This window comes from Variovorax sp. Soil_C_39, assembly GCF_057656815.1.
This window is the reverse complement of the sequence record NZ_JBDGJQ010000019.1, coordinates 1-55,218: the sequence shown is the minus strand read 5'-3', so window position 1 is coordinate 55,218 and position 55,218 is coordinate 1. Positions and strand designations below refer to the sequence as shown.

At 65.9% G+C, this 55,218-nt stretch carries 55 protein-coding genes (1 of these 55 only partly in view); 22 read left to right on the top strand and 33 right to left on the bottom strand.

Annotated elements, in window-relative coordinates; all coding sequences use genetic code 11:
* The 7 genes in view from AC3A6J_RS27060 to AC3A6J_RS27030 are tightly spaced (at most 56 nt apart) and all read left to right on the top strand, a layout consistent with a single transcriptional unit that may run on beyond the window.
* Positions 1–300: the final stretch of an amino acid ABC transporter substrate-binding protein gene (locus AC3A6J_RS27060; protein WP_487863100.1), read on the top strand. The gene continues 588 nt to the left of window position 1, outside the view; only the last 300 of its 888 coding nucleotides appear in the window; the start codon falls outside the window, past its left edge; its stop codon occupies positions 298–300.
* Positions 301–319: 19 nt separating this feature from the next.
* A complete protein-coding gene (locus AC3A6J_RS27055) occupies positions 320–1,036 on the top strand; it encodes an amino acid ABC transporter permease (RefSeq protein ID WP_487863099.1) in 717 nt (238 codons plus the stop codon).
* Positions 1,033–1,695: an amino acid ABC transporter permease gene (locus tag AC3A6J_RS27050; protein WP_487863098.1), complete on the top strand. Its 663-nt coding sequence runs from the start codon at positions 1,033–1,035 to the stop codon at positions 1,693–1,695. The genes AC3A6J_RS27055 and AC3A6J_RS27050 overlap by 4 nt, the downstream gene beginning before the upstream one ends.
* Positions 1,692–2,450 (top strand): amino acid ABC transporter ATP-binding protein, encoded by a 759-nt coding sequence (locus tag AC3A6J_RS27045; RefSeq protein WP_487863097.1) that lies wholly within the window; start codon positions 1,692–1,694, stop codon positions 2,448–2,450. Before AC3A6J_RS27050 ends, AC3A6J_RS27045 begins: the two co-directional genes overlap by 4 nt.
* A 24-nt stretch (positions 2,451–2,474) precedes the next feature.
* The gene (locus AC3A6J_RS27040; protein ID WP_487863096.1) at positions 2,475–3,563 is read left to right on the top strand and encodes a threonine ammonia-lyase; all 1,089 of its coding nucleotides are present in this window, start codon (positions 2,475–2,477) and stop codon (positions 3,561–3,563) included.
* Between the two features lie 56 nt (positions 3,564–3,619).
* Complete coding sequence (locus AC3A6J_RS27035) at positions 3,620–4,846, top strand: pyridoxal phosphate-dependent aminotransferase (RefSeq protein ID WP_487863095.1); 1,227 nt, start codon at positions 3,620–3,622, stop codon at positions 4,844–4,846.
* A gap of 14 nt (positions 4,847–4,860) precedes the next feature.
* On the top strand, positions 4,861–5,259 hold the full coding sequence (locus tag AC3A6J_RS27030) for a RidA family protein (protein WP_487863094.1): 399 nt from the start codon (positions 4,861–4,863) through the stop codon (positions 5,257–5,259).
* Between the two features lie 81 nt (positions 5,260–5,340).
* Here the strand turns inward: AC3A6J_RS27030 and AC3A6J_RS27025 are convergent, their stop codons facing one another.
* The 11 genes from AC3A6J_RS27025 to AC3A6J_RS26975 form a co-directional block, all read right to left on the bottom strand.
* The gene (locus AC3A6J_RS27025) at positions 5,341–7,725 is read right to left on the bottom strand and encodes a DNA polymerase II (protein ID WP_487863093.1); all 2,385 of its coding nucleotides are present in this window, start codon (positions 7,723–7,725) and stop codon (positions 5,341–5,343) included.
* Between the two features lie 381 nt (positions 7,726–8,106).
* On the bottom strand, positions 8,107–9,084 hold the full coding sequence (locus AC3A6J_RS27020; protein ID WP_487863092.1) for a Bug family tripartite tricarboxylate transporter substrate binding protein: 978 nt from the start codon (positions 9,082–9,084) through the stop codon (positions 8,107–8,109).
* A gap of 23 nt (positions 9,085–9,107) precedes the next feature.
* Positions 9,108–9,716: an NADPH-dependent FMN reductase gene (locus AC3A6J_RS27015; RefSeq protein WP_487863091.1), complete on the bottom strand. Its 609-nt coding sequence runs from the start codon at positions 9,714–9,716 to the stop codon at positions 9,108–9,110.
* Positions 9,717–9,719: 3 nt separating this feature from the next.
* Positions 9,720–10,103: a nuclear transport factor 2 family protein gene (locus tag AC3A6J_RS27010; protein WP_487863090.1), complete on the bottom strand. Its 384-nt coding sequence runs from the start codon at positions 10,101–10,103 to the stop codon at positions 9,720–9,722.
* A gap of 8 nt (positions 10,104–10,111) precedes the next feature.
* Positions 10,112–10,894, bottom strand: a complete 783-nt coding sequence (locus AC3A6J_RS27005) for a fumarylacetoacetate hydrolase family protein (RefSeq protein WP_487863089.1) — start codon at positions 10,892–10,894, stop codon at positions 10,112–10,114.
* A 10-nt stretch (positions 10,895–10,904) separates the two neighbouring features.
* Complete coding sequence (locus AC3A6J_RS27000; protein ID WP_487863088.1) at positions 10,905–11,660, bottom strand: ABC transporter permease; 756 nt, start codon at positions 11,658–11,660, stop codon at positions 10,905–10,907.
* A complete protein-coding gene (locus AC3A6J_RS26995; protein WP_487863087.1) occupies positions 11,648–12,478 on the bottom strand; it encodes an ABC transporter ATP-binding protein in 831 nt (276 codons plus the stop codon). The genes AC3A6J_RS27000 and AC3A6J_RS26995 overlap by 13 nt, the downstream gene beginning before the upstream one ends.
* 2 nt (positions 12,479–12,480) lie before the next feature.
* Positions 12,481–13,260: an ABC transporter permease gene (locus AC3A6J_RS26990; RefSeq protein ID WP_487863086.1), complete on the bottom strand. Its 780-nt coding sequence runs from the start codon at positions 13,258–13,260 to the stop codon at positions 12,481–12,483.
* Between the two features lie 11 nt (positions 13,261–13,271).
* Positions 13,272–14,240 carry an ABC transporter substrate-binding protein gene (locus tag AC3A6J_RS26985; protein WP_487863085.1) on the bottom strand — a complete coding sequence of 323 codons (969 nt, stop codon included), beginning with the start codon at positions 14,238–14,240 and terminating at the stop codon, positions 13,272–13,274.
* Between the two features lie 60 nt (positions 14,241–14,300).
* Positions 14,301–14,855 carry a VOC family protein gene (locus tag AC3A6J_RS26980; RefSeq protein ID WP_487863084.1) on the bottom strand — a complete coding sequence of 185 codons (555 nt, stop codon included), beginning with the start codon at positions 14,853–14,855 and terminating at the stop codon, positions 14,301–14,303.
* Entirely contained in the window at positions 14,852–16,600 is a 1,749-nt protein-coding gene (locus tag AC3A6J_RS26975; RefSeq protein ID WP_487863083.1) for an FAD-dependent monooxygenase, read from the bottom strand. The genes AC3A6J_RS26980 and AC3A6J_RS26975 overlap by 4 nt, the downstream gene beginning before the upstream one ends.
* A 118-nt stretch (positions 16,601–16,718) precedes the next feature.
* Here AC3A6J_RS26975 and AC3A6J_RS26970 point away from each other — a divergent pair, with 118 nt between their 5' ends.
* Positions 16,719–17,354, top strand: a complete 636-nt coding sequence (locus AC3A6J_RS26970; protein ID WP_487863082.1) for a TetR/AcrR family transcriptional regulator — start codon at positions 16,719–16,721, stop codon at positions 17,352–17,354.
* Positions 17,355–17,600: 246 nt separating this feature from the next.
* On the opposite strand, the gene leuB is transcribed toward AC3A6J_RS26970, so the two are convergent.
* Genes leuB through AC3A6J_RS26950 form a run of 4 tightly spaced genes read right to left on the bottom strand, consistent with a single transcriptional unit; the run spans position 17,601 to position 21,810 of the window.
* A complete protein-coding gene (leuB, locus tag AC3A6J_RS26965) occupies positions 17,601–18,674 on the bottom strand; it encodes a 3-isopropylmalate dehydrogenase (protein ID WP_487863081.1) in 1,074 nt (357 codons plus the stop codon).
* A gap of 23 nt (positions 18,675–18,697) precedes the next feature.
* Positions 18,698–19,321 (bottom strand): 3-isopropylmalate dehydratase small subunit, encoded by a 624-nt coding sequence (leuD, locus tag AC3A6J_RS26960; protein WP_487863080.1) that lies wholly within the window; start codon positions 19,319–19,321, stop codon positions 18,698–18,700.
* Positions 19,322–19,354: 33 nt separating this feature from the next.
* Positions 19,355–20,776 carry a 3-isopropylmalate dehydratase large subunit gene (gene leuC / locus AC3A6J_RS26955; RefSeq protein WP_487863079.1) on the bottom strand — a complete coding sequence of 474 codons (1,422 nt, stop codon included), beginning with the start codon at positions 20,774–20,776 and terminating at the stop codon, positions 19,355–19,357.
* Positions 20,777–20,820: 44 nt separating this feature from the next.
* Complete coding sequence (locus tag AC3A6J_RS26950; protein WP_487863078.1) at positions 20,821–21,810, bottom strand: Bug family tripartite tricarboxylate transporter substrate binding protein; 990 nt, start codon at positions 21,808–21,810, stop codon at positions 20,821–20,823.
* A gap of 101 nt (positions 21,811–21,911) precedes the next feature.
* Here AC3A6J_RS26950 and gcvA point away from each other — a divergent pair, with 101 nt between their 5' ends.
* From gcvA to AC3A6J_RS26925, 5 genes are all read left to right on the top strand, one after another.
* On the top strand, positions 21,912–22,808 hold the full coding sequence (gene gcvA / locus AC3A6J_RS26945) for a transcriptional regulator GcvA (protein WP_487863077.1): 897 nt from the start codon (positions 21,912–21,914) through the stop codon (positions 22,806–22,808).
* 194 nt (positions 22,809–23,002) lie between these two features.
* Positions 23,003–23,908 (top strand): SMP-30/gluconolactonase/LRE family protein, encoded by a 906-nt coding sequence (locus AC3A6J_RS26940; RefSeq protein WP_487863076.1) that lies wholly within the window; start codon positions 23,003–23,005, stop codon positions 23,906–23,908.
* Positions 23,909–23,977: 69 nt separating this feature from the next.
* On the top strand, positions 23,978–24,955 hold the full coding sequence (locus tag AC3A6J_RS26935) for a tripartite tricarboxylate transporter substrate binding protein (protein ID WP_487863075.1): 978 nt from the start codon (positions 23,978–23,980) through the stop codon (positions 24,953–24,955).
* Between the two features lie 31 nt (positions 24,956–24,986).
* Positions 24,987–25,280, top strand: a complete 294-nt coding sequence (locus AC3A6J_RS26930) for a YciI family protein (RefSeq protein ID WP_487863074.1) — start codon at positions 24,987–24,989, stop codon at positions 25,278–25,280.
* Between the two features lie 183 nt (positions 25,281–25,463).
* The gene (locus AC3A6J_RS26925; protein ID WP_487863073.1) at positions 25,464–25,871 is read left to right on the top strand and encodes an SRPBCC family protein; all 408 of its coding nucleotides are present in this window, start codon (positions 25,464–25,466) and stop codon (positions 25,869–25,871) included.
* A 44-nt stretch (positions 25,872–25,915) separates the two neighbouring features.
* Here the strand turns inward: AC3A6J_RS26925 and AC3A6J_RS26920 are convergent, their stop codons facing one another.
* Positions 25,916–26,764, bottom strand: coding sequence for a helix-turn-helix domain-containing protein (locus AC3A6J_RS26920; protein ID WP_487863072.1), 849 nt, complete (start codon positions 26,762–26,764; stop codon positions 25,916–25,918).
* Between the two features lie 204 nt (positions 26,765–26,968).
* Here AC3A6J_RS26920 and AC3A6J_RS26915 point away from each other — a divergent pair, with 204 nt between their 5' ends.
* Positions 26,969–27,946, top strand: a complete 978-nt coding sequence (locus AC3A6J_RS26915) for a Bug family tripartite tricarboxylate transporter substrate binding protein (protein WP_487863071.1) — start codon at positions 26,969–26,971, stop codon at positions 27,944–27,946.
* A gap of 78 nt (positions 27,947–28,024) precedes the next feature.
* Here AC3A6J_RS26915 and AC3A6J_RS26910 read toward each other — a convergent pair whose 3' ends face one another.
* Entirely contained in the window at positions 28,025–28,705 is a 681-nt protein-coding gene (locus AC3A6J_RS26910; RefSeq protein ID WP_487863070.1) for a TetR/AcrR family transcriptional regulator, read from the bottom strand.
* Between the two features lie 86 nt (positions 28,706–28,791).
* Here AC3A6J_RS26910 and AC3A6J_RS26905 point away from each other — a divergent pair, with 86 nt between their 5' ends.
* From AC3A6J_RS26905 to AC3A6J_RS26895, 3 genes are all read left to right on the top strand, one after another.
* The gene (locus AC3A6J_RS26905) at positions 28,792–29,304 is read left to right on the top strand and encodes an anthrone oxygenase family protein (protein ID WP_487863069.1); all 513 of its coding nucleotides are present in this window, start codon (positions 28,792–28,794) and stop codon (positions 29,302–29,304) included.
* 996 nt (positions 29,305–30,300) lie between these two features.
* A complete protein-coding gene (locus tag AC3A6J_RS26900; RefSeq protein ID WP_487863068.1) occupies positions 30,301–30,591 on the top strand; it encodes a type II toxin-antitoxin system TacA family antitoxin in 291 nt (96 codons plus the stop codon).
* A complete protein-coding gene (locus AC3A6J_RS26895; RefSeq protein ID WP_487863067.1) occupies positions 30,584–31,084 on the top strand; it encodes a GNAT family N-acetyltransferase in 501 nt (166 codons plus the stop codon). Before AC3A6J_RS26900 ends, AC3A6J_RS26895 begins: the two co-directional genes overlap by 8 nt.
* A gap of 278 nt (positions 31,085–31,362) precedes the next feature.
* Here the strand turns inward: AC3A6J_RS26895 and AC3A6J_RS26890 are convergent, their stop codons facing one another.
* The gene (locus AC3A6J_RS26890; protein WP_487863066.1) at positions 31,363–33,678 is read right to left on the bottom strand and encodes a TonB-dependent receptor; all 2,316 of its coding nucleotides are present in this window, start codon (positions 33,676–33,678) and stop codon (positions 31,363–31,365) included.
* Positions 33,679–33,856: 178 nt separating this feature from the next.
* Here AC3A6J_RS26890 and AC3A6J_RS26885 point away from each other — a divergent pair, with 178 nt between their 5' ends.
* Positions 33,857–34,342, top strand: coding sequence for a hemerythrin domain-containing protein (locus tag AC3A6J_RS26885; RefSeq protein ID WP_487863065.1), 486 nt, complete (start codon positions 33,857–33,859; stop codon positions 34,340–34,342).
* 48 nt (positions 34,343–34,390) lie between these two features.
* Complete coding sequence (locus AC3A6J_RS26880; RefSeq protein WP_487863064.1) at positions 34,391–34,636, top strand: GlsB/YeaQ/YmgE family stress response membrane protein; 246 nt, start codon at positions 34,391–34,393, stop codon at positions 34,634–34,636.
* 369 nt (positions 34,637–35,005) lie between these two features.
* Here the strand turns inward: AC3A6J_RS26880 and AC3A6J_RS26875 are convergent, their stop codons facing one another.
* From AC3A6J_RS26875 to AC3A6J_RS26865, 3 genes are read right to left on the bottom strand one after another with little or no spacing between them, the layout of a single operon-like run.
* Positions 35,006–35,461, bottom strand: a complete 456-nt coding sequence (locus tag AC3A6J_RS26875) for an RrF2 family transcriptional regulator (protein ID WP_487863063.1) — start codon at positions 35,459–35,461, stop codon at positions 35,006–35,008.
* 13 nt (positions 35,462–35,474) lie between these two features.
* Positions 35,475–36,722: an NnrS family protein gene (locus tag AC3A6J_RS26870; protein ID WP_487863062.1), complete on the bottom strand. Its 1,248-nt coding sequence runs from the start codon at positions 36,720–36,722 to the stop codon at positions 35,475–35,477.
* 5 nt (positions 36,723–36,727) lie between these two features.
* Complete coding sequence (locus AC3A6J_RS26865) at positions 36,728–37,132, bottom strand: group III truncated hemoglobin (protein ID WP_487863061.1); 405 nt, start codon at positions 37,130–37,132, stop codon at positions 36,728–36,730.
* 121 nt (positions 37,133–37,253) lie between these two features.
* Here AC3A6J_RS26865 and AC3A6J_RS26860 point away from each other — a divergent pair, with 121 nt between their 5' ends.
* The gene (locus AC3A6J_RS26860) at positions 37,254–37,580 is read left to right on the top strand and encodes a cupin domain-containing protein (RefSeq protein ID WP_487863060.1); all 327 of its coding nucleotides are present in this window, start codon (positions 37,254–37,256) and stop codon (positions 37,578–37,580) included.
* A gap of 19 nt (positions 37,581–37,599) precedes the next feature.
* Complete coding sequence (gene copM, locus AC3A6J_RS26855) at positions 37,600–39,087, top strand: CopM family metallochaperone (RefSeq protein WP_487863059.1); 1,488 nt, start codon at positions 37,600–37,602, stop codon at positions 39,085–39,087.
* A gap of 228 nt (positions 39,088–39,315) precedes the next feature.
* Here copM and AC3A6J_RS26850 read toward each other — a convergent pair whose 3' ends face one another.
* The 4 genes from AC3A6J_RS26850 to AC3A6J_RS26835 all read right to left on the bottom strand — a co-directional run bounded on the left by AC3A6J_RS26850 (position 39,316) and on the right by AC3A6J_RS26835 (position 44,362).
* Positions 39,316–40,515: an aminotransferase-like domain-containing protein gene (locus tag AC3A6J_RS26850; RefSeq protein WP_487863058.1), complete on the bottom strand. Its 1,200-nt coding sequence runs from the start codon at positions 40,513–40,515 to the stop codon at positions 39,316–39,318.
* Complete coding sequence (locus tag AC3A6J_RS26845; RefSeq protein WP_487863112.1) at positions 40,512–41,444, bottom strand: Bug family tripartite tricarboxylate transporter substrate binding protein; 933 nt, start codon at positions 41,442–41,444, stop codon at positions 40,512–40,514. Before AC3A6J_RS26845 ends, AC3A6J_RS26850 begins: the two co-directional genes overlap by 4 nt.
* A 117-nt stretch (positions 41,445–41,561) precedes the next feature.
* Entirely contained in the window at positions 41,562–42,965 is a 1,404-nt protein-coding gene (locus AC3A6J_RS26840; RefSeq protein ID WP_487863057.1) for an FAD-binding oxidoreductase, read from the bottom strand.
* Positions 42,962–44,362, bottom strand: a complete 1,401-nt coding sequence (locus AC3A6J_RS26835; RefSeq protein WP_487863056.1) for a tryptophanase — start codon at positions 44,360–44,362, stop codon at positions 42,962–42,964. The genes AC3A6J_RS26840 and AC3A6J_RS26835 overlap by 4 nt, the downstream gene beginning before the upstream one ends.
* A gap of 207 nt (positions 44,363–44,569) precedes the next feature.
* On the opposite strand from AC3A6J_RS26835, the gene AC3A6J_RS26830 reads away from it, so the two are divergent.
* The gene (locus AC3A6J_RS26830; protein WP_487863055.1) at positions 44,570–45,037 is read left to right on the top strand and encodes an Lrp/AsnC family transcriptional regulator; all 468 of its coding nucleotides are present in this window, start codon (positions 44,570–44,572) and stop codon (positions 45,035–45,037) included.
* A 165-nt stretch (positions 45,038–45,202) separates the two neighbouring features.
* Here the strand turns inward: AC3A6J_RS26830 and AC3A6J_RS26825 are convergent, their stop codons facing one another.
* From AC3A6J_RS26825 to AC3A6J_RS26790, 8 genes are all read right to left on the bottom strand, one after another.
* Positions 45,203–45,493 carry a hypothetical protein gene (locus AC3A6J_RS26825; protein WP_487863111.1) on the bottom strand — a complete coding sequence of 97 codons (291 nt, stop codon included), beginning with the start codon at positions 45,491–45,493 and terminating at the stop codon, positions 45,203–45,205.
* Between the two features lie 23 nt (positions 45,494–45,516).
* Positions 45,517–45,732, bottom strand: a complete 216-nt coding sequence (locus AC3A6J_RS26820; protein ID WP_487863054.1) for a hypothetical protein — start codon at positions 45,730–45,732, stop codon at positions 45,517–45,519.
* Positions 45,733–45,864: 132 nt separating this feature from the next.
* Positions 45,865–46,182: a helix-turn-helix domain-containing protein gene (locus AC3A6J_RS26815; protein ID WP_487863053.1), complete on the bottom strand. Its 318-nt coding sequence runs from the start codon at positions 46,180–46,182 to the stop codon at positions 45,865–45,867.
* A gap of 379 nt (positions 46,183–46,561) precedes the next feature.
* Positions 46,562–47,014 carry an outer membrane protein assembly factor BamE domain-containing protein gene (bamE, locus tag AC3A6J_RS26810; protein ID WP_487863052.1) on the bottom strand — a complete coding sequence of 151 codons (453 nt, stop codon included), beginning with the start codon at positions 47,012–47,014 and terminating at the stop codon, positions 46,562–46,564.
* 36 nt (positions 47,015–47,050) lie between these two features.
* Entirely contained in the window at positions 47,051–48,280 is a 1,230-nt protein-coding gene (locus tag AC3A6J_RS26805) for a beta-barrel domain-containing protein (RefSeq protein WP_487863051.1), read from the bottom strand.
* Positions 48,277–50,469, bottom strand: coding sequence for a type I secretion system permease/ATPase (locus AC3A6J_RS26800; RefSeq protein ID WP_487863110.1), 2,193 nt, complete (start codon positions 50,467–50,469; stop codon positions 48,277–48,279). The genes AC3A6J_RS26805 and AC3A6J_RS26800 overlap by 4 nt, the downstream gene beginning before the upstream one ends.
* A 92-nt stretch (positions 50,470–50,561) precedes the next feature.
* On the bottom strand, positions 50,562–52,034 hold the full coding sequence (locus tag AC3A6J_RS26795; protein ID WP_487863050.1) for a TolC family outer membrane protein: 1,473 nt from the start codon (positions 52,032–52,034) through the stop codon (positions 50,562–50,564).
* A gap of 98 nt (positions 52,035–52,132) precedes the next feature.
* Positions 52,133–55,218, bottom strand: a 3,086-nt coding sequence (locus tag AC3A6J_RS26790; RefSeq protein ID WP_487863049.1) for a vWA domain-containing protein, incomplete at its 5' end; no start/stop codon positions are given.

The following is a 55,218-nucleotide window of genomic DNA, read 5'->3' as shown; positions in this document are numbered from 1 at the left end:
CTCTCGACGAACCGGGTCGACGCCTTCTCCACCGACGACATCCTGCTGTCCGGGCTGCGCAAGACCGCGCCGGCACCGCTCGACTACGAGGTGGTCGGCCGGCCCCTGTCCTTCGACCCGTACGGCCTGATGCTGCAGAAGAACAGCACCGTGTTCCTGAGCCTCGTGAACGCCACCATCGCGCGCACCGTGCGCTCCGGCGAGCTTGCTGCTTCGTACGACAAGTGGTTCGCGCCTCTGGAGGTGCCGCTTTCGAAGGATCTCGCCGCCGCGCTGAAATTGGCCGCGCTCCCGGAATGAAGCCCGCTCGGCACGCCTGATGAACTACGCATGGAACTGGAAGGTCCTTTTCGAGGACCCCTACGCGGGATGGCTGCTGTCCGGCCTGCAAGCGACGGTGCTGATCTCGCTGGCAGCGTGGGCCATCGCCGTCACGATCGGTCTCGGGCTCGGCGTGCTCGGCTCATTGCCCGGCCGGGTGCGATGGCTGTTGACAGGGTACGTCTCGGTGTTCAGGAACGTCCCCCTGCTGGTGCAGCTGTTCATCTGGTTCTTCGTGGTGCCGGAACTTTTGCCGAGCGAGGCCGGCCGATGGCTCAAGCGGGATCTGCCCATGCCTGAGATCTGGACGGCCATCGCCGCGCTGGGGTTGTTCACTGCGTCGCGCGTCGCGGTCCAGGTCCGCTCCGGCATCGGCGCACTGCCGCGCGGCCAATGGCTCGCCGCCTCTGCGAGCGGCATGAGCCTGGCGCAGGCCTACCGATTCATTCTGCTGCCGCAGGCATTGCGGCTCGTGCTGCCGCCGCTGACCTCCGAGTTCCTCACCGTCTTCAAGAATTCCGCGCTGGCACTGACCATCGGCGTGTTCGAGATGACGGCGCAGAGCCGCCAGATCGAAAGCTACACCTTCAACGGCTTCGAGGCGTTCACGGCAGCCACCGTGGTGTACCTGTCGATCGCGCTTTGCGTGACCGCGGGCATGCGCCGCCTGGAGAAGAAGCTGATGATCCCCGGTACCCAGGGAGAACGGGCATGAGCGGGACATTCGATGCCTCCGTCATCGTGAACGCGTGGCCATTCCTCCTGGAAGGCCTCGGGCTCAGCCTGATGCTCACCCTGGTGGCGATGGCAGGCGGCCTCGTGCTCGGCCTGTTCCTGGCGCTTGCGCGTCTGTCCCGGCATCGCCTGCTCGCCGGGGCCGCAGCGGTCTATGTCAACGGATTCCGCGCCGTGCCGCTGATCCTCGTGATCTTCTGGTTCTACTTCCTGGTGCCGCTGATCGTGGGCAGGCCCGTGGGGGCACTCCCCTCTGCACTGATCGCCTTCACGCTCTTCGAAGCCGCGTACTACTCGGAGATCATCCGTGCAGGCCTGCAGAGCGTGCGCGCGGGCCAGTGGCAGGCGGCCGCGGCATCGGGGCTGCGGCCGGCGCAGGCGCTGCGCTTCGTCGTGCTGCCGCAGGCGGTGCGCAACATGATGCCGGTTCTCATCACCCAGGCGATCGTCCTGTTCCAGGACACCTCGCTCGTCTACGTCATTTCGCTGAGGGACTTCATGACCTCCACAAGCATCGTGGCCAACCGGGACAACCGGCTGGTCGAGATGTACCTGTTCGCAGCGCTCGTCTACTTCGTGCTCTGCGCATCCCTTTCCCTGGCGGCCCACCTCGCCGCCAACCGCAGGAGCGCCCCATGACGACCAGCACCAATACCGACGCACCGATCATCGAGGTGCGCGGATTGCACAAGTCCTATGGATCGGCGCCCGTGCTCAACGGTTGCGACCTCGCGATCCATCGCGGCGAGGTGGCCGTGATCTGCGGGCCCTCCGGCTCCGGAAAGAGCACGCTGATCAAGTGCTTCAATGGCCTCGAGCCCTTCCAGCAGGGCAGCGTGCGCGTCGACGGCGTCGAAGTAGGGGAAGCGAAGGCCGACCTGAGCCGGCTGCGCAGCCGTGTGGGCATGGTGTTCCAGCACTTCGAGCTCTATCCGCACCTGACCGTGCTGGAGAACCTCTGTCTTGCCCCGATGAAGGTGCTCGGCCGCACGCGCGAAGCGGCACATCAGAAGGCCAGCGAACTGTTGGGCCGTGTCGGACTGCCGGGGAAGATCGACGCGTATCCGGCCCAGCTCTCCGGCGGTCAGCAGCAGCGCATCGCGATCGCCAGGGCGCTGGCGATGGAGCCGATCGTCATGCTCTTCGACGAGCCGACCTCGGCGCTGGATCCGGAAATGATCGGCGAAGTGCTCGCGGTGATGCTGGAACTCGCCCGGGACGGCATGACGATGGCCGTCGTCACGCACGAGATGGGGTTCGCCCGCCGCGCCGCGGACCACGTCATCTTCATGGATGCCGGGAAGGTCGTGGAGAACACGCCGACGGACGCCTTTTTCGCATCCCCGGCCTCCGCGCGAGCGCGCGAATTCCTCTCGCGGCTCGTCTCCCACTGAGGGCACCAGCCACGAACGCACACCATGACACGACACCCCCCAAGACCCCGCGCGGTCATCACGCACGAATCGCTGGGCCGCATGCGCGTGCCGACCTTCGCCGACGTCCAGGCAGCGCTCGACCGCATCAGCGCGCACGTGGTGCGCACGCCCCTCCTTCGCTCGACAGCCCTCGATCGCATCGCCGGCGCGCCGGTCTGGCTGAAGGCGGAGAACCTGCAGGTGACGGGATCGTTCAAGGCCCGCGGCGCCTTCAACGCCATGTTGCGGCTGGACGATGCCGAACGGCAACGTGGCGTCGTGGCCTATTCCACCGGCAACCATGGCCAGGCCATCGCCTGGGCCGCCAGGTGCCTCGGCATTCCAGCCACGATCGTCATGCCCGCCGATGCGCCGCGCAACAAGGTCGCTCGCGCGCTGGCCCATGGCGCCCGCGTGGTCCACTACGACCGGCGACGCGAAAGCCGCGAGGCGATCGGAATGCGCTTGCTGCACGATTCCGGCGGCACGCTCATACCGCCGGGCGATCACCCCGACGTGCTGGCTGCGCAGGGCACGGTTGCACTGGAAGCGCTCGATGCACTGCCGCCCGCCGCCAAGGCCAACCTGGGTACCTTCGCCGCACCGTGCGGCGGTGGCGGCCTGCTGGCGGGATGCGGCCTGGTGCTGGAAGCCCTCGTTCCGGCTGCACGGATCGCCGCGGTAGAGCCTTTCGGTTTCGACGATACGGCGCGCTCGCTCGACAGCGGAACGCGGGAGGTCAACAGCCCTGCCGCGAGCACGCTCGCCGACGCCCTGCAGGCGACCACGCCCGCCGAATTGCCATTCGAGATCAACCGGCACTGCCTGACCGACGCATTGACCGTGACGGACGCGGAAATCGCGGCAGCCGTGCGCTTCGCGCTCGCCGAACTGCGCATGGTCGTCGAACCAGGCGGCGCCGTGGCACTGGCCGCCGTTCTGGCCGGCCGCCTCCAGCTCGGCAACAGGGATGCCGTCGTGGTGCTTTCCGGCGGCAACGTCGACATGCCGCTGCTCGCCGCGCTGATCCAGGGCGACGACGGGGCACCCTACACCGAGCGCGACACGACATCGGGCCTACGCACCGCCTGACACCTTGCGCGAACGCGCACTTGTACGCGCTTTTTCTACAACACAGCGAGAACGCCATGAAGACGATCGAAGAGAAATTCCTGAAGCTGGGCATCGACAACGCGCCAGGCCAAGAGGTGCGCGAAAGCCCGAGCGACGACAGTCCGACGAGACCCGGTGAAAGCCTCCCGGGCGCCGCGGTCGATTTCTCGCACGGCGACGTGAACGCCACCGGATTCGAGCCGACGCCCGGTGCACTCGATGCATTCGTCCAGGGGGTCCATCGCGGCGGTTCCCAAGCCTACACGGAGTACCGCGGCGATGCAGCCATTCGGGAGAAGCTCGCGATCGCTCTGAGTGCGTTTTCCGGGCACCCCGTTTCGGGCGCCGAAGAAGTCATCATCACTCCCGGCACGCAAAGCGCCCTGTTCCTGGCCGTCGCGAGCACCGTCACCACAGACGACAAGGTAGCGGTCGTTCAGCCGGACTACTTCGCCAACCGAAAGCTGGTCGAATTCATGGGTGCGCAGATGATCCCCGTGCGGCTCGACTACTTGAACGGCACCGTGCACGCCGGCCTGGATTTGCAGCAACTCGAGTCCGCTTTCAAGGCAGGCGCGAAGGTCTTCCTGTTCTCGAACCCGAACAACCCGACCGGAGCGGTGTACTCCCGAAGCGAGATCGCGCAGATCGCGGGCCTCGCCGAGCGCTTCGGTGCAACAGTGATCGTCGATCAGCTCTATTCGCGGCTGCTCTACGAGGGACAACCGTACGTCCATCTTCGCCGCCTTGCGACCGGAATCGACAACGTGATCACCATCATGGGACCGTCCAAGACGGAATCGTTGAGTGGCTACCGGCTGGGAGTGGCCTTCGGCAGTGCACGCCTCGTGCAGCGCATGGAGAAGCTCCAGGCCATCGTTTCCCTGCGCGCTCCCGGTTACTGCCAGGCCGTGTTGCAGACCTGGTTCTCCGAGCCCGCCGGATGGCTGGGCGAACGCATCGCCAAGCACCAGCAGATTCGCGACTCATTGCTGGCGGTCTTCCGAGACACGGACGGCGTGGTGGTCCGCACACCGCAGGCGGGCAGCTACCTCTTTCCGCGCCTTCCGAAGCTGCACCCGCCCCTGCCGGTCTTCGTCAGAGCACTGCGGCTGCAGGCGAACGTCACTGTCACGCCTGGAACCGAATTCAGTTCGGACGCACATGACAGCATCCGCTTGAACTTCTCGCAGAATCACGATGCAGCAGTGGCTGCGGTCCAGCGCATCGCTGCCATGGTCGAGCGGCACCGGGTTTCCTGAGCATGAATCAGCACATGATCAGAAAAGCCTTCAGCAGCGAATCCTCGCCGCCGCCAGCCGGCACTTACAGCGTCGCGGTGCAATCGGGCCACCTCGTGTTCCTATCGGGCCAGACCCCACGTGATCGCGACAACGTCAGGCATGGTGACAAGCCCTTTGCCGTACAGGCAAGGATGGCGCTCGACAATCTCGAGGCAGCTGCGAACGCAGCAGGATCGAGTCTCCGCGACGCAGTCAAGGTGGGTGTATTTCTCAGGGATATGGCGAACGCCGCTGAGTTCGATGCAATCTACGCGACTTACGTCGGGTGGCCCCCGCCCGCGAGAACGCTGACCCATTCGGGCTTTGCGGCGTTTGACATCGAGGTCGACGCAATACTCGACCGAGGCTCTGCGAGCCAAACGTCGGGCTAGAGCAGCGGCAACCACCGATTTTCGTCAAGGCTGCGATCACGAGGAGAGCGAGGAGGTTGAGCGACGCGCCTTCGATCTCGGCTAGAAGAGCCCATGTTGCGACGTCGTCAAGGCCGTGAAGCTTTCTCCCATGGGCTGAAGAATGGCGTCGGCAATCGGCTGGAGTTGCCTGCTGAGGTAATGTTCGTAGTCGATGCGCGCATGGCGGGTTTCCAGCGGCTCCGGTCCGTTCTGCGTCATGACATACTGGATCCAGCCGCCTTTCTGATACTGCTTGGGCCGACCGATGCGGGCGTTGTGTTCGTCGGCGATGCGCGCGGCCCGGACCTGCGGGGGCACGTTGACCCGGTAGGCATCGAGCCGATGGCGCAGGCGCTTGCGGTAGATGAGCAGGTCGTCCTTGGCGCCAGCCAGCGTCGATTTTGCATAGTCGGCCACGAACTCCTTGTACGGCGCGCCCTGGAAGATGCGTGAAAGCAGGCCCTCCTGGAATTGCCGCGCCAGCGGGGTCCAGTCGCTGCGCGCCATCTCCAGGCCGCGGTACACCATCTGCTCCTTGCCCGCGGCGTCTACACCGAGACCCGCGTAGCGCTTCTTGCTGCCGACCTCCGAGCCGCGAATCGTGGGCATGAAGAACTTCTTGTAGTGGGTGTCCACCTCGATCTCCAGAAAGCTCTCCAGCCCCTGCTCGTCGCGAAGCGTGCGCGTCCACCAGTCGTTGATGTCCGCCGCCAGGCTGGCCGCGACGGAGTGTGCCTCCTCGTTTGCATGGGTGCGCTTGAGCCAGATGAAGATCGAGTCGGTATCGCCATAGATGGCCTCATACCCCCGTTTCTCCACGAACTCGCGCGTGAGCTTCATCATCTCGTGGCCGCGCAGGGTGACGGCGGACACCAGCTCGGGGTTGAAGAACCGGCACTCGCTCGCCCCCAGCACGCCGGCGAAGGAGTTCATGAGCAGCTTCAGCGCCTGCGACAGCGGCTCGTTCTTCGCGCGCTTGGCCTCGTCCCGGGCGCGCCAGAGCGTGGTCACGATCTCGGGCAGGCAGTGCCTGTCGCGCGAAAAGACAGTCCCCTTCGGTCCCCTGACGCACCCGGCCAGATCGCTGGCGTTCGAGCCCTCGACGAGGCCCACCGGATCGACCAGGAAGGTCCGGATGATCGAGGGGTAGAGGCTCTTGTAGTCCAGCACCACGACAGAATCGTAGAACCCCGGTTTCGAGTCCATCACGTACCCGCCGGGATAGGCCTTGCACGCAATCTCGCCCACGTTCGGCGCCACGTAGCCCAGCCGGTGCATCCGCGGCATGTAGTGGTGGCTGAACGCGGCAATCGAGCCGCCGAAGTGGTCGGCCTGCAGTCCAGTGGTCTGGGCCCGCTCCATCATGAACTGCAGCAGCTTCGCTTTGTCGAAGATCCGCAGGACCAGCTCGCAATCCCGCATGTTGTAGAGCGCGAGCGCAGGCTTGTCTTCCTGGTAGCGGCGCTCGATCTCCGCCATCTTGTCGTATTCGTCGCCGATCGCCTTGCCCTCGCCGAGCAGCGCTTGCGAGACGGTCTCGAGGCTGAAGGACGGGAAGCTCCACACCGCGGCCTTCAGCGCGTCGATGCCGTCGATGACGACCCGGCCCGGTGTCGGCGCGAACAGGTAGCCCTGCTTGCCCGGATGGGTGCGCCATTCGATGGGACGGCGCTCCCGCCCGAGCAGGAGCTGCACGCCACAGTCGTTGGCTGTCTTCTGAAGCACCCGCAGGTCGAACTGGACGACGTTCCAGCCGATGATGACGTCGGGGTCGTTCCGCTCGAACCAATCATTGAGCTTCTCGAGCATCGCCCGGCGCGACGGGCAATAGACGAGCGCGAAGGGCTTGGGCGCATGCGATCCGGATGACGCCCCTTGCGGCGGCTCGCCCAGCATGAAGACGACACGCTCCAGCGTGCCGTCCAGCGCAATGGAATAGAGCGCTTCGTCCTGGCTCGTCTCGATGTCCAGCGACACGACCTTCAGCACCGGCCGGAATTCGGGCGCGGGCTTGAGTCTGCAGTCGGCGATGGTGGCGCCCTCTGTGCGCCCTCCTTCCACCCGCACGCCGGCGGTGATGAAGCGTTCCATCAGGTAGCGGTCGTGCGGGCGCACGTCGGCTTCGAGCAGGGGAATGTTTTGTGCCTGGAGGGCGCGAGCCAACCGGCCGAGCTGGCGGAAGTGCTTCGCGTAGACACCGAGCACCGCTTCCTGCTGGAAGGTCTTGAGCTCGAGCTCGCGCAACTGCACGCCTTGCATGCTGGTCAGGTGGTCTTCGACCGCCGCCTTGTGCCGGGTGGCAACGAACGCAACGCTGCTGCGGGAGGTCAGGACCACTTTCCTCGGCCCCGCATCGGTTGCCAGCCAGTATTCGATCACCGTACCGGCGAGCGCATCCCGCCAGTGACGCGTGAGGATGAAGCCCTTGAGTTCGGCGGATGTCACGGAATTCTGGAGAGAGTCGGGCAAGGAGGGAAGACGGACTTGGGCACGGACGATTCTCGCCGCGCAACGTGCGTTGATCGATCGAAGGCGCGGGACCTGCGAAGGTTCATGGAGCTCGCGACCACGGAGGGCCCGCGTCTGTGCCCTCTGGTACGCATGGCCTATGTGCTCGGCGCGCGCTCCCAACCCGATGCCTTGCATCTGCTGGGCCGGTATGCCTTCAGCAACTGCTGGCCACATGCATTCGCCGCTGTGGGCCTGTCGAGACAAGCCCCGCATACATGCGCGAGATTGCCCGCCAGCCGTGCCGCCTGGCGCCGCCTCCGGTCTGTTGCTCCCTTGCCCGCCGCGGCAGGCTCGCGCTCACAACGAAAAACGCTCTCACTGCGCCGGGACGATTCTCCGCGCCTTGACGACCTCGCCCCACATCTTCGTCTCAGTGCGGATCAGTTCATTCAGTTCCTCCGCCGTGCTTCCCACCGCGACGGCCGACACTGCGGCGAGGCGCTCCTTGACCTCGGGCATCGATGCCACCGATCGCCAGGCGTCCGTCAATGCCGCGACGACCTCCTTCGGCGTTCCCGCGGGCGCCCAGACGGCATACCACCCATCGATCACGAACCCCGGCACTGTCTCCTTGACGGTAGGAATCCCGGACATTCCCTCGGCCCGGCGCGAGCCCGTCTGCGCCAGCGCGCGCACCTTGCCGCTGGCCACCAGGGCCGGAACCTGTGCGGCAGGGCTCATCGAGAGCTGGACCACGTTCGACATCAGGTCGCCGCTGAAATTGCCCGCGTAGTTCACCGGCAGAACTTCCGCACCTGCCTGGTGAGCGAGAAGCTGCGAGCCGAGATAGGCGGCAGAGGCGAATCCGGTGACGCCCATCGCGAGCTTGCCAGGATGCGCCTTCGCGTGAGTCACGAGCTCCGCGAAGGTTGTGATCGGGACCTGCGCGTTCACCATCCAGACGAAGGGCGAAGCCGCGAACCTGGAGACGGGGACCAGTTCCTTTTGCGGGTCGTACGGCAGATTGGCGACCATGTGAGGATTCATCGTGATCGTCTGATTGAAAGCGAAAAGCAGCGTGTATCCGTCCGGCTTCGCGCGCGTCACTTTCTGAACGCCGATGACGCCGCTGGCCCCCACCACGTTGTCGACCACCACCGGCTGGCCGAGCAGTTCGGACAGTTTCTGGGCGCCGAGCCGCCCGATGATGTCGACGCCGGTGCCCGCGCCGGCCGGCAGCACGAGCGTGATGGGGCGGGAGGGGTACTTGGCTTGCGAGGATGCGGCCAGGGGGACCCCGAGCGCCGCGGTGGCCAACAGTGCCGCGACGTACCGTCTTGCTGCGTTCTTCATGGATCTGTCTCCTGGTTTTTTGCTCACGAGGCGGGTTGGTGTTCGGCGCGCAGGGGCCGCAGGCTGCGGGCCAGCCGATCGATCTCTCGCAGCATCGGCTCGACTGCCGCGACGATTGCATCGGTGGCCACGAAGGATCGGGCCGCATCCAGCCGGCTCGCAATGTCCGCAACCGCGATCGACTCCACGACCGGCACCATCCGGAGTGCGCACAGCAACGGCTTGGCCGCCTGTACCGCGCGGATGCCTCCCGAGATGCCGCCGTAGCTCACGAAGCCGGCCGGCTTGTAGTGCCACTCCCGTGACAGGAACGTGAGTGCATTGACGAAGGACGACGGAGGAAAGTGGTTGTATTCGGGAATGACGAAAACGAAGGCGTCGGCTTCCTGCACCTTGGCAGCCCATGCCCGTGTATGCGCATGGGCGTATTCGCCCAGTCGAGGGTGCCTTGGTTCGTCGAAGACGGGCAGGTCGAATGTCTTCAGGTCGACCCGTTCGACCGCGAGCCTGCCGGAGCGGCCCGCTTCCCCGGCGAACCATTGGGCCACTGCATCCCCTACCCTGCCCGCGCGGGTGCTGCACGTCACGACATGCAGCCTCGGCGCCTGCTCGATGGTGTTTGAAAGCTGCATGTTTCAGCCTTCCAGGACCTTGGTGGCTTGCCAATGCAGCAGCCTCAACCCGTCCTCGGCCCGGATCCAGACCGTGACGAAGGCGTTGTCCATGACCTTGATCTGGCCGGCGACGTCCAGGGTCGTGCGGGTCTTGCCGCTCAACAGCGCAACAGGACCGCTCGTCCGGACGCACTGGCCGGAGCGCAGCGCTTCGACGAAGCGGTACCTGCCTGCCGCGATCGACGCGAGGAAAGCGGCCTTGTCGTCGGTCTTTCCGTTCGCGTGGGTGTGGCGGTAGTCGGGCGCGAGCATCTGCTCGAGCGCGGCCAGGTCCTGCCGGTACAACGCCTGGTATCTGGCTTCGTCGGCGGCGAGGACCTGCGATTCGATGGTGGAGTTCGTCATGGGCGTCGTCATGCGCCCTGCGCGACCACGTCGTTGCTCAGCACCCCCACGCCCTCGATGTCGACCTCGAAGGTGTCGCCGGGCCGAAGCGGTCCCACGCCGCCCGGCGTTCCGGTCATGATGAGGTCGCCAGGCATCAAGGTGATCGACCTGCTCAGGTAGGCCACGAGCGCGTCGACGCCGAAGAGCAGGTCGGAGGTGTCGCAGTCCTGGACGACCGCGCCGTTCAAGCGTCCTCGCATCCGCAGCTTCGAAGGGTCCGCCGCCGTCTCGATGCAGGGACCGATCGGCGCGAAGGTGTCGAACGCCTTGCCGATGGTCATGAGACCCATCGCCATTTCCTGTCGCTGGATCGTGCGTTCGCTCACGTCATTGCCGCAGGTGTAGCCGAGGACATAGCTCAGCGCGTCCGCCCGCGCGATGTTCCTCGCCTTGCGCCCGATCACCGCGACGAGTTCGCTCTCGTAGTGCACGATGGTGCTGCCTTCGGGGTAGACGATGCGCTCGCCATGGGCAATCAACGCGGTGTCAGGCTTCATGAAGAGCGGCGCAATCTCCGGGAGCTCGCGACCGGTCTCGAGGATGTGAGCCTTGTAGTTGAAGCCGACGCCGAAGATGCGCGGATGCGCCACGGTCGGCGGCAGGAGCGTCAGGCTCGCGAGTGGCCAGGTCTCCTCGCCCGGCTCGATCGCCCCCTCGAAGGGCGACGCCTTCAGCGCCCGCACCGTTGCCGGCCCGTCCAGCACGCCGAACCGCGGTCGCCCTGCCTCCAGAAACTTGTAGATCTTCATGTCGTCGCTCCTATGGTTGAACCTTGATGGCCAGTTTGCGAAGCGCGGCCAGCACGCCGTTGCAAAGCAGCACCAGCGCCGTCGCCAGGACGATGCCGTAGTACACCCCGGCCGAGTCGCCGAGCTGCCTGGCCTGCTCGATGCCGTGCCCGATCCCCACCTTCGCCGCGAGGTACTCGGCAACGAGCGCCGCGCTGACCGCCCACGGCAAGGCGACCTGAAGTCCTGTGAACATGAAGGGAAGCACGCTCGGGATGACGACATGCCGCGTGAGCTGCAGCGGACTGGCACCGAACACTCTCGCTGTCATGACCAGGCGCGCGTTCACGGTGGCCAGGCCTGCATAGGTCAGCGAGAAGACGATGAAGAGGACCGTCAGCGCGACCAGCATCACCTTGGGCGCCCATCCGGTGCCGAACCAGAGCACGAGAAGCGGGACCAGGCCCAGTTTCGGAATGCTCATGAGGGCCGTGATGAACGGCTGCACCATCGTGTCGAGCCGCGGAGCGAGCCTGAGCACGCACGCGATGGCGCATCCGCACACGGCGCCGACCGACGTGCCCGCCAGCAGCAGGTGACCGGTCGCGGCCAGGTCGGCAAGGAGCCTGCCCGCCAGCAGTTCCGACCAGACCCGCGCGGCGACCTGTCCGATGCCGGGGACCCAGTAGTCCCCGACACCACGGCTCGCGAGCTCCCACGCCGCTGCGAAAGCGGCCAGGCCCAGCGCCCTGGCCAGAAGCACCTCCTGCCGCGTCATGGCTGGCATGCGCGGCGCAGGCAATCGCGCACGGCGTCATAGTGCCCCGCGAACGTCGGGGCCTTGAAGATCAGTTCCGGATCGCGCGGGCGGTCGATGTCGATGTGGCGCTCCAGCACGATCCGCCCCGGCGAACCCGACAGCACGATGATGCGGTCGCCCAGCGCGATGGCTTCGCTGATGTCGTGCGTGACGAACAGAATCGTCTTCTTCTCGGTCGCCCACAGCGCGAGCAGATCGCTTTGCAATTGCGCCCGCGTCTCGGCGTCGAGTGCCCCGAAGGGCTCATCCATGAGGACGACCGGCGGGTTGTAGGCGAGCGTACGGGCCAGGGATGCGCGCTTGCGCATCCCGCCCGACAGCTGATGCGGGAAATGCCTCGTCCATTGGGCGAGCCCGACCCGGTCGATCAGATGCCGCACGCGCTCGAGCTCCGACGGCGAAGGCCTGCCGGCGAGCGTGAGCGGGAACATCACGTTGTCCCACACGGTGCGCCACGGCAGCAGGTTGTCGTCCTGCGTGACGTAGCCGATCTGGCGGCTGCTGCCGGGGTTGGGCGGCATGTCGGCGCCCCCCACGACTTCGCCCCGGAAGGCAATCTGACCCGCAGACGGTTGCAGCGTCTGTGCCACCAGGTTCAGAAGCGTCGACTTGCCGGCGCCGGAGGAACCCATGACGGTCACGAATTCGCCCTCCCGGACGCTCAGGTCCAGGTCGCGCAGGATCCAGTGGCGCTCGCCGGCAGTGCGCGCAGCGTACGAGATGCCCAGTTGCCGCAGTTGCAGCAGCACGTCGGCCATGGCCGCCTCGGGGATGTCTCTCTTCATGGTCATGCTCCGACGGTGCGCGCGCCCTGCGACGGGTCGGCTTGCCACCCCAGCAGGCGCTTCTCGATCTGCGACAGGACCGCGCTCACCGAAAGAACGATGAGCATCACGGTCACGAGCGACACGAACACCAGGGTGGTGTCGAAATCCGTGGCGCCGTACTGCGCCAGGTAGCCCAGGCCGCGATTCGACGAGATGATCTCTCCGACGATGGCACCGGCGACGGCGTAAGGGACGGCCACGCGCAGACCGCCGAAGACGTACGGGACGACGGCGGGCCAGACCACATGCCTGAGCAACTGCGATTCCGAGGCACCGAGAACGCGCACCGACAGCAGGAGCTTCCGGTCGACGGCCTCGACGCCGTCGAGGGTGCTGTAGAAGACGATGAAGAAGATCGCCGCCGTCACCAGGGCGACCTTCGCACCAGGCCCGACCCCGAGCCAGAGGATGAACAACGGCACGAGCGCCGTCTTGGGGATGGCGTATCCGATGGCGGCCACACCCACGAACGCCGCGCGCGAAAAGGGATGGCGGCGCAGCGCCATCGCGACCGCGCAGCCGGGGATCGCACCGAGGAGGAAGCCGCCGAATGCCTCGCCGAGCGTGAACCGGCCGTGGAACCAGAGATCGCCGTTCAGCACCAGCATCCAGATTCGTTCCACGACCAGCGTCGGCGAACTGATCCAGTAGGCCCCCCGCAGGCGCCCCACCACCTCCCAGGCGATCAGGACCACGCAGGCCAGAACGACCCGGTCCGTCCACACGCGACGATGATTCATCTCCGGCCCGCCTATCTGCCGGAGCCCACGAACTCGTCGGTGAAGAGGGTCTTGGCGAGCGCCTTCAGTGCTGCCTTGTCATCCTGCGGACCGAACATCACGTCCACCGTGTGGTCGAACGCCCGTCCCATCGGCATCGCGCGCGCGGGGGTGTTGCGCTGGAAGCTCTCGAACGCCTGCTTCAGCAGATCGGGGTCCATCTTCTCGAAGCGCCTGCCCAGCAGCGCCAGCGCCTTCTGCGGCTCGGCGGCGATGAGCGCCAGACTGCGGTCGAGGGCGCCGACCATCTGGCGGCAGGTGGCCGCGGCACTGCTGCACAAGCCGTCGCGGGCGACCAGCACGTTGTACGTCGTCGGATTCACCTGGGGGAAATCGCCGCCGGGGCCGCTGATCCAGAGGCGTGCGCCCCGGCGGACGGCTTCCAGCGTGAACGGGCTGGAGAAGACGAAGCCATCCACCTCCTTCTTCTGAAGCGCCGCGTCCATGCCGGGCGGCGCAATGAAGACCAGGCGGATGTCCCGGTCGGCGTCGATGCCCGCCTGCCGGGCGACGAACCGCAGATAGGCCTGCGGCAGGCCGTTCGCCGTGTCGACGGCCAAGGTCAGGCCCTTGAGTGCGCGGGCCCGGTCCATCGGCGACTTGGCGGACGCCAGGCGTTCGGCCGTGGGCCCAGACAGCACGATCTCGGTGGTCGCGTTTTCCTGGAGCCCGGCGATGGCCAGCGTCTTCTGGCCGCGCTGGGCCGCGCGCAGCTGGATGAGGCCGGCGATCGTGGTGAAGTCGGCGCTGCCGCCGATCAGCGCATTGAGCGCAGCGGGGCCCGCCAGCTGGCTGAGCTCCACGTCGAGGCCCGCGTCCTTGAAGTAGCCGGCGTCCTGGGCGATGTAGACCGGCGCGAAGAGGACGGAGACGGCGGGAAGCACCAGCTTCGTCGTCGCGGGCTGGGCCGCCGCGGTGAGCGCCGCAGCCGCAATGGTCAAGCCGATGGCGGCTTTCCTCAGATACCTGTTGAGCATGCCATGTCTCCTTGCTTGAATGACTCAGAGGACCGAATCGGGGCGCCGCATCAATTCCACTTCGGGAACCCCGCCGCGCAGCTTCTGCAGCATCTCGTCCGCGTCGAATTCGATCCCGATCGGGTTGCGCTTGAACGCTTCGCTCTGGAGCCAGGCATTGGTCGTCTCGGGATCGGGAAAGCTGTCCACCTGCAGCTCGATCTGGTTGCCCTCGGGGTCCGCGTAGTAGAAGGAAACGGTGGGCCCGTGGTTGATCGCGCGATGGGGAACGATCCCGAGCTGCCGGAGCCGCACGAAGTTGTCGAGCAGGTCGGCGAGCGAGTCGTAGGCGAAGGCCGTGTGGAAGTGGCCGGCACGGACCGTCGCGTCTGGCGGCGGATAGTCTTGCAGCGCGATCAGCGCGATCCGGTGGTGCTCATCGTCGTAGGTCAGAAACGCGACCTTGTCGGACGCGTGGGCCACGTGCGCACCGAGAACCGTGCAGTACCAGTCCACGAGCTCGCGCAGGCGGTTGGTGCGCAATGCGACGTGGGCCAACCGCCGGGGCGGCTTGGTGGCGATGGCAGCGACTGAAGTCATGCGTGTACCTCCTGGTGTTGTGACGCGGGCTCGGCATCCCGCTCGTCTGGTTTCGAGGCGAAGGCACCGATCACTTGCGCCATCGTTCGGTCTGCTTGGGGCAAGGCGTCCCTGGCGCGCCATGCAACATGCCCGTCGGGCCGGACGAGGACGGCACCGCGCGGAGAGATTTCGTAGAGGTCGTGGAACGCCCCCAGGTGGTCCAGCAGGTCGCGATGCGCCCCCACGACAAATGCCTGTGAGCGGATGCCTGCCTCGGAGGTCGCCTTCGTGAACGCTTGCACCCATGGCTGGGCATCGCGCCCTGCGAGCAGGGTGAAGCGCAGGTCCTTGAACAGGTCCACGGTCGAGATCGTGGGCCCGCCTTCGGGCAGCTTCAGCCAGCAGTGGGGCGCGCGTGCGCCCGGCGCGGCGCTTGCGTCATAGGTGTTGACGTCCGGCGGCTGCGCCGGATTTCCCTCGTCGAAGACCAGCGCCGAGCGATAGGCATAGCCGAAGGTCTGCCCGTGGTATTCGAAATGATCCCGTTGGCCGGGAATGGCGTCGCGCATGCGCGAGATGTCGTCTTCGCAGAAGTCCTCGTGCGTCTTCATGATGCCGCCCAGCCCTGCGGCCTCCATGCGTCGCGCATTGCGCACGCTCTGCGCCACGTTGAACCGGATCACCGGCAGGCGTTCGGCTTCATACGAGTCGAGAATCCCCTCCCCCGCCACGCCCCTGAGGACCAGCGCGAGTTTCCAGCACAGGTTGTGCACATCGCCGATCGCCGTGTTCATTCCCTGCCCGCCGGTAGGTGGCAAGGGGTGGGCGGCATCGCCTGCAAGGAAGATGTTGCCGACGCGCAGCTTCTGCGCGATACGCGCCTGCATGCGCCATGCGCGAACGTCCCTGACCTGCAATCGAAGATCCTCGACGCCGATGGCCGCCTTGACGATGTCGGCGCACCGCTCGCGGGTGAAATCTCCCGGGGCATTCCTGGTGGCGTCGTAGCCGAAGTTGTAGGTCCAGCGGTTGCGGCCGTCCAGCGCGATCATCACGCCGACGGTCGCCGGGTTGTAGATCCACCAAAGCAGATTCGGGCGATTCGCCACCCAGGGCCACAGGTCGGCCTCGAAGTAGACGCCGATCTGATGGCCGAGCGCCGCTTCGCCGCCCAGAGGAACGCCCACCCGCTCGCGAAGCGTCCCGCGCGCGCCGTCGGCCGCGATGGCGTAGCGGGCGCGGACGACGCGCGTCGCGCCATCGGCCGTGGTGATCTTTGCCGACACACCCCGCTCGTCCTGTTCCAGCGCTTCCAGCAGGGCCCCGAACATGACCTGCACGCTGGTCTGATCTTCCGCGGCGCGTCGAAGAACCGGCTCGAGCGCATCCTGCGGGCAGGATGTCTTCGCACTCGGGCCGTACGTCTCGAAGAGTCGATTCCGCTGCCGATCGGCGCGCGTACGGATCTCGCCGATCACTTCGCCGGCAACGGATCGCACGAAGATGGCGCCCTGATTCCGGTCGTGCGGAATGCCGCGGGCGCGGACCGCGTCCTCCAGTCCCCAGGTCCTGAAGATCTCCATCGTCCTCGCGCTGACGACGTGGCCGCGCGGATGGAAGCTCGTCGACGGGTGCTTCTCGACGAGCAGCGCGCGTACCCCGCAGCGCCCCAGCGCAATGGCCGCCGCCAGACCGCACGGCCCGCCGCCGACGATCAGAACCTCGTAGCCGAGAGCAGACGCGTCTCCTGATTGCATCAACATGATTGAACTTGTTCTTGATTGACTGTCAGTCAGTTTAGAGCGCGAAGCACAACCGCGTCCGCTGGTTTTCCCTGAGGCACGGAATGCCCCGCTTCCGGGCGGTCATATGATCGAAGCGATGACAGACAACGCGATTCCTCCAGGTCGCCGCAACCGGGAAACACCCGATCGGCCGCCCTCGGGCAAGCAACGAATCCTGGAAACGGCAGAGCGCCTTTTTGCGAGCCGGGGATTCCTGGACGTCTCGGCCGCCGAGATCGTTCGCGAGGCCGGCGTCGCGCACGGCCTGCTTTTTCATCACTTCGGCTCGATGGAAGGTCTGTATGCCGAGGTCAGCCGGGCGGCGGCGCAGCAGATGAACAAGACGCAGCAGGACTCGTTTCGCGGACGGACCGCGCGTGAGCAATTGACATCGTTCCTGCGCGCCCATCTGAAGGCCGTGAAGCAACGGCAAGGCGATGCGCTCTTCAGAGCGCGCTCCCACAACCTCGCCATCAATGCGGAGGTGGCCGGGATCTGGGAAGCGTCGCGTCAGCAAGCGATCGATAGGATTTGCGAAGTCCTGGGGATTCCGGGTCCCACCAGGAAGGTTCGAGCCTGCATGCGTGCCTGGATCGGATTCCACGATCAGCTCGTTCTGGCGTGGCTGGCAGACCGGTCAGTGAGCGAATCCGAAGTGCTGGCGCTGACCCTTCAACAACTTGATCATCTGGCCTCTGACGTGATGTCCGTCGAACTGGATCGGAGCGTTTGAGGCCAGCCGCCGGGACACCGATGATGCTCACCGATGCCTCGCTGCCGGTGCAGGTGGAGGGGTATGCCTCTGCTGAAGATCGTGCGTGTCCATCCCTGATCCCGAGCGCGACGGGTCCAGTACACAAAGTGACCCTAACGCCAGAGCGCAGCCGCATCCGATGGACATCCAGGTGATGCCGTCAATGCCCGGCGGCCTGAAAGGTCGACCGTCGCAAGGGCCCGCGCGGAACCCGCCCGCTCGCGCTCAGCGCCCGCTCAACGCCGCAACCACGGCATCCCCCATCGCCGCCGTGCCCACGCGCGTCGTCCCCGGCTGGTAGATGTCGCCCGTGCGCAGGCCGTTAGCCAGCACGCGGCGCACCGCCTGCTCCACGCGCTCGGCGTCGCTGGCCCGGCCGAAGGAGAAGCGCAGCATCATCGCCATTGACAGGATCGCAGCGAGCGGATTCGCGAGATCCTTCCCCGCGATGTCGGGCGCGGTGCCGTGCACCGGCTCGTAGAGGCCGAAGCTGCCGGCTGCCATCGAGGCCGAGGGCAGCATGCCGATCGAGCCCGTGAGCATGGCCGCCGCATCCGACAGGATGTCGCCGAAGATGTTGCCGGTGACGATCACGTCGAACTGCTTGGGCGCGCGCATCAGTTGCATCGCGGCCGCGTCGACGAACAGGTGCGTGAGTTCCACGTCCGGGTATTCGGCGCCCACGCGCGTGACCACCTCGCGCCACAGCTGCATCACTTCAAGAACGTTCGCCTTGTCGACCGAGCACAGCCGGCCCTTGCGCTTTCGTGCGGTGCGAAACGCCACATGGGCGATGCGCTCCACCTCGGGCTCCGAATAGCGCATGGTGTTGAAGGCCTCGCGCTCGCCTGCGGCGTTCACGCCCGAGCCGCGCGGCTCGCCGAAATACACGTCGCCCGTGAGCTCGCGCAGGATGAGGAGGTCCAGGCCTTCCACCACCTCGGGCTTGAGCGTGGAAGCGCCGAGGAGCTCGGGGAACAGGAAGGCGGGCCTGAAGTTGGCGAAGAGCCCGAGTTCCTTGCGCAGGCGCAGCAGGCTCGCGCCCGGGCGCATCGCAAACGGAATTGTCTCGTCGCCCGGCATGCCGGCGGCGCCGAACAGGATGGCATCGGCCTTGCGCGCGATCTCGCTCGTGGCGGCGGGCAACGGATCGCCCGCGGTGTCGATGCCGGCCTGGCCGATGGCTGCATGCGCGAACTCGATCGGTTGCGTGGAGCCCACCACGGCCTTGAGCACCTTGAGCGCTTCGGTCGTCACCTCGGGGCCAATGCCGTCGCCCGGCATCACTGCGATCTTCATTTCGAAAGGCCTTTCTCGCCCCGTCAGAGGGGCTGCTGGTTGGAATGTGCGTCTGCGCCTGCATGGCGAAAGCGTTCGAACGCGTCGATGCGGTCGCGCTGCGTGAGCGTGTAGGCGATTTCGTCGAGCCCTTCGAGCAGGCAATGCCGCGCGAACGGATCGATGGCGAACGGCACCGCCTCGCCGCCGGAGCGGGTGACGGTCTGCGTTGCCAGGTCGACGCGCAGACGGGCACCGGGTGCCGACGCAAGCTCGGTCAGCATCGCCTGTACCGTGACTTCGGCCAGCCGCACCGGCAGCAGTCCGTTCTTCAGCGCGTTCGAATAGAAGATGTCGCCGAAGCTCGGGGCGATCACGCAGCGGAAGCCGCCGTCATGCAGCGCCCAGACCGCATGCTCCCGGGAGGAGCCGCAGCCGAAGTTGCGCCCCGCCACGAGGATGCGCGCCTGCGCGTACGCCGGAGCGTTGAGGACGAAGTCGCTGCGCGGCGCGCCGGAGACGTCGCGCCGCACGTCGTGGAACAGGTAGCGGCCGAAGTCGTCGGAGCGCGGCTTCTGCAGGTAGTGCGCGGGCACGATCTGGTCGGTGTCGATGTTGCTGCGCGGCAGTGGCGCGGCCACTGCATCCAGAGAGATGAAGGCTTCCATGGGGTCCGTGTGTCTTGGCTTGTCGTGCGTCGCTCAGCCTGCGGGCAAGAGGCCGCGTACGTCGGTGAGCCGCCCGGTCACGGCGGCGGCCGCGGCCATCGCCGGGCTCATGAGGTGCGTTCGCGAGCCCGGCCCCTGGCGGCCGACGAAGTTGCGGTTGGAAGTGGACGCGCAGCGCCGACCCGCAGCGACCTGGTCGCCGTTGGTGCCCAGGCACATCGAGCAGCCCGCGTGCCGCCATTGCAGCCCGGCCTCCCGGAAGACCGCGTCGAGCCCCTCGGACTCGGCCTGCTGCTTGACGAGCCCCGAGCCGGGCACGACCCACGCCTCCACACCCTCGGCCACGCGCCGGCCGCGCACCACCTCGGCGGCGCTGCGCATGTCCTCGATGCGGCCGTTGGTGCACGAGCCGATGAAGACGTGGTCGACCCGCACATCGGCCAATGCCTGGCCCGGGACGAGGCCCATGTAGGCGAGCGTGCGCTCGAGCGCTTCGCGGCGTTCGGCGTTCGAGGCCTGGGCGGGGTCGGGCACGCGGCCCGTGATCGGGAGTGCGTCTTCCGGGCTGTTGCCCCAGGTCACCATTGGTTCGATCTCACCGGCGTGCAGGCGCACCTCGCGGTCGAATGCCGCGCCCTCGTCGCTCGGCAGTTGCCGCCAGCGCGCGAGTGCCGCGTCCCAGGCGGCACCCCGTGGCGCCTCGGGGAGGCCGGCGAGCCATTCGAAGGTCGTGTCGTCGGGCGCGACCATGCCGGCACGGGCGCCGGCCTCGATCGACATGTTGCACACCGTCATGCGGCCCGCCATCGGGAGCGCGCGGATCGCCTCGCCCCCGTACTCGATCACGTGGCCCGTACCGCCCGCGGCACCGATGCGCGCGATCACCGCGAGGATGATGTCCTTGGCCGAGACGCCCTGCCCCAGGCGCCCGTCGACGATCACGCGCAGCGTGCGCGGCCGGCGCTGCCAGAGCGTCTGTGTCGCGAGCACATGCGCCACTTCGGAGGCGCCGATGCCGAAGGCCAGCGCACCGAGTGCGCCGTGCGTGGCGGTATGACTGTCGCCGCAGACGATCACGCTGCCCGGCAGGCTCAGCCCCTGCTCGGGGCCGACCACGTGCACGATGCCCTGGCGGATGTCGTCGATGCCGATGAAGCGGATGCCCGCCGCGGCGCTGTCATCGCGCAGCGCATCGGCCATCGCGCGCTTCTCGGCATCGGGGATGTCTGCGAGCGTGCGCGAACTCGTGGGAACGTAATGGTCCGGGGTCGCGAACGCGCGATCGGGCCGGCGCACCGGAAGCCCCCGCTGGCGCAGCATCTCGAAGGCAGGCGCGGAGCCGTCCTGCACCAGGTGGCGATCCACGTACAGCAGGCTCTGGCCATCGTCGCGCTGCATGACCACATGCGGCGTCCAGATCTTTTCGAACAGGGTGCGGGGGACGAAGGCGGGCATGGCGCGTGGGTTCTCGGACGGAGGTTGGATTGCGCTTCTTGCTGTCAGTCGAGCTTCACGCCGGAGATGCGCACGATCTCCGCATAGCGTTTCGTCTCGCTCGCCATGAAACGGGCGAACTCCTCGGGCGTGCCGCCCCCGATCTCGGCACCGAAGGCCAGCATGCGCTTCTTGAACTCGGGCGAGCCGAGCACCGCATTGGCCTCGGCATTGAGCTTCGCGATGATCGGCTTGGGCGTGCCCGCCGGGGCCGAGAGGCCATACCACGACGAGGCGTAGATGCCGGGCAGGCCCACCTCGTCGAAGGTGGGCACGTCGGGCAATGCGGGGTTGCGCTGCTTCGACGCCACCGCCAGCGCGCGCATCTTGCCGCTCGCGATGAACGGCAGGCAGGTCGTGGTGTCGAGCATCAGCGACACATGGCCCGCCGCCAGGTCCGCCTCGGCCGGGGCGGTGCCCTTGTACGGCACATGCACGATGTCGATCTTCGTGGCGCTGGCGAACTGCACGGCCGCCAGATGCTGCGATGAGCCGACGCCACCCGACGCGTAGTTGAGCTTGCCGGGGTTGGCGCGCGCCGCGTCGATCACGTCCTTCACCGTCTTGAACGGCGAGTTGCCCGGCACCACGAGGATGTTGGGCACCGCCGAGACGTAGATGATCGGCTCGAAGTCCTTCACCGGATCGAAGCCCAGCTTGCCATACAGACTGATGTTGACCGCGTTCGGGCTGATCGAGGCCATCAGGAGGTTGTAGCCGTCGGGCTTCTGGCGGGCGGCGAGTTCGGTGCCGATGTTGCCCCCCGCGCCGCCCCGGTTGTCGATGACGAACGGGTGGCCCATGCGCTGTCCGAGCAGGTCCGCGAGGATGCGCGCGGTGGTGTCGACGCCGCCGCCCGCAGGCCAGGGCACCATGAGCTTGATGGGCTGGTTGGGATAGGTGTCCACAGCCTGCGCCTGTGCCGAGGCCACCGTCACCGCCAAGCCGCCGAAGAGCGCCGCGGCCAGGGTGCAGGCATGCATTTTCTTCATCATCTCTTTGTCTCCTTGGCTTGTAGTGGCCGAATGCTAGTTCTGCACAGGAGCACGCCGCAATCACAATTAACGCATGAGCTCATGAGTTAAAGTCAGACCCCATGACCCGCCGCCTGCCCCCGCTGAACGCCTTGCGCGCCTTCGAGGCGGCGGCGCGCTGCGGCAACTTCACGCGCGCGGCGCAGGAGCTTTGCGTGACCCAGGGCGCGGTGAGCCGCCATGTCGCCACGCTCGAAGGCTGGCTCAAGGTGCAGCTCTTCGAACGCGGGCGCCACGGCATCCGGCTCACGCCGGCGGGGCAGGAATACCACGCGAGCATGCGCGTGGCCTTCGACCAGATCGAGCATGGCACGCGGCAGTTGCAGCAGAGCCCCGACGAATGGCTGCTGCGCGTGAAGGTGCCGCCCACCTTCGCGATCCGCTGGCTCATTCCGCGGCTCGCGCGCTTCCATGCGCTGCATCCACGCGTCGACGTGCAGATCACCACTTCGCACAAGCCGACCGACTTCGACCGCGACGATGTGGACGTCGGCATCCATTCCGAGCCAGCGCCGCCGGAGGGCCCCGGCTACCGGCTGCTGTTTCGCGAGACGCTGCTGCCGGTCTGCGCGCCGGCACTGCTGCTGCGCAAGCCGCCGCTCGCGCAGCCGGCCGACCTGGCGAAGCACGCGCTGTTGAGTTCGCTGAACCGGCCGCAGGACTGGCCGACGTGGCTGAAGGCCGCCGGCGTGCGCGGCGTGGACACGCGCCACGGCCTCAAGTTCGAGAACGCCGCAATGGCCTACCAGGCTGCAGCCGAGGAACTGGGCGTGATGATGGGCCTGCTGGCTTTCGTGCGCGACGATCTTGCAAGTGGGCGGCTGGCTGCCCCCTTCGAGCTGCGCGTGCCGACCGGCGGCGGCTATTTCATGGCGTGGCGCGCCGACCGGCCGGTGCCGCAGCGGGTGCGGGACTTCGAGAGCTGGATCGCGGCGGAGACCGCCGAGGCGGACGCCTGAAGGATCCGGCAAGCAGGAATCGCCTGCGGGCCCGTATGACGGAGCCGTGTGCCGGGACGATGAGGTTTACTCATGTCTCGCATGACTTAATTGTGGTTGAAGCCCAGCAACGGGGCAGCTATCTTTGGCGCCCGAATCATCCATAGAAAAGCCTTCGCCGACGTCACGCACATCGGAGCGGGTGGCGCGAGATCATGACAATCCTGGCCGACGGTCTGCAGTTTCCTGAGGGGCCAGTGGCATTGGGCGATGGCTCGGTGGTGCTGGTCGAGATGCGTGCGGGGCGCATCTCGCGGGTCGCGCCCAACGGGCGCATGCAGACGGTGAGCGACTGCGGCGGCGGCCCCAACGGCGCTGCCATCGGGCCGGACGGCGCGCTCTATGTCTGCGACAACGGGGGCAGCGCCTATGCGCCGGGCCGCTTCACCTCCACGGGGCCTGCGCCTGGATACGACGGCGGCAGCATCCGCCGCGTCGATCTCGCCGACGGCGCCGTCTCGACGCTCTACACCCGCTGCGGCGAACACCGGCTGTCATCGCCCAACGACCTCGTGTTCGACGCGCAAGGCGGCTTCTACTTCACCGACTTCGGCAAGAAGCATGCGCGCATGCGTGACACCGGCGGCGTCTACTACGCGCTACCCGATGGCTCTCGGATCGTCGAGGTGGCGTACGGGCTGCTTTCGCCCAATGGTATAGCCCTGTCGCCGGACGACCGGGTCCTGTACGTCGCCGAAACCGAGACCGCGCGTCTGTGGGCCTTCGATGTGGTGGAGCCCGGCGTCGTCGACAAGCACCCCTTCCCTTCGCCGCACGGCGCACGCCTGGTCTGCGGCCTGCCGGGCTTCCAGCGCTTCGACAGCATGGCCGTCCAGGCGAGCGGGCACGTGTGCGTCGCCACGCTGGTCACGGGCGCGATCTCGGTCATCGCACCCGACGGCGAACTGGTGCGCCAGCAGGCATTTCCCGACATCTACGTGACCAACATCTGCTTCGGCGGACCGGACCTGCGCACCGCCTACCTGACGCTGTCGGGCACGGGCCAGCTCGTCTCGCTGCCATGGCCCGAGCCGGGCCTTCGGCTGCATTTCAACGCCTAGCCGCCCGTACCGTACCTCTCGCTTGCCTCGTCCCCATCACGCGTCACCACGCCATCACCGGAGAACACCATGAACCGTCGAGAACTCATCACTGCGCTGGCGGGGGCCTGCGGGGCCGGTGTCCTGGGCACGTTGCCGTCGCGCGCCGCCAGCCCGTCCTATCCCAATCGCCAGGTTCGCGTCGTGGTGCCCTTCACCGCCGGCGGCGGAACCGACGTGGTGGCGCGGGCGCTCGCGGCAAGCATGTCCGAATCGCTCGGGCAGACCTTCTACATCGACAACAAGCCAGGCGCCAGCACAGTCATCGGCTCGGAGTACGTGGCCAAGTCGGCGCCCGACGGCTATACCCTGCTGGTGGCGAGCGTGCCGCATGCAACCAATCCGTCGATGATGAAGAACCTGCCGTTCGACACGGTCAAGGCATTCGTGCCGGTGAGCCTCGCGGTGCAGTCGCCCTTCATCATGGTCGCGTCGGCTGCGTCCCCGGTCCATTCGATGGATGAAGCACTCGCGCAGGCCGGGGCGCGCCGCCTGTCCTTTGCATCCACGGGCAGCGGCACCGCCGATCACCTGTCGATGGAACTGCTTGCGCTGCAATCGGGCGTGTCGATGACGCACGTTCCCTACAAGGGCACCGGCCCCGCACTCGCCGACGTGATGGGCGGCCACGTCGACCTCATGTTCGCCAACGTGGTGGCCGCCGGGCCGCTCGTGAAGTCCGGCAAGCTGCGCGCGCTCGCGGCGTCGACCGCCAGGCGGTCAGCGTCGCTGCCAGAGGTGCGCACGGTCGAAGAGATCAGCGGCAAGCCCTTCGACGTGAGCGCCTGGACCGGCGTGCTCGCACCCGCGGGCACCGATCCCGCGCTCGTCGAGCGCCTGGGCGCCGAGGTGCGCAAGGCCCTGCAGACGAACGTCACGCGCGAGGCCCTGGTGGCCAACGGCGCCGAGCCGGTGGGCAGCACGCCCGCGCAGTTCCGGGCCTTCATCGCGCGCGAGATGCAGACCTGGAGCGCCATCATCGCGAAGGCCGGCATCACGCCGAGCTGAGCACGATGCCGCATCGACCGTCGAGGAGCCCATGCCTTTCGCCATCATCGCTTTCGACAGGCCGCAGGCGCAAGCGCTGCGTGCGGCGCTCAAGCCCGCCCACCTGGACTATCTGGTTGCGCGCGAGCACATGATGCTCGCCGGTGGTGCGCTGCTCGACACTGAAGGCCAGCCGATCGGCGGCCTGATCATCCTGGACACCGAGGATCGGCAGACCGCGCAGGCATTCGCGAGCGGCGACCCATTCAACACCGGACAGCTGTTTGCTACTGTCGATGTCGTGCCTTGGCGCCAATCATTCTTCGATAGGAAGCGAACGCGATGATCCGGCTCTCTGAAGTGCCCCGGATTCCGTGGAGGCCGGTTGGCTTGCCACCACCCATCCCATGCATGCCGTTCTACTCTTCTGATGACCTGAGAAGTAATCGACCGGAGGGGGCAGTCACGCTAATGTCGTCGTGAGCTGAGACCGATCACCGCAACCTTCTTCAATCAGACAGGAAACTCAATGAACATCACGGTAGAAACCAAGGTAAGCGCACCCATCGAAAAGGTCTGGCGCTGCTACACCTCTCCTGAAGACATCAAGCAGTGGAACGCCGCGTCCGACGACTGGCACACCACGACGGCGGCCGTTGACCTGCGCGAGGGCGGTGCGTTCAGTTCGCGAATGGAAGCGAAAGACGGCAGCATGGGGTTCGACTTCGCAGGGACCTACACCAAAATCGTGGAGCCAGAGCTCATTGAATACACATTCGGCGATCGCTCGGCACGCGTCGACTTCATCCAGGCCGGCCAAGGGGTGACGGTGCGCGTCAGCTTCGAGGCCGAGTCGACCCACTCCGTCGAGCAGCAACGGGACGGCTGGCAGGCGATTCTGGAGAGTTTCGCTCGATACACCGAAGCCAAACCATGAATTGACCCAGCGGGCGCTCAGCAAGCTTCCGGCAACCCTCCTATCTAGCTCGCGGAGCCTTCCTCAATACCCATTGCGTACGAATGCTCCGGCGATAGCAGAAACGCCCGAGTAAACGAATCGGCGGGATGCCAAAGCGTCACGCGTGGCGCAGCGGCGGTGATGTTCTGGGGCAGGCCGACCAGCAGCTGGGTCGAAAGAAACGACAGGCGGCCAACCGCGGTATCGAACACCAGGCCGAGCTGCGTCACACCACTCGATCGCAGCACGCACGGCGCCGGCTCCGCATAGCGAAGGCGCAACCGTTGCTCGAGCAGTTTCGCCCGCGGCCTGAGCGCGTGGTTGGCCCAGGCTTCGGCTTCAAGCTGGCGCAGCACGCTCCAGCCGATCTGCGCGGCATTGCGCAAGCTGTCGAGCATGCCCCCTGGTCGCGCGAACAGGTCGACCATGTCGACGCCGCTCGAGGCCTCCTGCAAGGCGGCGGGAAGCTGCGGCATCACGATCCGGTGAAGCCTGCGCCTGGCACGGTTGCTGGCGAGCAGCATCCAGTCGGCATCGACGCAGATGGCCGGACAGGGCTCGTGCGCTGCCAGCAGCTCCAGCGCGCATGCGGGCGCTTCAGTGACCGGTTCGTCATGCGCCTGATCGCCAAGGCTGGAAAAACCGCCATGGAGCAGCGCTGCGTTGCGAAGCGCATCGGAGGCCCGAACCTCGTCGAGCCAGGCCCGAAGCAGCTGCCGGCCCGGGCGCGAGAGACCCCGCTCGACAAAGCTGACGTGGCGCTGCGATACGCCGAGGCGCGTCGCCAGCTCGATCTGGCTCAGGCCTCGCTCCAATCGGACTTCGCGCAGCAGTCGAGCCAGGTTCGTCGCTATGTCTGTCGTCTTCGTCATTGCGTTTCAACTCGCCCTGTCGTGCTTCTCGACTTCCGGGTGCGAATGATCACACAGGACGCCCGAAATCCGCCAGCCGGGCATCCCTCGTCGTCACAACGAGGCGGCATGGCTCATGGCCTGAAAGGTCGTTGCACGACGTCACGCGCTCTGGTCCAGTCCGGGAACGCCAAGAACTGGCTATCCACTCACTGCATAAATTCAATGAGGAACACGAAACTGTTGGAGGTCGTCATCGGAGCGCTTTGGGGCATGACGGCCGGCGGGTCGGCAGCGCAGCATGCCGCCTTCCCGGGACCGGTGCGGATCGTAGTCGGCTTCCCGGCCGGCGGCTCCTCGGATGTGCAGGCGCGCACCATTGCCGAGAAGCTGGGTCCGGCGCTCGGGACACAGGTGGTGGTAGAAAACCGCTCCGGGGCAGGTGGTCAGATTGCCGCGGAGCACGTGCGAGCGGCGGCGCCGGACGGCACGACCGTCCTGCTGGGCAGCACACATATGCTGGTCATGCTGCCGCTGGTTTCACGTTCCGTACGGTACGACCCGCGCAAGGACTTCCAGGCCGTCGGGCGCATCCAGAGTTTCACGCTGGCGTTCGCAGTGCCCACCGCATCGACGGCACAGACGCTCGGGCAGTGGCTCGACTTGGCGCGCGCCGCCCCGCTGCACTCGACCTACGGCGTGCCGGCACCCGGCAGCGTGCCCCACTTCGTCGGCTATCAACTCGGCAGGAGCGCCGAGGTCGATCTGCTTGCCGTGCCCTATCGCGGCGGAGCGCCGCTGGTGCAGGATCTGCTCGGCGGCCAGGTCAGCGCCGGCATCGTCCCCGTGGCAGACATCGCTTCCCATCACGCGGACAGCAAGATCCGGGTGCTGGCCGTGAATGGCACCACGCGATCACCGCTACTGCCGCAGGTGCCCACGCTGACGGAACTCGGAAAGCCAGGGTTTGAGAATCTCGAATGGACCGGGATGTTCGTGCCGGCAAGAACGCCGCGCGCCGTCATCGAGCGGCTGAACGCCGCATTGGTGCAGACGCTCAACGACTCCGAGGTTCGCGCGCGCATGCGCAAGCTGGGCACCGAGCTGCAACCCAGCACGCCCGACGAACTTTCAGCGTTGATCGAACTTGGGTTGCGCCATTGGGGCGATGTGGTCGAGGCCTCCGGCTTCAAGGTTGATTGACGTAGGCGCCATGGTCGCTCGGTGGCCCAGGCGCTTCGCGATCTGCTTGACCGACTCGGTCTTGGATCGTCGCACCCCTTACTTCGGCCGGCGGGCGCCGCTGGTCGTGCGCGCCAGCTGCTCGACGCCTCCCAGGATCACCGACAGGCCGAACTCGAACGCTTCGTCGAAGTCCCAGCCGTCGAACGCGAGGTCACGCTCGATGTGCTCAAAGCCGCCGCCGCTCAATCGGCCTTGCGCGAGTGCGGTCGCCGGATCCATGCCCTTGAACGGCCCCTTCACCTCGTACGAGGCCTGCCCCAGCGTGAAGTTGGTGAGCAGGAAATAGACCCGAAACGCATCGTCACCGGTCACCCCCGCCTCGCCAAGAGCCTGCAAGGTCAGGTCCAGTGGCCGGAAGATCGCCAGCGGGGGCTCTTCAAGCGCCTCCATCAACCGCACCGAAGCGGGGTGGGCGCGCACCGCAGCGCGCAGGCTGCGAAAGCAGTAGCGAATGCGCTCGCGCCAATCCGCATGGTCGCAGGAGAAGTCGATCTGCTGCGCAAGGTGCTCGGCCATCGCGCGCAGGAGCTCTTCCTTGCCCGCAAAGTGGTTGTACAAGGCCATCGGACTGACCTTCAGCGCCTCCGCCAGGCGGCGCATGGTCAGCGAGTCCAGTCCCTCCCGATCGACCAACCCCAGTGCGCACTGCAGTACGCCGGTGGGGTCCACGGCCGCCTGCCGGGGCCGGCCCCGCGGTCGTTTGCGTTCGCTCGTCATGACCGCATTGTCACCGGGCACTTCTGCTTGACAAAATGTACGCCGTATATAAATTGGAGTGCCGGCCACTGCAAGGGAGTTCCACCGTGATCACTTCTCTACACGTCCTGACCGCCTTTCTCGTCTCGATCGCCTGGGCACTGGCGCTTTCGCATGCGCTGGAGTGGCCCGGCAAGCTGAGGCTGGACGAGAAGGCGTACGCCGCCACTCAGACGATCTACTACCCGGGCTTCACCATCGGAGGAGCCATCGGTGAGGCGGGGGGCATCGTGGCCACATCCGTGCTGCTGCTGTTTACAGAGCCTGGCGCGCCACAGTTCGCATTCACGCTCGCAGCCCTGCTGGCCCTGCTGGCGATGCATGCGACCTACTGGCTGATGACGCACCCCGTGAACAAGTTCTGGCTGCGCGGACAGCAGCTGGAGGGCGCGGGCGCCGGCTTCTTCGGTATTGGCGAGCGGGGGCGCGAGACAGCCAACCACGCGGACCGACACCAGGTCTGGGCCGGGCTGCGCCGGAGGTGGGAGTGCTCCCACGCCGTGCGCGCCGCATTCTCCGGTGTGGCGCTGGCATGCCTGCTGGTGGCGCTGGCGCTGTGAGGGAATGAGCCGACAAAGTCGTCAGCCCTCTATGCTGGCCGAACTCCGGCGCCCGGCGGACTTTTCATCTGTCGCTCATGAGCCGCGGCACATCGAGTCGCACCATTGGCAATCTCGCTTCCATGACGGCCGACCCAGCGGCTTGCGGGTTATCGCTGGACGTTTTTGGAGTTCAGGTATCGGCGAGCTCCTGGCGCGATGGGCGCCAAGTCCGCGACGCTCGTCCATCGCGTCCGCAGGTACTCCGCGCGTGGCGGACTCCGCAGCACCTGAAAAGCTTCGCAAGCATGAGGGCGACCATTCGTGAACCGGGATGCCCGACCAACAATGCGTTGAAGGGCTGGCCGTGAGTACGAGCAGCGGCTCGACCCACCGGAGAGCTATGCACGCTCGAAGCGCCTACGCACTCAAAGGCTGGCGAACGGCTATCGCATGACCCGCATGACCCGCATGACCCGCATGACCCGCATGACCCGCATGACCCGCAGAAAAGAATAGCGCCTCGGACGATGCGATGTGTCGCCTTAGGAAGGGCCTGCCTCGCCATCGGCAGCGTACCAATGCGCACGAGCAAGCCTTTTTGCTGAGCTCGGCATGACAGCATTGCGACCGTCTGTGAGATCCCGCGTGCCGACGCCTGATGCGCGAACGACGCAGCGCAAACTCAACCTCGAAGGTTCCGGCACTACACGGGCTGCTGCGAACTTGCGATGAGGCGCGCAGGCAGCGGATGTCCGTCGCCCGGCGAGTGCAGCCCAGTCGAAAATGAACTCCCGCTCGGATCGAGCCTTGCGGATTCGTCCCCGCGATGGACCGGCCTTCCCGCCGATTGGCTGATCCGCTTTTCGAGAGGTTCTCGCTGATCTGGCCTGTCTTCTCGCCCGTGCAAGAGTTCAGTCCTTGGAGCATGTGAGTCAAAAATGAATCCTTACGGTCCAAGTTTCGTCTTGACATGTACGGCAATACGCCGTACATTTTGGAAAAGAGAGGTTTTTTATGTCCACTGAGATCGTCCGAACCGAGCGTGTCGAAGCCCGCATTGCGCCTAGCGTACTGGCTTTGGTCCGGCGCGCAGCAGAGATCGAAGGGCGCAGCCTGAGTGACTTTCTCGTTGGAGCCGCGCAAGAAGCGGCACGCCGCACGATTGAGCAGACGCAGATCATCCGGTTGTCGATGGAAGAACAGCAACGCTTTGCTTCGTTGCTGCTCGACCCTCCCGCGCTCTCTCCGGCGATGGCGCGGGCAGCCAAGGCCCACAAGAAACTGATCACCTTGCGCGGTGACTGATCAGTTCCGCATAGAGGCGCTTGCGTCTGAACATGACCGCGCGACCTTCGCCTGCGGCAGCGATCCACTCGACAAGTATCTGCGAGAGCAAGCGTCTCAGGACATGCGCCGCCGCACCAGCGCCTGCTACGTCGCTATCGACAAAACGACAGATGCGATCGCCGGGTGCTACACCCTCGCAGCAGGCAGTGTGCCTCTTGCTGACCTGACCGAGGCAACCGCGAAGAGGCTGCCGCGGTATCCTCTTGTCCCAGTCGCGCGCGTTGGCCGCCTTGCGGTGAGCCTGGCGTTCCAGAAGCGTCAGCTCGGTGCGGCGCTTCTGTGGGATGCAGGCCTGCGCGCCATGCAGTCAGGCATGGGCGTCTTCGCACTGGTTGTCGACGCCAAGGACGAGACCGCCGCCGCGTTCTACGAGCATCACGGCTTCGTCAGTTTCAGCAGCAACCCGCTGACCTACATGCTGCCGATTGCAACCCTTGCAAAGAAGACCTGAGCGCTTGCGGGCGATAGTCCGGCTACCCTTTCTTGGCGATCAGTCTTTGCTCTGGCTCAACCGCTTGTAGATCTCGCCGATGCCGACGCCGCGGGATCGAAGGAACCGCCGATCCATTCCTTGGGAATTCCGTGTGCAGGTCGCTGGGCTCGGCCGGCCAGTGGGGCCGGGAACTCTTCATCGCCCGGCGCACCTCCGACGATCAGGTGGGCACGCGTCCTCGCCGTCGACACAAGCGTACCCGCTTCACGTCGATTGAGGGAGTCCGAGGAGAATGGTCAGTAGTCCAGCCGGACTGTCAGTCCCAGAGTCCGCGGCGTTCCGACCGATGCCACGTAGGCACCGTTCGCGGTGGCGGCCACGGTCGGGAAGTACTTCTTGTCGAGCGCATTGCGCAACCAGAGCGACAGGCTCCAGGTTTCATTGCCCCGTGCGACCTTCCAGCCGGTGGCGAGGTTCAGCAGGCCATAGGCCGGGATTCGCGAGTGGACCGATCCGTCGAGCGTGCCGTCCTGTGCGGACCGCCACGCGTACGCCGCCGAAATGAAGTGCTGGGTGGTGGGGCTCACGGACCTGCGGTATTCGGCACCGACGTTGAATGTCCAGCGCGGAGCCCCCGCAACCTGCCGTCCGGTCAGGCTGCAGCGCCCCTGCGGCACGAACGCGCGTTCCGACGGACAGGGCGCGTCCTCGTAGCGTCGATAGCGTGCGTCGTTGAAGGCGGCGTTGGCCCACATGGTCAGCCCGCGCGCCGGTCGCGCGGTGGCGTCCAGTTCCAGTCCCCGGCTGCGGAGATCGCCCGCGTTCGTGAGGATCTCGACGTAGTTGCCCGCGCCCGCGCCGGCGGGCACGAACATCGACGTCTGGTAGCCGCGCACGCCCGCCAGGAAGGCATTCAGGTTGAGCGTCAGGCGGTCGTTCCACAGGCTGCTCTTGACGCCGACGTCCAGGCTGTCGACACGTTCGGGTCCGATGATCAGCGACGAGGGGCCGAGCGGGCCGGGAGCGGCACCTGGGCCCGCCAGATTGATCCCGCCCGACCGCTCGCCGTGCGAGAAACTCACGTAGCCGATCGCGTCGTCGTGCAGCCGGTAGCTCGCGCTCAGGAGCGCCGACGGGCTGGTTTTTCGGATGGTCAGCGGGCCGGTGTCGTAAGCCCCAAGCACTATCGGACGATTGCGCAGGAACGCGGTGGCAGCGGCACCACCGGTCGAATCGCCGCGATGGGTGCGCCCGTCCTTGCGCTCCTGCGTGATGCGCAGGCCGGCCGTGAGGTCGAGCCTGGACGTGGCGTGCCACGTGGCCTGGGAGAAGAGCGCGAAGCTCTCCGTGTCGAGCCCGCCGAAGCTCACGGTGCTCGCGTTGGCGAGCACCGGCAAGGACGTTCCCTGCAGAACGATATCCGCCCTGGGACCGAACACGGTGAAGATCTCGTTGCGCATGCGCTGGCGCATGTAGAACGCGCCCACCACATAGTCGACCGCACCGCCGGTGGGCCCGGCATAGCGCAGCTCCTGCGAGAACTGCTGCTGGCGCACGCGGGAGCCGCCGTCGATCAGCACGGGGATATTGAGATTGTCGTTGGTCGTCGGCACGAACTTCCATGAGCGGCCGGCGGTGATGGACGTGACGGTGGCGCCGGAGGCGAGCTTCCAGTTCGCTTCGGCCGACAGGCCGCCCTGGTCGACATCGACGCGCTCCACGCCGTCGGTGTTGACCGCATAGCGCCGCGGGTCGGCGACGATGCCGGTGGCGCCGCCCGCGCGGGCGCGGGCCAGCGCCGGTCCGCTGCCGAGCGAGTAGATGACGCGGGTTCCGTAGGTGGAGCGCTCCCGGTGCGCATCGGCGATCAGGCGCAGGCTGAAGGCGTCACCGCGGCGCAGCAGCCACTGGCCGCGAATGCCGGATCGAGTGCCCCCGTTGACGCGGCCGCCGTCGTGGATGTTCTCGATGGTGCCGCGTTCATGGGTGCCGTACACCAGCAGCCGGCCCGCCGTCTCTTCCGACAAGGCGCCCGAGAAAATGGCTTGCCCCTGCGCAAGGCCGCGCTGTCCGATCGAGAGTTGCAGGCTGCGCTCGGTCTCGCGGCTCGGGGGACGTGTGTGCAAGGCCAGCACGCCGGCGGTCGTGTTCTTGCCGAAAAGCGTGCCTTGCGGCCCGCGCAGCAGGTCCACGCGCTCGATGTCGAGCAGGTCGAATGTGGCCATGCCGGCGCGGCCCAGGTAGACGTTGTCGAGGTAGATGCCGGTGCTGCCCTCGAGGCCGTCGTTCGATGGGTTCTTGCCCACGCCGCGCACCGCGACGGCCGATTGCCGCGGATCGCCGAAGGTGATGCTGGTACTCGGCAACCATTGCTGCAGGTCTTCGAGGCGCCAGCTTTGCTGCGTCTCGAGGGCCTCGCCGTCGATCGAGGTCAGGGGGATCGGAACCTGCTGGGCGGCTTCCGAACGGCCCCTGGCATTCACGGTAACGGCGGGGAGCGTTTCGCCATCGCCCGAAGGTGCCGGCTGCGCATGGGCCGCCGCGACCAGCCCGAAGGCGAGAGCGCTGGCGGCCAGGAAACGGGATAGGAGATCGCATGGGCAGATTGACATGCGCGTACTCTAATAGACGCTCGCGCCCGGACGCGAGGTCTCGCTGGGGCCAGCCATGCGTGAACTCACGCAAGGGTACCCCGGTCCGAAATCTGTCCCGGTGGTGTGGTTGCGTCCTACGGTATCGCGAACCTCTTCGTTGCACGCTTGCGTTCCCACCATGAAGGAGCAGCAAAAGATGCCCACCACCCGCACCGCACCCGACGCCTGCACCCTGCTGGATGCAGACCATCGCAAGGTCAAGGCCATGTTCAAGGAGTACGAAACGCTGACTAAGTCGCGCGCCGCCAGCGCTTCGAAGAAGAAGCGCGACCTTGCTAACCAGATCTGCCTCGAGCTGACCGTCCACGCTCAGATTGAAGAAGAAATCTTCTATCCAGCGCTGCGGGAGGCCATCAAGGACACGGACCTTCTGGACGAGGCCGAGGTCGAACATGCAAGCGCCAAGGACCTGATCGCGCAGATCCAGGAAGCCGCGGACGTGGACGACATGTTCGACGCGAAGGTCACCGTGCTTGGCGAATACATCGACCACCATGTAAAGGAAGAGCGCAACGAGATCTTCGTGAAGGCGCGTGCGACGCGCAAGCTGGACCTGGTCGCGATGCGCGAAGGGCTGACTGCGCGAAAGGAAGAGCTCATGGGCGAACTGACCACGGCCTGAGCGTCCCTCCACAACCACATAGCGGCATCACGTTCAAAAGGAAAAGAGATGGGAATAGTCTGGACCGTCCTCATCGGTTTCGTGGTCGGGCTCGTCGCTCGTGCGGTGCTGCCTGGCAAACAGGCGATGGGCTTCATCCTGACGACCGTACTGGGGATCGTTGGCGCCCTCGTGGCGACATACCTGGGTCAAGCGATGGGGTGGTACGCCGCCGGTGCGGGAGCAGGATTCCTCGCTTCGGTCGTGGGCGCCATCGTGCTTCTGGTGATCTACGGGATGGTGGTGAAGCGCTGACAGCCCTGGCTGGAAGCGCAGGCAACGCCGCCTGACCATGGCGGTGGCGAAAGGACCGCACACGCTGAGCGCCCCTGCAACCTTGCGCATCGCCGGCGGCCAGAGCGGCTGGCAAGCGGCTCTGGCCAGCGCTGCGCGGTGCTGCCGCGCCAGCCCGATGCAGGCTGCGCAACGCGGCATCAGGACCGGGGCATCACGGCGGTGGCTTGGTTGACGATCACGCGCTCCAACGTCGCATGGCCTCTTGCGGCAGGTGCTTTCGCACGCCTTCGAGCATCACCACATCGAAGAGCACCGTGCTGACGAAGGCGACGGCGACGGCGGCCAGCAGGTCAGATCATCAGGACGCCATCGCCCGGGGGAAATTCCTCATGCCAGCCGCCTGCGCTCCAGCTTCATGCGCTGACCCGTTTTCAGTGGCAGGCCGCTGCCGGGCAACAGGTCGGCCAACGAGAAGCCGTCGAGGTGGGCCATGAACTCCTGCAGAGCGCCGCCGAACACCTTCGTCAGGCGACACTGTCCCGTCACGACGCACTGGTTGCCGGTCGAGAAGCACTCGACCAAGGCGAAGTCCGGCTCGATGCCGCGCACCACGGCGCCCAGGTTGATGTCGCGCGGCGCATGGGCCAGGCGCATACCGCCGCCCTTGCCGCGCACGGTCTCGATCCAGCCTTGCTGGCCGAGCTGGTGAGTGACCTTCATGAGGTGGGCTTCCGAGATGTCGTAGGCCTGTGCCACCTCCGAGATGGTGCACAGACGCTCGGGCTGCTGCGCCACATACATCAGCAGGCGCAGCGCGTAGTCGGTCATCGTGGTCAAACGCATGGGATGGCTCCGGTCATTGCGGCGGGCGCGGTCGCACCGCAAACTGTTGCGGCTTGAGAACCGGCGCGGCCGGCGCGTCGATGCGCGGGCGAATCAGCATGGGGAAGAACCGCCACAGGTACAGCGCGAAGGCCAGCACCCAGGCGCCAGCCGAGGCGTGCAGCGCACCCGACGCCAGCCCGGTCGGCAGCAGCGCCAGCAGGCGCAGCGCCGCGGCGACGATCACCAGTCCATAGCAGCACTCGATGAGGCGATCCGAGCGCAGCGGCCGCCCCAGGTGTCCCAGCGCCGTGCGTGTCACCATGCCGATGATCAGAACGGAGAACCCGGCCACGCCGATCACGTGCACCGGCCAGGCGCTGCGCACCATGCCGCCTGCAGCGTGCGCAGCGGCCGCCAGCAGCCCCGCGCCTGTCGCGGCGTACCCGACATACAGGATCCACAACAGCGGCACGCGCCGTACGGCGAACGGATTCCAGGCCCCTACCTGCACCAGCGCAATCACACCGGCAGCGCTCAGGAACAGGGCCGAGGCATCCGCCCAGCCCATCAGTCCGCAGCCGATGGCCAAGCCGCCGGCCGCCAGTTGCCAATGGCCGCTGCGCGTGTGCATCGGAATGCTCAGACCCGGCACCGCACGCATCGCGAAAAAAGGGATGACCCGCCTTGCCACCAGCAACGCGATCATCGCCATGCACAGCAGACCGGTGTGGAAGTGCTGCATGAGCCGTCCATGGTCGCCTTGCCAGCTCGCGAGCAGGAAGAAGGCATCCGCCCCGCCCAGCGCGAACACCAGCAGCGGCACGCCATAGTTGCGCCGGTTGCGCGCGCCGTAGATGGCGCGGCCCAGGGCCACGGCCGACACGGCGAAGAACAGGACCTCGCAGACAACCGCCAGTGCGAACCCCGTGTCGCCCGGCACGAGGAAGCCCACCCGCGCCAGAACCCACAGCAGGCTCAATGCGCCCAGCGACCTGCCCTTGAGCGGATTGGTGCCCGTCCAGTTGCTGCCCGCGGTCAGCAGGAAGCCCACCGCGATGGTGGCGATGAAGCCCCAGAGCATCTCGTGCGCATGCCAGACCACACCGGCCAGTTTCCCGCGAAGCAGCCCGGGCGCGAACACCCACAGCGCCACCGACGCGGCGGCCCAGAAGCAGCCGGCCAGGTACAGCGGCCGAAATCCCAGCGCCAGGAACGCCGCCCACTGCGGCGGAGGCGGCTTCGCCCTTGCCGGCCCCTTGATCTTCAACAGCTCGGCCATGCCACTCAGCCCTGGGTCAGTGCCACGGGCAGGGCGTCAGGATCGCGGCTGATCTGGTAGCCCAACCACAGGCTTTGCGCGATGCGCTCGGCCATCGCGCAGGCCTGCCGGGCCATCGCCTGGTTGGGTTGCGCGACCGCGTTCTCGCGGAACAGCTTCAACCAGCGCTCGAACAGCTCTGCCGAGAGGCCGGGCAACACCGCATGCTTGGGCATGGGCGCGCCCGAGAACCGGCCCGTGCGCCGGAGAATGGCCGACCAGAAATCCACCAGCCTGGCCAGGTGGCGGTTCCAGTCGCCGATGTGTGCGTCGAAGATCGGGCCCAGCACCTCGTCCTCGCGGACATGCGAGTAGAACGTGTGCACCAGGGCCGTGACTTCGGCTTCGGTGCAGAGATTGCTCCCGGGCATTCCGTCCTCTGTCGTTCGTGGAGTTGGGTTAGTCATAAGATATATAAAGAATATACCTTATGATGGCGCCAAGAGGCGTCCTCGTCACCGGCTTCCTGACCTACATCAAACGCAAAGCGCCATGGCCCTCAAACATGCCCAGCCCCTGGAGGTCATCGATCTGCACGCCACCGACCAAGCGCACGGCGCGGCAGTCAGCAGCAGTCTTCTCAAGATGCCTCATCTCCAGTTGATACGGGTGGTGCTGGCTGCAGGACAGGCGCTGCCGGAGCACCACGTACCCGGCGAGATCACGGTCCAATGCCTGTCCGGCGAGGCGGATGTCGCGACGCCATCGCGGACCTGCCGACTGGTCCCGGGCAGCTTGGTGATGCTGCCCGCCGCAGAACCCCACCGCGTTCAGGCCCATCGGGACACGGTGCTGCTGGTGACGGTCCTGCGCCCCTGACATCAGAAAGAAAGTCGCTATGAAGAAGAATGCACTCGACGCGCTTGACGGCACCGTGGGCAGACCGCGCCAGAGGCTGCTGCGCCTTGCAGCCTTCGGGGGCGCCGGCGCGGCCTTGACCGCCCACGCGCATGTGAAATGGTTTGCGCCTTACATCGTGGGCGCGCCACCGCAGCCGTTGAGCGCGACGCTCGCCAACCAGTGGTTCTGGATCGGCATCGCACTGGTGCTGATGTTCTTCTTGGCCACCCGGGCCCTCGAGAAGATGACCGTCGGACAAAGCATCCTCGCCGGTATGGACAAGGTGATGAATCCGCTGTGGATGCGCCTGGACGATTTCGTGCGGGTGGTCATCGCGGCCTTCTTCGTCGCGATCTTCGCGGTGGGCGGGGTGTATCTGACGCCAGACCTGAAGACACCGAACGAATGGGTGTCGTGGATGCAGCTGCTGATCGCCGCCTGCGTCTTCTCGCGTCGAACGATGCCGCTGGCGGCCGCCGGCATCATCCTGTTGTGGGTGCTGGCGCTCACCGAGTACGACCTGTTCCACCTGCTGGACTACCTGGCACTCGGCGTTTCGGTCGCGGGCTACCTTGTACTCGAATCGTCGAGCAACCCGGAATGGCGCAAGTACCGGTTCGAAGTGCTGCGCTGGGGCGTGGCCATCGCCCTGATGTGGTCGAGTCTCGAGAAGTTCGCCTATCCGGGCTGGTTCTACCCGCTTGTCGAAGAAAAGCCGTTCCTGACCTTCGGCATGCCGCGCGACGTGTTCATCCCGATGGCAGGCGTGGCGGAGTTCACGATGGGCTTCGGCCTGCTCTGGACTGCACTGGTGCGGCGGTTGTCGGCGATCACGCTGTTCTTGATCTTCAACGCGGCCGTCTACCCGTTCGGGCGCATCGACTTGGTGGGACACGCCCTCATCATGGCGATCATCGTGGCCATTGCCGCAGACCCGACGCCCCAGGTGCGCTTCGCCATCCGGCGCTCGGTCTGGACCATTCCGGTAGCGCTCAGCGCAGCGTTGGTGATTTTCACGAGCGGCTACTGGGGTTTGCATCTGGCGTTGTACGGTCCGAACGGTGAAGCAAACACAGCCACCGCTGAGATGGCGACCCACACCTACAGCGCAGAACACCCGCATGGGCCACAGGCCATCGGCAAAGAGACCGCGCCACCCGCCCCCGCTGGCGCCCACGGACTCCGGCATGCAACGCCATCTGCAAGCGCATCAGGCGGTTCAGCGCGCGACGCCTATGCAGCCAGCATGGCCAGAATGCACGGCCCGATGCAGGAGGGCATCCAGCATCCCGATCCCGACGTCGCGTTCGTGCTCGGCATGATCCCGCATCACCAGGGTGCCATCGACATGGCCCAGATCCAGTTGCAGTACGGAAAGGACCCCGTCAACCGCAAGCTGGCGCAGGAGATCATCGCCGCGCAGCGGCATGAGATCCAGGAGATGAAGGCTTGGCTGGCGGCACGTGGCATCAAACCACCGAACTGAGCGAAAGTGCAAGGCTCCAGCCATGAGTGAGCTCAACAGATGCGCGCGCTGAGCAGCGCCGAGTGACCGGGGCATTCAGAACAACGCGTGCGGCGCACCTGCATGGCGAAGCCTCCCGTCGCGCTTTCGCCAAGGACCTCCGCTCTTGTTCAAAGACTGTGTCGTCTGATGAACGATGCGCACAGTCGTGCCTGAACTCTAAGGTTAGCCAGCAACAAGACGACGCCGTCACTCGCACTCCGACATTGCGCAGGCAAGGCGCCTCACGCCCTCTTCGATCTTCGCCACGTCGGCCGTCGCAAAGCTCAGCCGCAGCGTCGCCACGTCGGGCTTCTCGGCAAAGAACGGCGCGCCGGGCACGAAGGCCACCAGCTTCTCGATCGCGCGCTTGGCCAGTTCGTTCGCGTCGGCCAGCTTGCCGTTGGCGCCGGTAAGGCGGGCCCAGAAGAACAGGCCGCCGCTCGGCTGCGTGAAGCTCACCGCTTCGCCGAGCTCGCGTTTCAGCGCCTGGCCCATGGCCTGCGCGCGCTGGCCGTACACCTCGCGCACATGGGCCAGCGTGGCCGGCATGCGGCCGCTCTTCAGGTACTGCGCGGCCGTGGCCTGGGCAAAGGTGCTGGTGTGGGCGTCGCTGAACTGCTTGCACATCGTCGCCTTGGCCAGCAGTTCGGCCGGCGCGATCATCCAGCCCACGCGCAGGCCCGGGCTCAGCACCTTGCTGAGGCTGCCGCAGTGCGCCACCAGTTCGCGGCTGCCGGGCACGTCCTTGGCGAGCGCCATGATCGACGGCGGCGGCGCTTCGCCGAAGTAGAGGTCGCCATACGGATCGTCTTCGACCATCAGCGTCTGGTACTTCACGGCCAGTTCGAGCACCTTCTTGCGGCGTTCGAGGCTCAACGTCGCGCCGCTCGGATTGCCGAAGGTCGGGATCAGGTAGACGAACTTCGGCTTGTGCTCGGCGATGAGTTTCTCGAGCGCATCGGTGTCCACGCCGTTGGCGTCGATCGGTGCGCTGACGAGCTGCGCGCCATAGAGGCGAAAGCACTGGATGGTGGCCAGGAAAGTCGGCCCCTCTACGATCACCTTGTCGCCCGGCGAGATCATGGTCTTGCCGAGCAGGTCGAGCGCCTGCTGACTGCCGGTGGTGACGATCAGGCCGCTCGGATCGACCTCGACACCCTTGGTGCCCATGAACGCGGACAGCTGCGTGCGCAGCGGTTCGTAGCCTTCGGTGGCGCCGTACTGCAGCGCGCCGCCGGGCTCCTCGGCCAGCGCCTTCTGGCTCGCCTCCTTCAGCCCCTCCACGTCGAACATCGCGCTGTCGGGAAAGCCCCCCGCAAAGCTGATCATCCCAGGAGTCCCCAGCAGCTTGAAGAGCTCCCGGATGGCGGAGGTCTCGATGCCGTCCAGTCGCGTGGCAAACCTCATTGCGGTTGATACCCGCTTGCCTTGATGGTCTGCGCCCATTGCGTCGTGTACACGCGGACACGGTCGGTGAACTGCCGTTGGTTCATGAATTCAACCAAGAATCCCATTGCAGTGATTCGATCGTGCACGGCGGGAGTGCCGATCACCTTGGCCAAGGCAGCACCGAAGCGGTCGATCGCGGCCTGTGGCGTTCCGCGTGGAGCGAAGAAGCCGTAGTAGGGTAGGTCCTCGAGACCGGCCATGCCGAGTTCGCTGAAAGTCTGCGCATCTGGGAAAGAAGGCTGGCGCTCTCGCCCGATGAGGGCAATGACGCGGAGCTTCCCGGCTTTGTGGTATTCGATGAAGTCGGCCATCGAACCGATGCCGGCAGGGATCTGATTGCTCAGCATATCGAGGATCATGGGGCCGCTGCCACGGTAGGGAACGGCTTGCAGATCGAGTCGGTACTTGGTGCCAATGTCCTTGACAAGAAACTCGGGGATGGAGGCCGGTGCCGGTACTCCGATCGCATTCGCTGTCCCGTTCTGCCGCTTGACCCGCGAAACGTACTCGGCGATGGTGCGCACGGGACTCGCCGCCGGCACGGCCAAGCCGTTGACGCTGTTGGCGAAACCGGCGACAGGCACGAAGTCCTTCAGCGGGTCGAAGCCCGGATTCTTCATGACCTGCGGAATGACGGAGATCGTGTGATCGTTGGAAAGAAAGAATGTCTTGCCGTCGGCGGGTGCGCTCTTGAGGATCTGCGCGGCGATCTGCCCCCCCGCGCCCGCGCGGTTGTCGACGACGACCTGCCTGCCCAGCTCTTCTCCAAGTCTCTCGGCAAGCACGCGCGCAATGGCGTCCGTGCCGCCGCCCGGCGGAAAGCCGACCAGGAGACGAAGGGCGTCGCCTCCCAATTGGGCACTGGCGGCACCCGCTGCCAACCACATGGACGAAATGAAGGCCGTACGCAGAACCTTCAAGGCGATACGCGAGATGCTGAACCTGATCATGAGTGCGCTCCAATCGAGAAATGGGTACGAGGTCGTTGCAGCTTCGATGAAGCGCTACGGCAGGAAGATCTTTCCCGGGTTGAGGATGTCGCCCGGATCGAGCGCATGCTTGATCCGACGCATCACGGACAGGGCGCCTTCGCCGGCTTCTGCCAACAGGAAACCGCGCTTGTGCAGCCCGATCCCATGCTCGCCGCTGCAAGTGCCTCCGAATGACAACGCCCGCTCCACCAAGCGCGTGTTCAGGGCCTCGGCCTGCGTCAGTTCCTGAGGTTCGAGAGGGTCGACCAGATAGGCAAAATGAAAATTTCCGTCGCCCACATGACCAACCAACGCGAAAGGAAGGCCGCTTGCCACTGCGTCGTCGATGGAGGCGAGCATGCAATCGGCCAGCTGCGAGATCGGCACGCAGGCATCCGTCGCAATGGCTCTGCAGCCCGGTCTCGACTGAAGTGCCGCAAAGAACGCTTGGTGCCGCGCGGTCCAGAGCCTCGTGCGCCCCTCGGGCGTTGTTTCCCATCCGAACGCAGACCCCCCATGACCCAACGCGATCTCCTCGACGATGGCGGTCTGCTCGCGCACGGATTGTGGCGAGCCATGAAACTCCATCAGCAGCAGAGGCGCTTCGCGCAGAGCCAGGTGCGAATGCTTGTTCACCATGCCGACCGTGCGCGCATCGAGGAGTTCGACCCGCGCGATCGGCAGTCCGTGCTGGATGATGTCGATGGTCGTGCGGATCGCCGTGCCGATGTCTGGGAACGAGCAGGTGGCGCAAGCGATGGCTTCGGGAAGCGGGCTCAATCTGACCGTCAGTTCGGTGATGACGCCTAGCGTGCCTTCGCTTCCGATGTAGAGGTGCGTCAGGTCGTAGCCGGCAGACGACTTCCTTGCACGCGTTCCAGTGCGAATGACGTCGCCCTGGGATGTCACTACCTCGAGCGCCAGGACGTTCTCGCGCATCGTGCCGTATCGGACTGCGTTCGTGCCGCTGGCCCGGGTGGCGGCCATTCCGCCCAGCGTCGCCTCGCCACCTGGGTCGACAGGGAAGAACAAGCCGAGGGCGCGGACGGCATCGTTGAGCTGCTTGCGTGTGACGCCGGGCTGAACCACCGCCAACATGTCGTCGGCCGCAACGTGAACGATCTGGTCCATGCGGCTTACGTCGAGGCTGATGCCGCCGTCGACGGCAAGCAGCTGGCCTTCCAGCGAAGTCCCGCCGCCAAACGCAATCACGGGCATGTCGTATCGGCTTGCCAGAGCCAGCGTGCTGGCGACCTCCGCGCTGCTCATGGCGAACACCACGACCTGCGGCGGGGGCACGTCGAACGCAGACTCGTCGCGCCCGTGCTGTTCACGCACGGCAAGCGCGAGCGAGCAGCGCATGCCGAAGCGGGTCTGAAGCTCGTCGATGGCCGCTTCGGGCAGCACACGTGCGGTGCGCGTGGGAGGGGATGTCATCCGGTGCTCCCGGGCATCCAGCGAAACCGGGCCGTGAAGTTCCGTAGGAGCTCGGGTTCGTGGGTGAAATCGAGTCCACGGATGGCGTCCGCGCGCTTGGCGACCGCAACAAGTGCGTCTGCGACATAGTCCATGTGGTCGTTCGTGTAGACCCGCCGCGGAATCGTCAGCCGCATCGACTCGAGGGGCGCTTTCTCCTGCACGCCGGTCAGCGGGTCGCGGCCCAGGAGCAACGAACCGATCTCGACGGCCCGCACGCCGGACTCGATGTAGAGCTCGCATGCCAGCGCATGTGCGGGAAACTGCTCCGGGGGGATGTGGGGCAGCAAGGCTGCGGCATCGACGAACACGGCATGGCCTCCGGTCGGGTGCTGGATCGGGATGCCCTCGGCACGAAGACGTTCGCCCAGGTAGGCGACCTGGCCGACCCGGTAGTGCAGGTAATCCGGATCCATCGCCTCTTCCAGCCCGACGGCCAGCGCCTCCAGGTCGCGGCCTGCCAGGCCGCCGTAGGTGATGAACCCCTCGCGTACCACGCACCGCTCCTGCACCGCGCGGAACAGGTCCTCGTCGTCACGGAATGCGCAAAAACCCCCGATGTTGACCAGTCCGTCCTTCTTGGACGACATGACGGCGATGTCCGCGCAGGACATCATCTCGCGCACGATCTCCGGAATGCTGTGCTGTGCGTATTCCGGTTCGCGCTCATGAATGAACCACGCGTTCTCCGCGAAACGGGTCGCGTCTATGACCATCGGAATGCCGCCCTGGCGCGCAATCTGTGAGGCGGACCGCAGGTTGGCCAACGCGACGGGCTGGCCGCCGGTGGTGTTGCAGGTCACGGTCGCCACGATGGCCGCGACGTTGGATGCACCCAGGGTTTCGACGAGCCGGGCAAGCTCGCCCAGATCGAAGTTGCCCTTCCAGTCGTGGTATTCCCCGGTGTCGAGGGCTTCCTTGTTGAGCGCGTTGAGGGCGCGTGCGCCGGCCAGTTCAATGTGCACCTTGGTGGTGTCGAAGTGGAAGTTCGACAGGAACACCGGTCGTTCGGAACCCCGCCGCTTGACGAGCTCGGGATAGAGTATCTGCTCGGCGCCACGTCCCTGGTGAGCAGGGACGAGATAGGGGTAGCCGAACACCTTCTGGATGGTTTCGGCAAGCCGGTAGTAGCTGCGGCTGCCGGCATATGCCTCGTCGGCAGCCATCATGGCGCTCCACTGTCGGTCGCTCATGGCGCCGCTGCCGCTGTCGGTGAGGAGGTCGATGTAGACGTCGTCGCTGCGCAGAAGGAACGGGTTGAGGCCTGCTTCGAGCAGCGCCTTCTCTCGGTGCTCTCGCGTCGTCATCGTGATTCTCTCGACGGTCTTGATGCGGAACGGCTCGGGTATGCGTTTCATGAAAGTTCCATGCTGTTGGATCGACCAGGCTCGGCAGGAGGCCGGCAAAATGACAGATTGCGTCGAATGGAGTACGACGTTCTGTCGTCGAAGGACAGAGGAATTATTGGGCTCCAGGCGCGGAATGAGCTTTCATTTACCGCATCACAGCAGCAAAATAAGATCATGAGTTGCATGAATCCAGAGAATCGAGCAATATAATTTCATATGCTCAAGCTCGACAGCACCGACGTGCGCATCCTTCGCCTTCTGCAAGAGAACGGCCGGATGTCGAACCTCGAAATGGCAGAGGCCATCGGTCTTTCACCGGCACAGTGCAGCCGGCGCCACCACCGTCTGGACGAGGGAGGTGTGATTGCCCGGTACGAGGCGCGCCTTCGACCCGCCGCGCTGGGTCTGCAGGTGACGGCATTCGTCCACATCGGGATGGAGCGGGGCCATATGCGAGATCTCAAGCTCTTCCGCCAGACCCTTGCCCAGATGCCCGAGGTGCTGGAGTGCCACTCGGTCACAGGGGACTTCGACTATGTCCTCAAGGTGATTGCCCGCGACCTCGAGGGACTCAACGTCATCTTGACGGAGCGTCTGGTGGCGTTGCCCGGCGTCAACTTCGTCAAGTCACTCGTCTGCCTGGAAGAGATAAAGCCGCGATCGGGGCTCCCTCTGCCACAGTAGAGCGCTGAAGGCGAACGCACCGCTCGCCGGCGTGGGTCGATCCGCACCCACAACGCACTTCGGTGAAGGTGTGGTCCGAGGCGGCGCAGATTTCGGAGTTGTCAAGACTGCACGTCGTGACAGCCGTTTGTCCAGCCGATGATGTTCCGGCGAATCTCTTGGCTGCTATTGAACGCGAGGCCCAGTGAGAGCCTCTGCCCACGTGTCGTTGTTGCAGCGCGAGCATCGGGCCTCTTGGCCCGCTTCGATCGACCGTGGCAAGCCGCAACGAGTGCAGCAGTAGAGCCCGCCTGCTTTGATCCGCCGCGAAACTTCACGATGCGAGGGCGGCAACACCGACAGCCCTGCACGCACATCGGCACGTTCGAAAAAATAGAGGCTCACGTCTCCGTCCGTCTCGAGTATCGCCAGGCGGATCTGCCCCAGATGCTCGACGCCGCGTTGGCGAAGCTCCATGAATAGTTCAGATGAAGACATGTTCAGGCCATCGAGGGATCCAGTCTGTAGAGTCCATCTTCGATAACGGTGATGGGCCTTCCGTCCATCCACCCCTCAATCCGTTTGCTGCGGGTCATCGCAAACGTTGTTATGCGGTACAGCCCCAGGAGCGTCAGGAACACCACGGCGACCGGAATAACAGGTACATCGTCATAAAACGACACGTCGCCTGCTGCAGAACCCAAAGTGAGGATCACGACCAGCTCGAACAGCGAGAGCTGTCTGATCCCTCGCCGTCCACTGAACTTCAGAAATAGAAAGACGGCGGTATACGCAAAGAAGGTGCGCAGGGCGACTTCTGGGGGTCAGTTCAAATCCGGGGCGATTCACTAAGCCCAAGTCAGCGGTTGTACCGTCAGCCTGTAACCACTCCCGCGCGTCCGAAGCAACGTGAATTCATTTTCGCCGCCGAGGCTCAAGCGCGAACGGATTTGTGACACGCACGCAAAAAGCGCACGCGAGCGGTTTGCGGCTCGCGAACGTGCCCAGTGCAGCTCCAAAAGAGTCTCGTGGGAGACGGTCCTTTCGAGATTGCAGAAGATCGTGAGGGCGACGTCGAACTGGCGCGGATGAAGGTGAATACTCTGGCCCTTCGCGAAAACGAGATTGCTGCCGTCCAGAGAAAAGTCGTAGTGCCCCCAGGACACCACCGGTCTCGGGTCGGGCTCTAGCGTTCCGGCGCCAGAGCGCCTTGCCGCAGAGTGTTGCCCACAGACATCCGGAAGACGCAGGAGCCTCGCGCTCGCGAGCGTACGAGCGTGTCGAATGGGTATCTCCACGATGTCCCTATGTGAGCAGCAATACGGCCGTCTTCTCGCGCGACGTCGAGCAAGATGCGGAGGATCAGGCGCTCGAAGCACTTGAGGCGCTTCAGCGTCACGACCAGACCTCAGGCGTTGGCCTATCCCAAGGACGCGCGCCTTGTCAAAGCCTAAGCGCCCGGAGTGGGAGATCCCGGACGTTCTCTGTCAAGAGGCATGCAGGCAACCCTGCAGTGCCCGCATCAAGCGCGATGAACGCCGGGGTTCAATTGGCGGGTGCCTTGGACACCAGGTCCAGGCACTGCTGACGGCGCCAGACGGTCTCCCGGACTGCCTTCTTTCCCTCGTCGAACACGACTTTGTATTGGCACACGAGGTAGTTGCTGGATTGCGGCAGCCGGAACTTGAAGTTGTAGTCCCATTCCGGACCGCGCGGCCCCTGCGCGTCGCGCAGCGGTTGTCCGAGCAGGCTTTGAACTTGAGCCGCTGCCACACCGGCTGTGATCCGTCGGAATGCCGCCGGCTGTGTCACCACGCCGTCGCGCAGGAAGGGCTCGCGGAAGTCAGGGCGGCGCGCATCCACATCCCGATATTCGAGCTTGTTCGGATTGCTGACCGGATCGACGGGATTCTCCCGTGCAAGGGCAGAAGACGCGCCAGCGGCCAGCGCGAGGCTCAGCACGAGGCGGGACACGTGATTGGTTCGGAAAGACTTCATGGGAAGGGTCCTCATTGGAAGGGGGTTGCAGATGAATCAACGCTCCCGCAGCGCTTCTCGCGCGCGGTTCAGCGGTTTGGTCAGGTAATCCCAGACGGTTTTCTGGCCGGTCTGGATGTCGGCCGTGGCGACCATCCCTGGCACGATCGGGAAGCGCTTGCCGCTCTTGCTGACCAGCGCGTCCGAGTCGGTCCGCACCAGCACAGGGTAGTAGACGACCTCCGGCTTGACCTCGTCGCGCAGGGTGTCCGGCGCGATGTTCACGACCTTGCCGTCCAGGCCGCCGTAGATCGAGTAGTCGTAGGCAGTGATCTTCACCAGCGCGCCCTGGTCGGGATGAATGAAGGCGATGTCGCGCGGCGAGATGCGCACCTCGACCAGCAGTTGGTCGTCCAGCGGTACCAGCGTCATCAACGAACCGTTGGGCGGCACCACGCCGCCGATCGTGGTGACGTCCAGGCTCTTGACGATTCCGCGCACGGGCGACTGCAGTGTCAGGCGATCCAGCATGTCGGCCCGCCCTCGGACCACGGAGGACAGCGACTTGACCTCGGCATCCGCCTTGGCCAGCTCCTCGCGGCTGCGCACCATGTAGCTGGAACGCGCTTCGGCAATCTTGAGCTCGAGTTCGGCGCCCTGGCGCTGCAGGCGGATCAACTCGACATTGCTGGCCGCGCCACTCGCGACCAGGGAGCGGGTGATCTCCAGCTCTCGGCGCACCAGACCGAGCGCTTGGCTCAGGCCGCCCACGGTCTCCGCGAGGCCTGAACGGCGCGAGCGGAACAGGGCCGCTTCCGAGGAGGTCAACTGCGGCCAATCCTGAAGTTCAGCCGAAAACTTGATCTCGCCCTGTCCGTTGACTTCCGCGCGCAGGCGCGCACTGCTGGCGAGCGCCGCGCGGTAACGCGCCGCGGACTCTTCGACGTTCGACTCGCCGCGGGTGGGATCGAGCTGGGCCAGCACTTCGCCCTTCTCGACGATCTGCCCTTCGCGCACGCGCAGTTCGGTCAGGATCCCGCCTTCGAGGGACTGGATGCGCTGCTCGCGCGAGCTGGGAATCACCTTGCCCGTGCCACTGGATACCTCGTCGATCTGGAAGTACCAGGCCCAGGCGAAGAACGCCGCCAGGAGCAGCGCTACCAGCCACACGACCCGCCCGGACTTGCTGGCGCGGACTTCATCGTAGTCGTCCAGATTCGGAAGGCCCGCGGCGCGCGGCGCATGATCCACGGCGCCCTGAGGCCTGATCGTCAGACCTGCACTCATGATGCATCGCTCCCTGGTTGTTCGTCCTGCTTTCGCGGTGGCTGGCTTTGCACCTGCACACGATGGATGACCCGCGGCGACTCCGGCCTGGCCGCGGCGGTCGCTGAACTCGCGGGGGCGCCTTTGCGCAGTTGCGCAAGCACCTCGTCGCGCCCGCCGTCCATCACGATGACGCCGCGGTCCACCACGATGACCCGGTCGACAGCGTCCAGTACTGCGGGACGGTGGGTTGCCACGACGAGTGTCCGGCCGGGGGCAAGCGTACGCAAGGTCTTGAGCACATCTCGCTCCGACACTTCGTCCAGCATGGCGGTCGGCTCGTCGAGAAGCAGCACGCGAGGCTCTCTCAGAATCAGGCGCGCGAGAAGCAGGCTCTGCCGCTGCCCGCCGGACAGGCCGAGCCCGCCCTCTTGCACCGGATGGTCCATGCCCGCGGAGAGCTGACGCACGAAGGTCCATGCGCCCACGGCCTGCAACGCATCGATCAGCTCGGCGTCGGTGGCATGCGGTGCGCCCAGCGTGAGATTCTCCCGCAGCGTGCCATGGAAAAGCCGCGCGTTCTGCGTCAGCAGGGCCACGTCGCGGCGCACGTCGGCAGGGTCGATGTGCGACAGGGCCACGCGGTCCAGCAGGACCATGCCGGCCTTGGGCTCGAGCAGACCCGACAGCGCCTGCAGCAGCGTGGACTTGCCCGCGCCGTTGCGCCCCAGTATGGCGATGCGCTCGCCTGCGCGGATGTTCAGCGCCTTGACACTGAGCGCCTGCGTACGACCATCATGGGTGAACGCAGCCTCGCGGAATTCGTAATCTCCCTGCAGGGCCGGGCGATGGATGCGCGTGCTGTCGGGCGCATGGTCCACCGGCAAGTGCATCAACTGATCCAGGCCCTGGCTCGCGACACGCGCCTGCTGCCACCGGTTGAGCACCTGGGTCACGCCCGCCAGCGGTGCGAGCATGCGGCTCACCAGGATGGAGGCGGCCACCAGCACGCCTGTGCTCATCTCGCCGGCAATCACCATCGGGGCGCCGAAGAAGATCACCACGGCGAAGGCGCCTCCCTGCACCGTTTGCAGCCAGTTGTTCAGGCCATTGAGCAGTGCGCGCAGCTTCAAGCCCGATTCCGCATTGATGGCGTTGTAGTGGTTCCATTGGTTCTGGAAGCGGGGTTCCGCCTGGAGCACCTTGATGTCCTCGATGCCCTGCACCGCCTCGACCAGCATCGCATTGCGCAGCGACGCCTCGCGCATGCTGGCCTGTGCGAGCTCGCGCAACCTGCGCTGGGCCAGCAGGCTCGGCAGCAGCAACAGCACGAACGCCGCCAGCGGCACCAGCACCAGCGGGCCGGCGATGAACCAGAACACGACACTGAACAGCAGGAAGAATGGCAGGTCCGCCGCTGCAGTGATCGTGGTGGAAGTCAGCATTTCGCGCACCGGCTCCAGCTCCCTGACCTGCGAGACGAAGGTACCGGTCGCACGCGGGCGAGCGGTGTTCCTGACCCGCAGCGCGTGGCCGAATACGCGGTCCGAGATGCGCAGGTCGGCGCGCTTTCCAAGCACATCGGTGATGCGCATGCGCGCACCGCGCATCATCGATGCGAAGAGCAAAGACAGCAGAACACCACCGAACAACACCCAGAGCGTTGGCTCGGACTGTGCCGGCACGACGCGGTCGTAGACCTGCATGGAGAACAGAACGCCACCCAGGGCCATCAGGTTCGTGACGAACGACGCAATCAGAATGTGTGCGAAGGGCCGCAGGTCGGCGAGCACGATGCGGCGCAGCCAGTGGCGCTCGACCGGCTTGATATAGCCGTCCACGCGCGAATCCGGTGCGGACTGGATCGGGCGAAGCACGGCGAGCGACTGCACATGGGGCTGGAGCTCCTCGACCGTGCGCGTGCTTTCTGCGCCCTGGTCTCCGCAAAAGGCCAGACGCAGCCCGTCGGCCGTGATGGCCGTGACCACCGCCACCTGGTCACCGTCGAGCTGAACGACCACCGGGAGGCGCCAGGGACTGAGTGCATCGAGGCGAGGCTCCACGTGGCGCAGCGTGAGCCCGGCCTGCTGCGCCATCTGACGCACGCTCTCCTCCAGCGTCAAGCTGCTGTTCCAGTCGGTGGCGACGCGGATGCGTTCGGGCGATGCGTCCAGCTGGTAGTGCGCGGCCACGGCCAGCACGGCGTCCATCCAGCCATGCGCGAGGCCGGAGAGACCGCGCGGGGTCGCGGCCTGCGAGGCCTCGACTTCCTCGTTGTTCCCGGTTTGCGAGACGGTGGCGTTCATCGCATGCTCCCAGCGGCGCTGGCGCGCAGATCGTCGATGCCGAATATCGCGCGCAACTGACCGGTCTGGTAGAGGCACTGCACCGCGAGACGCTGCAGCTCGTGCGCGCTTTCGGCCTGCTCGAAACGCACCGCGTGGTACTCCTGCTCGGCGTTGAGCAAGTCCAGGAGCGAGCGCGTGCCCAGCTGCAGGTACTGCTGCTTGTACAGGTCGCGCGTGGAACGGATGCTGTCGACCCGCGCGGCCAGCACCGGCAGGCGCTGGACCTGGCCTTGCGACTGAGCAAGCGCATCCTCCAGCGCCTGGCGCGCAGCCAGCTCTGCCTGGGCTCGCGCTGCATCTGCCGCGCTCAGCGCGTAAGCGGCGGCGCGCTTGCGCGACTGGTTGCCTCCGCCCTCGTAGAGCGGCGCCGAAAAATTCAAGCCGACGGTGGTGTTCAGGCCGTTTTCGCCGGGCAGGCGCGAACGGGCATCCAGGCCGCGGCCGACCGAGCCGTCGAGCGACAGCGTGGGCAACAGCTGCGCCTCGGCAGCGCGAAGGTCCGCCTTGGCGATCTCGCGCTGCGCGTCGGCCAGCTGCACAGCGGGCGGATTGACCGGTTGCGTACCCATGCCCGCCCGACAGGCGCCGTCGAGCGCAGCCGGAGGGGTATCGGTGATGTCGACAGGCGAGCGAGAGCCCGTGAGGTGCATCAGATTGACGCGCCAGCGGGCGAGCTGCGCATCGGCAGTCAGCTGCTGAGCACGCGCGGCCTCCACCCGAGACTGGGCCTGGACCACCTCCGAGCGCGAACTCGCGCCCTGGCGGGCGCGCTCGAACACCAGATCGGTCAGCGCCTGAACCCCACGGATTTGGTCGCGTGCGATCTCGCCCAACTCCTTCTGGCGGTGAATCTCGATCCACGAGAACGCCGTCTCGCGCGCTACGTCGTCCGCGGACAGCTGGGAATGTGCCTTCGTGGCGGCGACCGATGCCTCCGCCTGGTCCACCGCGCTCGCGACCTTCCCGAAGTCGTAGAGCACTTGCGATACGGAAAGGTCGATTGTGTTCAGGCGCCGGCTCTCATAGGAGCCGATGTTGCGATTGCTGAGCTGCGAATTGATGCCACCCCGTACTTGGGGGTAGTAGCCTGCGCGCGCCGTCTCGATGCCTTCGGTCGCCTGGAGGATCTGCTGCGCGGTCGTCCGAACACTGGGGTGCCATTCGACGGCAGCACGCATGGCCTGGGGCAGGCTCAACCGGGCGGACTGCACCGCGCCGCCCGACACCGGCGGGTGGCCGGGTGAGGTTGGCGTGGCCTGGGTCTGCGCCTGTACCACGCCTGCGAGCGCCAGCAGGCAAACCACGACCGCTGCAGGAGCAGTCGCATGCTTGCGCGGAGCGCCGGTAATAGAAAGAAGCATGGAATAAGAATGGAAAAAGGAATCGGGACGATTGCCTTGCGCGATGGCGAACAGACCGGCAAGCACGCAAGGCTCCCACCTGTCGAGCGGGTGCCCTGACAGGTGGAATCCGCCACCAGCGGCTAGCGCCGCCGTGGAGGAACGCCGCGCTTCTTCATGCGCCGTTAGGCGTACATCGCTGCAGCATGGTGCAGTTCGTCGTCCAGCGCGCTGGCAACCGGTGGAACGAACGTCTGCGAGTCAGCGCTGCTCAATACAGCGTCCGTGGCCGCGTGTGCGTCCGTGGTCGTGTACAGCGGCGGGAAGGCAGCGTTGAGCAAGCCCTCGAAGGACGATCCGGAACTGTCGGGGGAACTCAGCAGGTCCGTCTTCCAATCGGCGTCGTCCCTCTGGCCCGCGTTGTCCGGCGCTTCGAGGGCGTCCACCGTCTGCAGCCCCAGGGAGTCCGTGGCCGCGAAACTGAAGGCGGAGACTGGCGGACTGCCGAACGTGATGTTCAGCGTCTGGGTTGCCGTGTTGCTCACGTCGCCATCTCGGTCCGTGACCTCGTAGGTGATGGTTTCGGAGTAGTTGGCCGGAATCGCCTGATAGTTGAACTCGCCCGTCTCGAGCTCCACCAACAACGTCCCGCCTGCTTCTGTGGTCAGCGTCAATGTCTTCGCCGTCGCATCGAAAACGTAGTCTGGTGCAGTGCCGTCCGCCGTCACGGTGAGGACGCCGGTTGCAGTGTCGTAGTCATAGACATCGCCATCGACCGTCATGGTCGAGACATAGCCGCCGTCGCCTCCGAACCCTTGACCCTCTCCCAGCCCGCCCGTCAGCAAGTTGCCCACCGCCGGCGGGCTGATCGTGCCTTGGAGCACATCGTCGAGCTCGCTGGTGTTGCTGATGATCAGACCATCCTTGTCGGTTCCATCCGGTTCCGTGCTGCCGTCGTAGGCAATCGGGTCGACCTGCGCCGCATGTCCAGCGTTGAGGCTGTTGCCGATGCCGATCGCATACGAATTGATGTCCCGATCCGCCAGGAACGCGCTCCACGCATCTTCTCGCGTCGGCGTGATTTCCGCGCCGGCGTTGGGTTCGCCATCCGTGAAGAAGTACGACACGTTCTGGACGTCGGGTCCGACCAGCTTGCCCGCGGAATCGAAGCCGTTGGCCCCCATGGCTGCCTGCAGAGCGGACCAGTAGTTGGTCGTTCCATTGGAGGACAGCGCATTGATCGTCGAGATCGCCGTTCCCGCGTCCATCCAATTGGCGTAGGCCTGGCCGCTGGTGCTGAAGGTCACCAGCTTGACCATCACGTCGCCATAACTGTCATAGCCCTCGATCAGGTTCTGGATGGCCTCCTTGGCACGCTGGAGCCGAGTGGGCGTCTCGTTGGCCATGCTGCCCGACAGATCCAGCACCACCATCAGGTTCGTCTGCAGCTCCTCGACGTTCACGGAAATCTGGCCGTCGCCGAGCACCGGCGCGTCATCCTGCACGCCGACGTTGAAGCTCGCCGGCGCGCTGTTGTTCACGCCATCGCCGACGGTGGCCGTGAAGTCGAGCGACAGCGCATCCTCTCCGCTCGCCGGGTGGTCCATCGGACCCGTCAACGTCGCGGTATACGTGGCAGCAAAATTGCCAGGAGTCGTCTGGCTCACAGAGCCCACCTGCACCGTCATGATCGAGGTCACGACCCCGCCGATCACGGCGCTTCCCGTCAGGGTGCTGGAGGCGGCATCCCAGTTCCACGTCACAGGCTGCCCTTGCGCAGTGATGCCGGCGGGGCCGCCGAGCGACACGACAAGATCGGCAGGTGCGGTGCCCGCGTCGTCGACGATGGAGAGAGTGCCCTGGGTCACGGCGGAGTGGTCCGTGCCTGCGTAGATGCCGCCGGGCAGGGCATCCTCGTAGACCGGGCCTGCAGAAGTAGCGCTCAATGCCGGCGCTTCGTTGACGTCCTGCTCCGAGAGCGTGACGGTGATGTCCCTCGTGCCGCCGGCGCCATCGCTGGCCTGCACGGTCAACGCGTGGACGTTGGGGCCTGCCTCGTAGTTGTTGGCCTGCGCACTCACGCCCGCCGCAGTCAGGGTGATGCGACCATCGGCGTCGATGGCATACCACCCGTTTTCGTTGCCCGCCGTGATGGCGTAGGTCGCCGAAGGGCTGTCCACGTCCGTCGTCCTGACGACACCCAGAACGTCTGCTTCCGTGCTGTTTTCGTTGTACGAGAACGAATAACTGCCCGTCGGGTTGTTGTCGTCGCCGATGAACACAGGCGCATCGTTGACTGGGCTGATCGTCACGTCCACCGTGCTGGTGGCCGTGCCGCCATTGCCGTCGCTAACAACGACGGTGAAGCTGTCGCTGCCGCTGAAGTTCGCACCGGGCGTGTACGTGTAGGTTCCGTTCGGATTGACGATCACGGTGCCGTTGGCCGGCGGCGTGCCCGCCACGTAGCTCAGGCTGTCGCCGTCGAGATCGACCCCGGTCACCTGGCCGTTGACGGGCGTGTCCTCGGGCGTGGTCAGCGTGTAGTTCGGAACGGTGGGCGCATCGTTGGTCGGGCTGACCGTCACTTCCACCGTGCTGGTCACCGTGCCGCCGTTGCCGTCGCTAACGACGACGGTGAAGCTGTCGCTGCCGTTGAAGTTCGCACCCGGTGTGTACGTGTAGGTTCCGTCCGGATTGACAACGACGGTGCCGTTGGCGGGCGGCGCGCCCGCCACGTAGCTCAGGCTGTCGCCGTCCAGGTCGACGCCAGTCACCTGTCCGTTGACGGGCGTGTCCTCGGGCGTGGTCAGCGTGTAGTTCGGAACGGTGGGCACATCGTTGGTCGGGCTGACCGTCACGTCCACCGTGCTGGTGGCCGTGCCGCCGTTGCCGTCGCTAACGACGACGGTGAAGCTGTCGCTGCCGTTGAAGTTCGCACCCGGTGTGTACGTGTAGGTTCCGTCCGGATTGACAACGACGGTGCCGTTGGCGGGCGGCGCGCCCGCCACGTAGCTCAGGCTGTCGCCGTCCACGTCGACGCCTGTCACCTGGCCCGCGACGGGCGTGTCCTCGGGCGTGGTCAGCGTGTAGTTCGGAACGGTGGGCGCGTCGTTGGTCGGGCTGATCGTCACGTCCACCGTGCTGGTCACCGTGCCGCCGTTGCCGTCATCGACGACAACGGTGAAGGTGTCCGTGCCGTTGAAGTTCGCACCCGGTGTGTACGTGTAGGTTCCGTCCGGATTGACAACGACGGTGCCGTTGGCGGGCGGCG

Excerpts from the sequence above, each read along its gene's own strand:
- AC3A6J_RS26850 (WP_487863058.1), bottom strand. The coding sequence starts at position 40,515 with ATGAGGTTTGCCACGCGACTGGACGGCATCGAGACCTCCGCCATCCGG.
- AC3A6J_RS26930 (WP_487863074.1), top strand. The coding sequence starts at position 24,987 with ATGCCTTTCGCCATCATCGCTTTCGACAGGCCGCAGGCGCAAGCGCTG.
- bamE (WP_487863052.1), bottom strand. The coding sequence starts at position 47,014 with ATGAAGTCTTTCCGAACCAATCACGTGTCCCGCCTCGTGCTGAGCCTC.
- AC3A6J_RS26835 (WP_487863056.1), bottom strand. The coding sequence starts at position 44,362 with ATGAAACGCATACCCGAGCCGTTCCGCATCAAGACCGTCGAGAGAATC.
- AC3A6J_RS26830 (WP_487863055.1), top strand. The coding sequence starts at position 44,570 with ATGCTCAAGCTCGACAGCACCGACGTGCGCATCCTTCGCCTTCTGCAA.
- AC3A6J_RS26885 (WP_487863065.1), top strand. The coding sequence starts at position 33,857 with ATGCCCACCACCCGCACCGCACCCGACGCCTGCACCCTGCTGGATGCA.
- AC3A6J_RS26920 (WP_487863072.1), bottom strand. The coding sequence starts at position 26,764 with ATGACGAAGACGACAGACATAGCGACGAACCTGGCTCGACTGCTGCGC.
- AC3A6J_RS26805 (WP_487863051.1), bottom strand. The coding sequence starts at position 48,280 with ATGAGTGCAGGTCTGACGATCAGGCCTCAGGGCGCCGTGGATCATGCG.
- AC3A6J_RS27030 (WP_487863094.1), top strand. The coding sequence starts at position 4,861 with ATGATCAGAAAAGCCTTCAGCAGCGAATCCTCGCCGCCGCCAGCCGGC.
- gcvA (WP_487863077.1), top strand. The coding sequence starts at position 21,912 with ATGACCCGCCGCCTGCCCCCGCTGAACGCCTTGCGCGCCTTCGAGGCG.
- AC3A6J_RS26910 (WP_487863070.1), bottom strand. The coding sequence starts at position 28,705 with ATGACGAGCGAACGCAAACGACCGCGGGGCCGGCCCCGGCAGGCGGCC.
- AC3A6J_RS26875 (WP_487863063.1), bottom strand. The coding sequence starts at position 35,461 with ATGCGTTTGACCACGATGACCGACTACGCGCTGCGCCTGCTGATGTAT.
- AC3A6J_RS26975 (WP_487863083.1), bottom strand. The coding sequence starts at position 16,600 with ATGTTGATGCAATCAGGAGACGCGTCTGCTCTCGGCTACGAGGTTCTG.
- AC3A6J_RS26840 (WP_487863057.1), bottom strand. The coding sequence starts at position 42,965 with ATGACATCCCCTCCCACGCGCACCGCACGTGTGCTGCCCGAAGCGGCC.
- AC3A6J_RS26995 (WP_487863087.1), bottom strand. The coding sequence starts at position 12,478 with ATGAAGAGAGACATCCCCGAGGCGGCCATGGCCGACGTGCTGCTGCAA.
- AC3A6J_RS27045 (WP_487863097.1), top strand. The coding sequence starts at position 1,692 with ATGACGACCAGCACCAATACCGACGCACCGATCATCGAGGTGCGCGGA.
- AC3A6J_RS27055 (WP_487863099.1), top strand. The coding sequence starts at position 320 with ATGAACTACGCATGGAACTGGAAGGTCCTTTTCGAGGACCCCTACGCG.
- AC3A6J_RS26800 (WP_487863110.1), bottom strand. The coding sequence starts at position 50,469 with ATGGACGCCGTGCTGGCCGTGGCCGCGCACTACCAGCTGGACGCATCG.
- AC3A6J_RS27010 (WP_487863090.1), bottom strand. The coding sequence starts at position 10,103 with ATGACGAACTCCACCATCGAATCGCAGGTCCTCGCCGCCGACGAAGCC.
- AC3A6J_RS26870 (WP_487863062.1), bottom strand. The coding sequence starts at position 36,722 with ATGGCCGAGCTGTTGAAGATCAAGGGGCCGGCAAGGGCGAAGCCGCCT.
- leuB (WP_487863081.1), bottom strand. The coding sequence starts at position 18,674 with ATGAAGATCGCAGTGATGCCGGGCGACGGCATTGGCCCCGAGGTGACG.
- AC3A6J_RS27035 (WP_487863095.1), top strand. The coding sequence starts at position 3,620 with ATGAAGACGATCGAAGAGAAATTCCTGAAGCTGGGCATCGACAACGCG.
- AC3A6J_RS27000 (WP_487863088.1), bottom strand. The coding sequence starts at position 11,660 with ATGCCAGCCATGACGCGGCAGGAGGTGCTTCTGGCCAGGGCGCTGGGC.
- AC3A6J_RS27020 (WP_487863092.1), bottom strand. The coding sequence starts at position 9,084 with ATGAAGAACGCAGCAAGACGGTACGTCGCGGCACTGTTGGCCACCGCG.
- AC3A6J_RS26890 (WP_487863066.1), bottom strand. The coding sequence starts at position 33,678 with ATGTCAATCTGCCCATGCGATCTCCTATCCCGTTTCCTGGCCGCCAGC.
- AC3A6J_RS26935 (WP_487863075.1), top strand. The coding sequence starts at position 23,978 with ATGAACCGTCGAGAACTCATCACTGCGCTGGCGGGGGCCTGCGGGGCC.
- AC3A6J_RS27050 (WP_487863098.1), top strand. The coding sequence starts at position 1,033 with ATGAGCGGGACATTCGATGCCTCCGTCATCGTGAACGCGTGGCCATTC.
- AC3A6J_RS27015 (WP_487863091.1), bottom strand. The coding sequence starts at position 9,716 with ATGCAGCTTTCAAACACCATCGAGCAGGCGCCGAGGCTGCATGTCGTG.
- AC3A6J_RS26925 (WP_487863073.1), top strand. The coding sequence starts at position 25,464 with ATGAACATCACGGTAGAAACCAAGGTAAGCGCACCCATCGAAAAGGTC.
- AC3A6J_RS26990 (WP_487863086.1), bottom strand. The coding sequence starts at position 13,260 with ATGAATCATCGTCGCGTGTGGACGGACCGGGTCGTTCTGGCCTGCGTG.
- AC3A6J_RS27040 (WP_487863096.1), top strand. The coding sequence starts at position 2,475 with ATGACACGACACCCCCCAAGACCCCGCGCGGTCATCACGCACGAATCG.
- AC3A6J_RS26880 (WP_487863064.1), top strand. The coding sequence starts at position 34,391 with ATGGGAATAGTCTGGACCGTCCTCATCGGTTTCGTGGTCGGGCTCGTC.
- AC3A6J_RS26865 (WP_487863061.1), bottom strand. The coding sequence starts at position 37,132 with ATGCCCGGGAGCAATCTCTGCACCGAAGCCGAAGTCACGGCCCTGGTG.
- copM (WP_487863059.1), top strand. The coding sequence starts at position 37,600 with ATGAAGAAGAATGCACTCGACGCGCTTGACGGCACCGTGGGCAGACCG.
- AC3A6J_RS26860 (WP_487863060.1), top strand. The coding sequence starts at position 37,254 with ATGGCCCTCAAACATGCCCAGCCCCTGGAGGTCATCGATCTGCACGCC.
- AC3A6J_RS26900 (WP_487863068.1), top strand. The coding sequence starts at position 30,301 with ATGTCCACTGAGATCGTCCGAACCGAGCGTGTCGAAGCCCGCATTGCG.
- AC3A6J_RS26825 (WP_487863111.1), bottom strand. The coding sequence starts at position 45,493 with ATGGAGCTTCGCCAACGCGGCGTCGAGCATCTGGGGCAGATCCGCCTG.
- AC3A6J_RS26950 (WP_487863078.1), bottom strand. The coding sequence starts at position 21,810 with ATGATGAAGAAAATGCATGCCTGCACCCTGGCCGCGGCGCTCTTCGGC.
- leuC (WP_487863079.1), bottom strand. The coding sequence starts at position 20,776 with ATGCCCGCCTTCGTCCCCCGCACCCTGTTCGAAAAGATCTGGACGCCG.
- AC3A6J_RS26970 (WP_487863082.1), top strand. The coding sequence starts at position 16,719 with ATGACAGACAACGCGATTCCTCCAGGTCGCCGCAACCGGGAAACACCC.
- AC3A6J_RS27005 (WP_487863089.1), bottom strand. The coding sequence starts at position 10,894 with ATGAAGATCTACAAGTTTCTGGAGGCAGGGCGACCGCGGTTCGGCGTG.
- AC3A6J_RS26915 (WP_487863071.1), top strand. The coding sequence starts at position 26,969 with ATGAGGAACACGAAACTGTTGGAGGTCGTCATCGGAGCGCTTTGGGGC.
- AC3A6J_RS26845 (WP_487863112.1), bottom strand. The coding sequence starts at position 41,444 with ATGTGGTTGGCAGCGGGTGCCGCCAGTGCCCAATTGGGAGGCGACGCC.
- leuD (WP_487863080.1), bottom strand. The coding sequence starts at position 19,321 with ATGGAAGCCTTCATCTCTCTGGATGCAGTGGCCGCGCCACTGCCGCGC.
- AC3A6J_RS26940 (WP_487863076.1), top strand. The coding sequence starts at position 23,003 with ATGACAATCCTGGCCGACGGTCTGCAGTTTCCTGAGGGGCCAGTGGCA.
- AC3A6J_RS26980 (WP_487863084.1), bottom strand. The coding sequence starts at position 14,855 with ATGACTTCAGTCGCTGCCATCGCCACCAAGCCGCCCCGGCGGTTGGCC.